This is a genomic window from Chryseobacterium daecheongense (assembly GCA_027920525.1).
Taxonomy (GTDB): Bacteria; Bacteroidota; Bacteroidia; order Flavobacteriales; family Weeksellaceae; genus Chryseobacterium; species Chryseobacterium proteolyticum.
This window is the reverse complement of the sequence record CP115858.1, coordinates 1,268,775-1,326,445: the sequence shown is the minus strand read 5'-3', so window position 1 is coordinate 1,326,445 and position 57,671 is coordinate 1,268,775. Positions and strand designations below refer to the sequence as shown.

The following is a 57,671-nucleotide window of genomic DNA, read 5'->3' as shown; positions in this document are numbered from 1 at the left end:
CATCTTTTTATTGAAAGTATTTTTGAAGACTTCGCTTACGAAGACCGTGCTTTTCCCATTCTGGCCCATCAAACCATTTCGCATCCTTCAACGGTTGCAGAGCAATCAGAGCTTTTACAGGTAATCCCGGGAGAGAAAGTTCTGGAAATTGGAACCGGATGTGGGTATCAGACTGCTGTGTTATTGGCAATGAAAGCCCTGGTGTATACTGTAGAAAGACAAAAAGACCTGTTCGATTTTTCTAAGAAAAAATTAAGGGAGCTTAATCTTTTTCCAAAATTTCAGAGTTTTGGTGACGGTTTTGCAGGATTGCCAACTTTCGCTCCATTTGACAAGATCATCGTTACATGTGGAGCTTCCGTGCTGCCCGTGGAATTACTAAAACAATTGAAAGTAGGAGGGAAAATGGTGATTCCACTTGGACCGACAGATGAACAGGTACTGTACAGGTTTACAAAAGTTTCGCCTACGGAAATTGAGAAAGAGGAATTCGGAGCCTATAAATTTGTACCTATGCTCAATAATACCAATTCTTAATTAATGATAAATCCTGACATATCAGATTATAATAACGCACAGTCCCCATCAGATCAGGAGATCTGCACAATGCTTTCACTTGTTATTGATCAGGAGCTGGAACATGCTGAAAATAAGATATGGCACAGGCATCCTGTGTGGTTTCTGGAAGGGAATCCGATTGTAGGTTACAGTAAGCTTAAAGATTCTGTACGGCTGATGTTCTGGAGCGGGCAATCATTTGATGAAGACGATTTAAAGACCGAAGGTTCATTCAAGGCAGCAGAAAAAAGATATACGTCTCGTGAACAAATCAATACAGCTGATCTGAAAAGATGGCTTATGAAATCTCAGCAAATTCAGTGGGATTATAAAAATATTGTTAAAAGGAAAGGGGAATTGATAAGATTAAAATAAATTCGTAATTATGATTCAAAATTTCTATAATCGTTTCTAGGCTTTTCGTGACGGAGGATTGAAAGAAAAATGACAAATCGGCACTGATTTTCGGAACAGAAATTGAAGCTTTTTTATGACGAAATCACTTAAATCTTATGATTATGGACACAAACAGATTTAAATCGTCACACGACTTTAGTAATATTCAGAAAAACATTTACAATAATCCGGGATATAATGTAGAAAGTCATTCTCAAAAAGCAAAGGATTATTTCAATGAAATGAAGAGCCGAAATCAGGAAGCAACAAAACAGGGTTTTATAAGTCAAGCACAGAAATCGGCGAAAGAGGTCCGGGATGAAATTCAGAAAATGGCTTCCGGGGTCGGCGATAAAAATAGAAGAGAATCAGAAGAGAAGAAGTAATTTTTATATTAAAGTTAAAGCCTCACTTAGACAATGGGTGGGGTTTTTTATTGAAAAAAAGTTAAGATAATGAAAGTATTCATCAATAAAAGAATTCCTGAAGCAGGAATAAAAATGCTGAAAGAGGCTGGAATGGATGTTATTATCCCTGAAAATGATCAACTTTCACATGAAGAGTGGATAAACTATTGCAAGGATACCGATACCATTCTCAATGTAGGAACCCATTCATTTGACAAGGATTTTTTTAACGAATGCCCTAATGTGCAAGCAATTGCTTTATATTCTGTTGGTTTCGATCATGTGGATATTCAGGAAGCGACCCGTAGAAATATACCGGTTGGAAATACACCGGACGTCCTAAGTAAAGCTACCTCTGATGTTGCGTTTTTGTTAATGCAATCGGTGGCAAGAAGAGCAAGTTATAATTATGGGAAGGTAAAGGAGGGGAATTGGGGAGATTTTGATCCCCTTCATGCATTAGGACAAGAGCTATACGGCAAAACCCTGGGGATTTTCGGTTTGGGAAGGATTGGTTTTGAAATGGCAAAGAAATCCCTGAAAGCTTTTGATATGAATATCATTTATCACAACAGGCACCATAACGAAGTAGCTGAAAAGGAGTTGAACGCACAATATGTTTCTTTTGATGAATTGATCAGGCAGTCTGATGTTCTGAGTATTCATGCCAGTTTTATTCCTGAACATAAAGAACTTTTTAACCGATCGGTCTTTGAGAAGATGAAACCCGATGCTATCTTTATCAATACGGCAAGAGGAGGTTTTCATCATCAGGGTGATCTCTATGAAGCTTTGGTTTCAAGGGAAATATGGGGAGCAGGACTGGATGTTACTAATCCTGAACCTATTGTAAAAGACGATCCGATCCTCGAACTTTCCAGTGTATGTGTATTGCCACATATAGGATCCGCAACAGTTGAAGCAAGGAATGGAATGGCAAAATTAGCAGCGGAAAATATTATTGCTTTTTCAAAAGGAGAAAAAATGCCATATTGTGCTAACCCTGATGTTTATTCTGAGCAATAAACAGAACTTGGAATTATTTTTGTTCTCTATCAGTAACACTAAATACAAATACTATGATACCAGAAGATAACATCAACGAACAAAACAGAAAACTGAGAGAGATGGATTACAATCCTAATGAAGATTTCTTCAATAAGGAAAAGCATGTTCCTTTAGACGGGGACGGAAATCCTATTCTCGATGAAAATGAAGACAGTTATGATATGGAAATGGATCTGGACGTTCCGGGATCTGAAGAAGATGACGATATGGAAGAGATTGGATCCGAAGATGAAGAAAATAATTATTGGAGTACCAGTGATAACGATGATGATCATGAAGAGGAAAATGATGATGTCCTTACATAATAAGATAAAGATTTACATTCATATATTTAAGATGGTAAAATACACCTTACTCAACCGGGTAAGGTTTTTTTATTGCCTTTAGATTGGTTGTTATACTTCAAAACACTGATACATTATAAAACAGGTTTATGGCTTTATTTTTTTTGGTTGATCTTAAAATTGATGTAGGTTATGGTAATAGCTTTCCGGAGAAAGGGAATTTTTTATGTTTTCATTGCATTATATTTTCTATTTTGAATATCTTTAAAACTTTGAATTTTAAACGAAGAATTTACTCATTGCTATGACATTCCAGGAACTTATACAACAAGGTATACCTAGCGTATTGCCACCATTCAAACCATATGAAACCAATATAAATCACGCTCCCAAACGTAAAGAAATTTTGGGTGAAGAGGAGAAAAAGTTAGCATTAAAGAATGCTTTACGTTATTTTGAGCCTAAATTCCATGCAGAATTATTACCTGAATTCAGAGAAGAGCTTGAGCAGTATGGCAGAATTTATATGTATCGATTCCGTCCGGATTATGAAATGAAAGCAAGACCTATCACTGAATATCCGGGGAAATCGGAACAGGCAAAATCTATTATGCTAATGATTCAGAATAATCTGGATTATGCGGTAGCACAACATCCCCATGAGCTGATAACATATGGTGGAAACGGAGCTGTTTTTCAAAATTGGGCACAGTATCTTTTAACGATGAAGTATTTGTCTGAAATGAATGATGAGCAAACCCTTGTCATTTATTCCGGACATCCGATGGGATTATTTCCTTCGCACAAAGATGCGCCACGGGTTGTGGTAACGAACGGAATGGTTATTCCAAACTATTCTAAGCCCGATGATTGGGAGAAGTTCAATGCGTTAGGGGTTTCCCAATATGGGCAAATGACTGCAGGAAGTTATATGTACATCGGTCCGCAGGGAATTGTTCATGGAACAACAATAACAGTACTGAATGCTTTCAGAAAAATAAATAAAGAAACAAAAGGTGGCTTATTTGTAACTTCAGGATTGGGGGGAATGAGCGGAGCACAACCAAAAGCTGGAAATATTGCAGGATGTATTACCGTGTGTGCTGAAGTAAATCCTAAAATTACAAAGATTCGTCATGAACAGAAATGGGTGAACGAAATCCATGAAAATGTAGATGAGCTGGTAGCAAGAGTGAGAAAAGCTCAGGAAAATAAAGAGACTGTTTCTTTGGCTTATCTAGGAAATGTAGTTGAGGTTTGGGAAAAGTTTGATGAAGAAGGTCTTAAGATTGATATCGGTTCGGATCAGACATCGCTGCATAATCCATGGGCGGGAGGATATTATCCTGTGGGACAAAGTTTTGAAGAATCAAATACGATGATGGCAGAAAATCCTGAATTATTTAAAGAAAAAGTTCAGGAAACTTTAAGGAGACATGCAGCTGCCATTAATAAACATACAGAAAAAGGAACTTACTTCTTTGATTATGGTAACGCCTTTTTATTAGAAGCTTCAAGAGCCGGCGCAGATGTAATGGCCGAGAATCCGACATTAGGAAGGGAATTCAAGTTTCCAAGTTATGTTCAGGATATTATGGGACCAATGTGCTTTGATTACGGTTTTGGGCCATTCCGTTGGGTTTGTACGAGTGGAAAGCCGGAAGATCTTCAAAAAACAGATGATATCGCCTGCAGGATATTGGAAGAAATTCAGCAAAATTCTCCGGAGGAGATCCAACAGCAGATGAAAGATAATATCCAATGGATCAAAGGTGCACAGGAAAACAAATTGGTTGTGGGTTCACAGGCAAGGATACTATATGCCGATGCAGAAGGAAGAATGAAGATTGCTGAAGCATTCAATAAAGCCATAAAAAACGGAGAAATAGGTCCGGTTGTATTAGGAAGAGATCATCATGACGTATCGGGTACAGATTCTCCGTACAGAGAAACTTCCAATATTTATGACGGTTCAAGATTTACAGCGGATATGGCTATCCACAACGTGATTGGTGATAGTTTCCGGGGGGCGACCTGGGTTTCTATTCATAACGGCGGTGGTGTCGGTTGGGGAGAAGTAATCAACGGAGGTTTCGGAATGTTGCTGGATGGGAGTGATGATGCTGACAGAAGGTTAAAGTCTATGCTTTTTTGGGACGTAAATAACGGAATTTCAAGAAGAAGCTGGGCGAGAAATGAAGGGGCTGTTTTTGCTATCAAAAGGGCAATGGAAGTGGAGCCGAATTTAAAAGTTACCCTTCCTAATATAGTCGATGATAATTTATTATAATTTTTGAAAAAATATTCAATAAAAAACTTTGCTTATTGCAAAGTTTTTTTATTTTTATATAAAACCATGATGAAATGAAAATTTCAACTGCTAATATTTGTGATGAGGTTTGGAATGAAATGGAACCCAATCAAAACAGCCTGTTTTAAAGGGTTCACAGTAAAGAGATTTAAGACTTTAGTAATTTTTCCAATGAAGATCTGATCACGAACTTGAATAAGGATAAAGATGCATGTAGAAAATTTTAATGAAAATTAGTTAAACAGAAATTTAAATTTTTCATCGGTTAACAAAAAATAGCTTTGGGATTGCCGCAGCACATGGAGAGATTTTTTTTAGCAAACAAAATAAAATAAGAATAGGTGTAGATAATTATTTATTAAGTATAATCCGTTTAAATTTAAAGTAAGCCTTTGAAAAGATATACCGCAAAATTTGAAAAGAGGCAGTTGGTCTTGTTTTCAGAAAATAATTCAGAGATCGGAAAAATTGTAGAAGCAAACAAATTGATCTCATGGAAAAGATACATTGTATGTGATTCTAAACGATATCATATTAAAAATGTAGGATTTTTATGGAATGATATTGAACTTTCGGATGGCAGGAAAGTGATTTATTACACAGATTTTGGAAAAGATCTGATTATAAAAGCAGATGAATCGGATATAAAGATTTGTCGTTTCACATCAGATAAAGGAATGCAGTTGTACGAACAAAAGAAATTAATCATTGATATTCAAACCCACAGGAAATGGTTTGGAAATCCTGTTTTCAGCATTGAGGTAGATGATTCAGTTGATGATGCATTGGCCTTATTATTTTTGTATTATTCTTCAGCGAGCTTAATGAATTAGATTCATTATTTTAAATAAAAAACCTCCACCAATTCTAATTGACGGAGGTTTTTATCCTATACGATGAAAACTTAATGTTTCACAGCTTTAATAGCTGCTTCGTAATCAGGTTCTTTTGAAATGTCTGCTACCTGCTCTTCATATACAATTTTTCCTGAAGGATCAATTACTACGACGGCCCGGCTTAAGAGACCTTTCATCATAGAATCAGTGATCTCTACACCGTAAGTTTTTCCGAAATCAGAGCGGAAATCAGAAAGCATAACCACATTTTTTATTCCTTCGGCTCCGCAAAATCTTTTTTGTGCAAACGGCAGATCTTTAGAAATACAAAGAACTACTGTATTGGGAAGATTAGCTGCATCCTCATTGAAATGTCGGACTGAAGCTGAGCAAACACCGGTATCTACACTCGGAAAGATGTTAAGAATAAGAAATTTTCCTTTGTAGGAATCCAGGGTCTGATCTTTCATTGAAACATCGGTAAGGGTGAACTTTGGCGCTGCTTTGTTTACGGCCGGTAGTTTGGAATACGTTTGTACCGGTTTCCCTCCCATCATAATGGTATTGGCATTGTGAGAGTTTTGAGCAAAAAGGAATACGGAAACAGATAATAGCGCGGTGAAAATTAATTTTGAAAACATTGGATTTTATTTTAAGACAAAATTATTCTTTTTTTGGATTGAATATTAATTTTAATTCAAACAGTCTTTAAATAGACCGAATCTATTAGCTGACTATTTTTATAATCATTTGTAAGGTCTACCTTTATTCTAACAAAGTGGACACTTAATTATTAAAAAGATAAAAAATATGAATTCAGCACAGAACACATCATTCCATGAGATTTTTAAAAGCGAAAATGAAATACCGGAAGAATTCAAAGTTCCGGAAATTCATCAGAGAACCTATTTGCTTAATGGTGAACTTATAGAGTGGAAAGGTGATGTCACGGAGATTTATTCCCCAGTTTGTATTCCTACAGAAAATGGGCTTGAGAGAAAGTTACTGGGAAGTATCCCTAATATCAGTCCTGCAGATGCTATGGAGGTTCTTGAGGCTTGTGTAAAAGCATATGATAATGGTCTTGGGGAATGGCCGACCATGTCTGTAGAAGGACGCATCAAATGTATGGAAAAATTTGTGTATCTCATGATTCAGCAACGTGATCTTGTGATTAAGCTTTTGATGTGGGAGATCGGGAAAACCCTGGCCGATTCTACAAAAGAATTTGATCGTACAGTAGATTATATCAACCAAACCATAGACGCATTAAAAGATCTGGACCGGGAATCTTCCCGTTTTCAGCAGGCAGAAGGAACGATTGCACAGATTCGCAGAGCTCCTCTTGGTGTTGTTCTGAGTATGGGACCTTTTAATTATCCTTTAAATGAAATATTCACAACCCTTATTCCGGCTCTTATCATGGGGAATACCATTCTGTTTAAACTTCCCAAACATGGTGTTTTAGCCCACTATCCTTTATTGAATGCCTTTAAAGAGGCGTTTCCAAAAGGAACTGTGAACACACTTTATGGGAAAGGATCTGAAATCATCACTCCTATTATGGAAAGTGGAAAAGTGAATGTTCTGGCGTTTATAGGATCCAGTAAAGTGGCTAATGGGTTGAAAAAGCTGCATCCGAAAGTAAATCGTTTACGTGCTATTTTAAGCCTTGATGCAAAAAATGCAGCGATTATTACTAAAAATGCCAATCTGGATGTAGCGGTAAACGAGTGTATTTTGGGAGCGCTGTCCTTTAATGGTCAGCGATGCACAGCGTTAAAGCTTCTTTTTGTACAGAAAGAGGTTGCTGCCGAATTCACAGAAAAGCTGAATAAGGCTGTCTCTGCTTTGAAGCCCGGATTGCCTTGGGAAAAAGATGTGAAAGTAACACCGCTTCCTGAAGTTAATAAACCGCCTTATTTGAAAGAATGTATTGATGACGCCATTGCTCATGGTGCTAAAGTATTGAATGAAAACGGTGGCTATACTGAAGCTTCTTTTGTATTTCCTGCGGTGGTATATCCGGTAACAAGTGAGATGAAGTTATACCATGAGGAGCAGTTTGGTCCCGTGATACCTGTTGTCCCTTTTGATGATATTGAGGAGCCTATTGAATACCAGGTGAATGCTTCCCATGGAATGCAGGTAAGTATTTTCAGTGAAGATCCACATGAAGTTTCAAAACTTATTGATTCATTCGTTAATCTGGTTAGCCGGGTTAATATTAATTGCCAGGCACAAAGAGGCCCGGATGTTTTTCCGTTTACGGGAAGAAAAGATAGTGCAGAGGGAACGCTTTCTGTATTTGATGCGCTACGGTCTTTCTCTATAAGATCTTTGGTAGCTGCAAAACTTACAGAATCCAATAAAGAGCTCCTGAATACAATTGTCCGGGAACATGACTCTAATTTCTTAAGCACAGATTACATATTCTAGCCAGTAGGTCAGTCCAAAATAAAAAAACCGTACTCAATTTAAATGAAGTACGGTTTTTTATTTAGTTCAGCTTAAAACTTAAAATATGAATCCTTTAAACCCTATGCTGAAAATTGCATTCTTTTTTAAACTAGCACCCCGCCGCCATCTGCAACTATTGTATTACCCGTCCCGAAACTTTGCTCCATCAGGTAAATATAAGCAAGAGCAATATCTTCAGGAGTGGCTACTTTTCTTACCAATAATGCCTCCGCATATTGTTGATACATTTTCTCCCGTTCATTTTCCGGGATAGCTCCCCATAGATCTGTTTTTACTATGCCAGGAGATACGATATTAACTCTCGTTGGAGCAAGTTCAACTGCCATTGCTCTGGCAAAACCTTCCATGGCTGAAGTAATGCTGGCTGCAATACCCCAACCTTTTCCCGGCCGGTTGCCTGCAATTCCACTCGTTAAAGTAATGGATCCACCTTGATTTATTTTCGGAGCACCATATTTTACAGCAGCAAGAGCACCCCAATACCGGATTGTAAAGAATTTTTGCGCTTCTGAAAGGGAAGTTTCATCAATATGGTTCAGTTGAAGGTTTTCACCGGCGGTGTATACCAGATGATCAAAAGAGGATTGAACAGCAAAGAAATTTTTAATATTTTCTTCTTTGCTTAGGTCTGCAACCTGACCTTTTGCATTCCCGGGAAGTTGCTTCAGAGCGGAATCTATACGTTGTTGATTCGAAGCAACAATAGTAATAACAGCTCCTTTTTCAGCGGCAGCTTTAGCGGTTGCAAAACCTATTCCTGCACTGCCTCCCATGACAATGACATGTTTTCCTTCTAAGGGATTTGTTGTTGATATCATTTCTATTTATTTTATGATACAAATTTCCCATAACTGTATTTTATTCGATTTACCAAATGGTAAAAAGAAAATGTGATATCAAACTTTTTATTGATCTATTAGATTTCACTATTTTTTACAAAAGATTGTAACATTTTCTATGAAATGTCACTAACTCCATAGAGCCAGGAACCATGAGCATACTAGAAAAAGAATTTTTAGAAAGAATCGAAAAGCATAAAGGAATCATTTTTAAGATTTCTAAAATGTACATGGATGATAAAGACGACCGCGATGATCTCTTTCAGGAAATTACCTATCAGGTTTGGAGAGCATATCCAGGATTTAAAGGGCAAAGTGAATTTTCAACCTGGTTGTACAGAATAGCCCTGAATACGGCCATTATCTTTCTTAAATCCGAAAAGAAAAGAAGCTTTATAGGAAATGATGATTTTGCCCATTACAAAATCGAACAGGAGGAATATGACCACGAAAAAGAGGAAAAGCTGGCGGCTATGTATCAGGCTATCCATCAATTGAATCCTATTGATAAGGCTTTTATATTTTATTATCTGGAAGATTTTCCCGGACGTGAAATCGCTGAGCAAATGGGAATTTCAGAAGGTAATGTAAGGGTGAAAATGAACCGCGCCAAAAATAAGTTAAAAGATATCTTAAACACAAATAAGTACTAATTTTAAATCAATAACAATGAATATAGATGAATTGAAAAATACCTGGAATGATGATGTTTTTGAAGAAACACCGGAAATCAGTATTGAAAATAAAAACAAGATTAGCCTTCCTTTGGAAAGGATGCGTAAAAATATGAGAAAGGAATTCTTCTCCACAATTGGGATTTTTATTTTTGGATTTGCCATTGTCTGGTTATGTGGTGCTCCTTTTAAATTTAAGTTTTATCTCACGATACTTTTGGCTTCTATGGCCATAGTTACATTTTTCTTTTTCAGTAAATTTTTTAAGCTTTACAAGGACATGAGTAACCCGCAAATGAAAACTTACGATGGATTAAAGGACCTGCTTCATCAATTTGAGCTCAATAAACAATATTACCTTTCATTTTATCTCAGTTTTATCCCTTTTCTGGTATGTGAAATTATTATTGTGCTTGAATTTATTCCAAGACCACAACCGTTAAGTGATCTTAAGATTGCCGGAATCCTTATAGGTTCTGTATTGTTTGGATTGTTTTCTTTGTATTTACTTGGGAAGTATTGGTTTCAAAAGTTTTATGGTAAGTATATTGTAACAATAGAAAATCTTGTGATAGAATTTCAGGGATAAATTTTCGGCGGGCAAAAATGCCCGCCGAAAATTTATCTGCTTAAAATACTTTTTGCTGAGTCAGAAGCTATTACCAATCCGGCCCCCAACATGATCATATCTTTGATCACCAGTCTGCCGGCTCCTGAGAGGAAAGGAAAACCATGATCAGGCCCTCCGAGATCCGGAACCCATGTTTCGGGAGTTGTAATCAGAAATGAAAGCGTTACTATTGACATTCCCGCGGTTAAAATCCCGGATAATAAACCAATCTTTGGATAGAATATACCCAATACAACAAGAATTCCAATGCCAACAATGAAACTTCCCAATGCATAGGAAAACACGTAGGTACCATTTGCTTCATGCCATTTTACATTGGCTGGAATCCACTCTCCTTCTTTATTTTTATGGAATTTGTAGTTATCTGCATCTGAAGATTTCGTATTAAGGAAGAAACTCATAAAAGGAGAATTGGCTACGAAAGGAATAATACCTTCCGCTTCATAATGAAATGCTTTTAGTCCTCCGATCCAGGCCATAACGATAAAAACACTAATCCTTAGAATATGGATGAAGTTTTTCTGTGAGTGTGCTAAGAATTCAATCATATTATTTTTTTGACAAAATTAGATTGAATGTATAACCCATAAAATGGAGAATTGTGGACGTTATTTGTACAAATCTGCAACGATGGAAATTCCTGCTTCTTTCCTGAAATGAGTAGGGGAAACGCCGGTATGTTTTTTAAAATATTTACTGAAATAAAATTCATCACTGAAGTTAAGTTCTGCTGCAATTTCTTTCATGGATTTCCGGGTCAGGTGAATTTGTTTTTTAGACTCCAGGATAACTCTTCCCTGAATAATCTGAGAAGGTGTTTTATTAAATCGGGATTTGATCTTTTTGCTTAACGTGTTGGGAGTGATATGTAAAAGATCGGCGTAAAACGATAGATTTTTTTCCGTAAGGAAATGAATTTCTACCAAATCCTGGAAAGATTTTAACTCTTTGAAATCATCCTTTATCAGATCCTTGTCCGGGAATATTTTATTTTTTTCTTTACTGCAAATTGCCAGAATTAACTGCAGATAAGATTGTAAAACGGCCTGTGAAAAATCCTCCTCAGGATCTACTTTCCGGATCTTAGAAAAATAGCCTGAAATTTCTTCAAAGACCTCTGCAGTCAGTTTGAAATAAGGAAAGAGGTAAATATTGTTAAAAAGCAATCCGTTACAGGCTACTTCTTTCTTATGAAATTCTATGCAATAAAAATCACTGTGGAAGCTGAGATCATCAATCTTAAGAACGGTCTCAGTGACGATCCGGATATTCTGGAAAGGGGAAGAAAAAAGGACAATGTTTCCCTCAAAATCATATTCCACGAAATCTACAATGATTTTTCCCACTCCTTCCAACAGGAAGATGTGATAAAAAGAATCGCTGGTGATATTTTTATAATATTCCGAATCTCTTTTTTGAACGGAAAAAAATGCATTTTTCATCTGAAGATCTATTTAATCTTTCTGGCTTTCTCTTTTTCAATCTCCTTTTTTACCCACGCAAGCTGTACATCATTTTTGTTGATGATATCCTGTAAAGTTTCTGTGATCGTTACATCCGGGATCACCCCTCTCTGAGAGTTGGTGAGTGTTATATTCGGATTTACCAGCAGTAAGCCGATAGGCAGTGTAAGTTTGGAGTTAGGAAGGACCTGATAAGAATAAAATCCGGCTACGGTTCCGTCATTTGCCCCGCCTGTTTCCTCTCCGACGAGGGTTGCTACCTTATCAAACTTGAGTTTTGAGCTGATAATGGAAGATGCAGAATAACTTCCGCCATTAACCAGTACAAAAATTTTTCCATGAAAAGCATTTTTATTGGGTTTTGTTACATTGTCTGCTTTTATCTTATAATAGAATTTGCCGTCGTTGCCTTTATAAGTATGAAGGGTTTTAAGGAAAAAGTATGTTGGATAGGTAATTCCTTTTAATGCATATTCCAAAGGGCTGCTCTTTTTGAAATAATTTGTTTTTAATGGGGTATAGCCTGAATTGAGCCTCGAAGGTTTTATTAAAGTAAATGGTTCTGAAACAAGATAGGAATAAAGATTATTAATTTCCTGTAAAGAACCTCCGTAATTATTCCGGATGTCTAATATCAGATAGTCTGATTTAGCTTCTTTAATTCTTTCGAATGTATTTTTATAAAACCTGTCAGATTTATTGTTTGAGAATTTTTTTATATTGATGTATGCAATTGAATTGTTCTCATCAAGAAATTTGAAATTTCTGTTCATAGGACAATGAAAGCTTCCGTTAGCCTGGGTTTGAGATTTAGCCTTTTCTGCTTCGCTTTGCTTATCCCGTTCGATAATGAAAGTTTGTTTTTTATTGTTATACAAGGTTTCAATTTTCACCTGTTCCAAAAAGCCGTTTTCCATGCTGAAAAAAACAAAAAACATATCTTTCAGGTAATAGGGTGTAAATGTCGTATTTCTGCCATCACTGCTGATCAGCTTTCTGTATTTGCTGATATAGAAAGATATCGGAATATTATTGATACTCAGTATTTCGGTGCCTGGTTTTATATTCTGAATGGAATCTTTATTCGCGACGATATAAAGATGGTCATCCTTGATGTAATATTTGAAGTACGTAAATAATTTTCTTCCTCCATATTCACGCTTTAATTTTTCAAAAGGAATCATCAGTGAGAGATGCCCTTCTCTGATGCTTGTAATAACGGGTTGCAATTTGAAATAAAACTGTGTTGGAGTAAGAGGTTCGTTGATAGTTTGCTTAATGCTGTCGATTTTAAAATCCAGATCTTTTCTTGTAATATATCTGTAGAGCTGAGGATGCATTTCTTTTAATTTAGTATATGCATAATCCACATCTTTTTTGAGCTGCTCAGGCTCAATAAGTGTCCCTTCCTGCCGCTCGCTATTGGTGAGAGAAGAACAGGACCACAGAAAAATAAGTCCAAATAAAATAAATGTAATTTTCAAAATTTTTGTGTTTAAAACCTACAAATTTAGGCGTTTAAAATCATCCTGATATTAAAATACTAATAATTTTTTAAGTGTGAACTATAATATTGCGTTAAATAAATGAGTTATTTATTAGGCCGGTCTACCAATTCACAGTAAAAGTTAATACATTTGAACTTTATTTATCAAATGATGTATTTATTTATTGCGATTGCCATCCTGCTTATATTAGCATACTACATAATAACAAGCCGGGAAGTTTTTGGTGCCGAACCTGCTGGAAAAAGACTGGAGAGAATGAAGCATTCAAAGCTTTATAAAGATAAACAGTTTCGAAACCTTAGTTATACACCATCAATTGCTGAAGGCTATAGCATGCCAAAGGTTCTGTATGATTTTTTTGTGGCTAAAAAAGATCCGCTTTTAAAGCCACTGAAAAATATACCATCAGTTCATACCATTTTAAAAGAGATCCCAAAAGACCAGGATGTATATGTCTGGTTAGGGCATTCATCTTATTTCATTCAGACAGATGGAGTATCCTTTCTGATAGATCCTGTTTTGAGTACGTATGGCTCTCCATTTAAATTTTTTAACAAAGCTTTTCCAGGGTCTGATATTTTCAAACCCGAGGATATCCCGGAACTTGATTATCTTGTTATTACCCATGATCACTTTGATCATTTGGATTATCCTACTGTCAAAAAGATAAAAGATAGGGTAGGAAGTGTTATTTTGCCATTGGGAGTCGGAGCACATTTTGAAAAATGGGGTTATCAAGAAAATATGCTTATTGAAGAAGAATGGGGAGGAATGGCATATTTAAAGAATAATATTAAAATTACTTTTACTCCGGCAAGACATTTTTCAGGAAGAAAAATAAAGAGGAACGGAACATTGTGGACTTCTTACGTTTTGGAAACTCCTACTAAAAAGATATTTTTAGGAGGGGATAGCGGTTATGATACCCACTTTAAAATGATCGGTGATCAATATGGTCCTTTCGATTATGCAATCATGGAAAACGGCCAGTACAATGAAGCATGGAAATACATTCATGCACTTCCTGAAGATGTTATACAGGCGAGTATAGATGTTAATGCAAGGAATATTATTCCTGTTCACTCTTCGAAATTTGCTTTAGCCCTACATCCATGGAATGAGCCATTGCAAAAAATAACAAGTTTAGGTAAGGAAAAAAATCTACGTATTCTTACTCCTATGATCGGTGAAACAGTTAGCCTGGATGAGCAGGATCATCAGTTCAAAGCCTGGTGGGAGGATTGATATCAGGCGTGCCAGATGTCGTTATATCGTTTCGGGTGATTTTCAAACTGTTGTCTTACAAAATCACATTCAGGATCTATCAGCAGGTCCTTTTCCTCTGCGTACCGTACCAATTCATCTAAAAGCATCTTGGCATATCCGTGTCCTTCGAGTTCTTCATTAAGCTTTGTATAATATACAATTAATTGTCTGCCATCAATCGCTATGGACATATAGCCAGCCTTCTTGTCGTCAATTAATATCTGCAATTCATCCTGATATGGAGATATTTCAAATTTTATATTTTCCATAAGTATTGAAATTAGATTGAGTAATAAATGATCTTGAGAGCCTGAAAATCAGATCTCTTCTTTAAAATTACAAATTATAATCATATAATTCACCAATTTATAAGAAGTTAATCGTTATTTATATTCTTTTCAATTAAGCCAGGCAATAGTTGGTATTTGAACATAATGATCAGTAATCCTACTTATTCTTTCTATAACGGATTTCATAACCTGCATTCCACCGGCAAATTTATTCGTTACATTCTCAGTTGCTTATGATCCTTTAACAAATATTAATAAATGATTTCTTTTGCTTTGGCATTTTAATTGAAATGACATGAACACCGTATTAATCACATTTCACTATATATTCAAATTTTTCTTGATGGCTGTTCGTAAGATCAGTCATTTTTGTGTCGCAAGAATAAGAAGGAAGTTATTTTGTTTTTGTTTGAATTTTATAACTTTGTCTTATGGAATCATCAGAGTCATTACAGGAATTTTATAACCGTACGCAGGTAAGGGTTTATCCTTCCTGCCTTTCTAATTCCGGACTGGGACATTTTAATGTCTTTTCACGGGATAATTGTGCATTGGTTACTCCTTACAGCAGAAGGGATTTTTATAAAGTATCCCTGATTATCGGGAAAGGAAAACTTCACTATGCGAATAAATGGATCCGTGTGGATAGGCCTGCGCTGCTGTTCTCTAATCCGGTAATACCATATTCCTGGGAAGCTGATGATGATAACCAGACAGGGTGGTTTTGTCTGTTTACCGATGAGTTTCTTCAAAATGGAAGCCGTTTGGGAAACCTCCAGGATTCACCGCTTTTTAAAATAGGGGGAACACCTGTTTTCTTTGTTAATGAAGAACAGCAAAAAACAGTTTCTGACTTATTTGTAAAAATGATGACAGAAATTGATTCTGATTATATTCATAAATATGATATGCTTCGAAGCTATTTACATCTTTTAATCCATGAAACCATGAAGATGAACCCTGCCGAAAACTTTGAGTATCATCAGAATGCTTCACAAAGAGTGGCATCCTTGTTCATGGAATTATTAGAGAGGCAGTTTCCTATCGATAGTCCCGAATCCTATTTAAAACTAAGAACCCCTAATGATTATGCGGAGAGTCTTTCCGTACATGTGAACTCCCTTAATCGCTCCGTAAAGGAGATTACAGGTAAAACAACCACACAACAGATCACTTCCAGGATTATTCAGGAGGCCAATGCTTTGCTGAAGCATACGGATTGGAATATTTCTGAAATTGCTTACGGGTTAGGATTTGAGGAACCTGCTTATTTTACTAATTATTTTAAAAAACAAACAGGAAGAACTCCCAATGCACTGCGAAGTAACTTAGTTTGAATTTTATAATTCTTAGTTTGAATTCTATATGCAATCATCATTGATGTTGTTGTAATTTTGTTTCAGTAATTTAAAACCACAAAAAAATCATGAAATTTAGAAAATTAGGAAACACAGGAGAGCAGCTATCTGCAATAGGTTTGGGATGTATGGGAATGAGCTTTGCTTACGGACCTACAGATGAAAAGGAAAGCATTGATACATTACACAAAGCATTGGATCTTGGAGTTAATTTCTGGGATACTGCAGACATGTATGCTAACGGAGAAAATGAAAAACTAATTTCCAAAGTGCTTGTTCCGAACAGGGATAAAATATTCATTGCCACAAAATTCGGATTCAGGTTTAAGGACGGTAAAGCTAGCCATAGTGGTGCTCCCGGGACTTATTTTGATGGTTCGCCGGAATGGATCAGACAGGCTGTAGATTTAAGTCTACAACGATTAAAAATCGATACGATAGATCTTTATTATGCACACAGGGTAGATCCGAATGTGCCCGTTGAAGAAACAGTGGGAGCCATGGCTGAACTTGTAAAGGCCGGAAAAGTAAAATATATAGGTTTGTCTGAGGCTTCAGCAGAATCTATCAAAAAGGCAAATAAAATTCATCCCATTACTGCGTTACAATCGGAATACTCCATTTTAACAAAAGATGTAGAAAAAGAAATTTTGCCAACCATAAGAGAGCTGGGGATTGCCTTAGTTCCTTATTCTCCACTGGCAAGAGGGCTCTTTGCTAACATTAATGAGGTACAGAATTTTGGAGAAGATGATTTCAGAAGGTCTTTACCACGTTACCAGGAAGAAAGTCTTGAGAACAACAGAAAGCTGGTTCAGGAATTTAATGAACTGGCAAGCTCCAAAGGAATCAAAGGAACCCAGCTGGCTTTGGCCTGGGTACTTAATCAAGGGGATGATATTATTCCTATCCCAGGAACCAAGCGTATTAAGTATCTCGAAGAAAATATCGGAGCGATTGATGTAGAGCTTTCACAATCTGAACTTGATACTATTGATACGATTCTGAAGAAATATCCAAATGTGGGAGAAAGATATAACGAGGGTTCAATGAAACTGGTTAATAATTAAATAAATTTTAAGTTTGGATTTCTGATTATTCGGAAATCCAGATTTTTTTTGAAAGAAAAATAAAAAGAGGAATGAGAACTCTTAAAGAAAAGAATCAATTGATAGCTACTGTGCTGGCTTTTGCAGTAATTCCGATGTCTGGTCTGGCAACGGATATTTATTTACCTTCTATGCCCAGCATGGCAACAGAGCTTCATTTACCTGAAAGCAGTATCCAGCTTACACTTTCTATATTTTTGATCAGCTATGGAATAACGCAGTTCTTTGCCGGGAGTGTTGTAGATTCATTTGGGCGTTATCCGGTGTCCATTTTTTCACTGGCCTTTTTTGTGATCACCTTTTTAATTACGGCAACGACTAAAAATATTATGGTAATCTATGCGATGCGTGTCCTCCACGGTATGTTATCCGGTTTTGCCGTCGTTTCCAAGCGGGCCTTTTTTGTAGACGTGTACGAAGGAGAACAGCGAAAACATTATTTGAGTATCATGACGATCGTATGGTCTGTAGGGCCTATCATCGCTCCGTTCATCGGAGGTTATCTCCAAAAGAGTTTCGGATGGCAATCCAATTTCTACGTTCTGGCGGGATACAGTTTACTGCTTCTTATTTTAGAACTGGTATTTTCGGGGGAGACTTTAAAGGTACGGAATCCTTTTCGCATCAGTTTCCTGATCCAAGAGTATAATTCCATGTTTAAAACCAAAGATTTTTTCTATGGGATGCTGATGTGTGGGCTTAGTTATGCGATGGTAATATTCTTTAATCTATGCGGGGCCTTTATTATCGAGCATAAAATGGGATATTCTGAAGTTACTGCGGGATATGTTTCTCTGATTTTGGGATTGGCCTGGATGACAGGTGGGTTTTTGGGAAAAGCGTTAATCAACAAGGCCTTTCTGCCTAAGATCCGATATGCTAATTTTATTCAGTTGATTTTAATTATTTTAATGTTCATTTTTTCTTACTATGTAAGTAATCTGTACAGCCTTGTTGCTTTTGCTTTTGCAATTCATGTGACAGCCGGATTTATTTTCAATAACTATTTTTCTTATTGTATCGGACGATTTCCAAGTTCGGCAGGTATTGCCGGAGGATTAACCGGAGGAGTGGCATTTATCATTACTTCAGCCATAAGCTATGGTATTGCAAGTCTTATAAAACCTCAGTTCCAGCTGCAGGTAGCAGAAGGTTACTTTGTGCTGGGTATTTTGGGGCTTTTTATTTTAAGTATGATCAAAATCAGAAAAGCACACATTTAATCATGAATAGAAGAGAACTTTTAAAAAATGGAATTTTAGCAGGAGCTTTTAGTATAATTCCTTTTTCCAGCTCGTTGGCGCGGGAGAAAAATTCCTTCAGTATAAGCGCAGAAGATGATCTTTCCGGAGTGAAAAAAATAAAATTGGACGATCTGGACTTATTTATTCTTACAGATGGATTAATCCATGAGGAAAATCTTAATTCCTTTGCTCCACGTGGAAATATATCTGAATTGAAAGCAATACTCAAAGATAATTTCCGTCCGGAAAATTCGATCGACATGGCAATGAATGTACTGTTGGTTAAAACAAAAGACAGATTGATTCTACTGGATACCGGGATGGGAATTTTTGCCGATAGCAGAACCGGATTTTTATTGAAAAGCCTTAAAAAGGCTGGTTTTTTACCTTCTGATATTACAGATGTATTTCTTTCTCACGCTCATCCTGATCATATAGGTGGAGTAGTAGATAAGCAGAATCAATTGGTTTTTCCAAATGCCCGGTTGTTTATTTCAAAAGTTGAATATGATTTCTGGATGAAGGCAACAATCAAGGATTTCACTAACAGCGCACTAAAGGATCAACCCGAATTTCTTAATCAGATTATTCCTGGCATTCAGAATATTCTTAAGGTGATACAACCTCAATTAAAATTTTATGATCTTGAAAAGATGCTGTATAATCAATTCAGTTTTCAGTTAGCTCCAGGACATACACCAGGTCTTACTTTGGTTACTATTACCTCAGGTAATGAACAACTTCTATATATTGCAGATTTAATGCACTCGGATGTCATTTTATTTCCGCATCCTGACTGGGGATACTTTGGTGATACGGACCTCGATATAGCCATTGCTTCAAGGAAAAAAATACTTGAACAACTGGCGGAAACGAGATCCAGAGCTTTTGCGTACCATTTACCATGGCCCGGTTTAGGGTTTACTAAAAAGAAAGGGAACACATTTGAATGGGTTCCTGAGGTTTTTATGAGCTAAAAAGAATAAGAAAATCCTACTGAGAACAGTAGGATTTTCTTATTAAGGAGAACTTTGAATTAAAAGCCGGGTTCATCAAAGATCAATTCCGGACTGTACATTTTTCTGAACATAAGATATGTAACGGAAAGGACTGAAAATGCTATGATCGCATCGATCGTAGAAGGAAATCCTAGGACGGCAATTTTGGAAAAGAATGCGAAAATAATATCGAAAAACATTCCGGCGAATATCCATTCTTTTAATCTCAGTAATTTGTTTGGAATTAAAAGTACGGTAACTCCTGCAAGTTTAAAAACACCAAGGATATAAATAAAGTGAGGAGGGTATCCTAGCTGCTGGGTAATATCCCATACTACCGGATTTTTAGTCAATTCAAAGAAGCCACTTGCTCCAAACCATAATGACATAAAGATAGCGCCTGACCAATAGATGATTTTTGTTGTTTTTGTTTTCATTTTTTTATTGTTTTAAATTGTTATATATTGTTTAATGTGTATGTTATTGAAATGTAGCTTTTGATGCACCTGAGATCTGGCCGGTTTTTGTATTTTGAACAAATCCTATAATTTCCCAGTCTGTGGTATTGAAGTTTTCAGGTATTGAAAAAGTAGAAACACCTTCAGAATTATTTTGTAATGAAATCTGAATCTGCTTGTGAACAATTTGCCAGTGATTCAGGTGTCGTCCTTCATTTTCACCTTTTGCAACGTTAGTTGATGCTTTTTTCTGTACCAATGTAAGTAAGAGTTTACTATGAGAATCATTTCCTGATACCTTATAGTGAATATTGATCTGCTTAGAATCGGATTCAGCTTTAAGGTCTATAGAACTGCTTGCTGTGTGGCTTACAGCGTTGATGATGGAGTTTTCTACAGCTTCCCTGTCTGATCCTACAAATTGTTGTTTTCCGTTGACAACGAGCTGTGGGGTGTATACCTGGGAATCCAGTATTCTGCTGTATTGCTGTTGGCGCTCTGAATTTTCAATGCTGCTGAATCTGTCTTTCCATCCTAGACGGTTCCAGTAATCCACATGATACGCGAGAATATAGACAGGCTGATCTTTGTTGTTCTCTTTAATTTCTCCCATCAGGGCATCTGCCGGAGGGCAGCTTGAACATCCTTCAGAAGTAAAGAGTTCAAGGACCGCAAAGCCATTGCTTTTACCTGATGCAATTTTTTTAAAGCTTTCATGTGGTTTATCTTTCTGCATAAAGGCAGAAACAGTAAATAGTAAAGCTACAAATGCTCCTACTATGAAAAGTTTTTTAGATATCATTTCTTTTAATTTTTATTCAAAAGTAGATACCTAGGGGATGCTAAAAAATGAAAAAAGGGCTCAACCAGACAAATCGAAAGGTGAACCCTGAAAAATATAGATTTAAGAAATTAGCTGTTAACGATCTTCCAGCCAGGAAAAGAAACTATGCGTTTTTTCTTTATTGATAAGAAGCTTTTCCGGTGTGTCGATAACTAACTTTACATAGATTTTACGTTGGAAATAATGCTCCATTTCTTTAATAGCGCTGAAATTCACAATATACTGCCTGTTCACCCTGAAAAATTGTTTTGGAGAAACCTGCTCAGCGACCTGTCCCAACGATTGTGAAAGTGAAAATTGTTGTTTATCAAAAGTAACCAGATGGGTCATTTCGTTGTGAATGTAGAAATAGGCTATATTTTCGGTAAGAATAGTGGTGTATTTTTGATTTTTAAAGACCAGGAAACTACTTTTGGTAGCAGTTTGTGGCTGAGCTATTTTTTGTAAAAGTGCTTCCAGTTCCGGGATTTCCGTTTTCTGGAAAAACTTTTTGAGCTCGTCCACTTTTCGTAATGCCTCTGCAATATCTTCACGTGAAAAAGGTTTTAAAACGTAATCTACTCCTTTACTTTTGAAAGCGTCCAGCATATACTGGTCAAAGGCAGTACAAAAGACCACGGGGCAGGTAATATCTGCCTGCTTAAAAATTTCAAATGATAACCCATCAGAAAGGTGGATGTCCATAAAGATCAGGTCGGGCTTTGTATTGTTCTGCAAAGCAGCCACACTGGATTCTATGCTGTCATAAACTCCGGATATAACAGATTCCGGTTTTAGTTCTTTAATTAAATTCTGTAAGGATTTTGCGGCTCTGAACTCGTCTTCAATGATGATGATATTCATGGATAAATGGTAGTTTTATTTGGAAAATTTGATTGTTATCTAAAATGTCGATTTCCTGGTCCAGAAGATGTTTGTAACGCATATTGACGTTATTCAGGCCAACTCCTAATGAATCTTCCGGAACCAATTTCCGCTGGATAGGATTTTCAATAATGATCTTTTGATTAGCATCATAGATGCTGATATGAAGAGGTTTACTCTGGGAAACAATATTGTGTTTAATACAGTTTTCCACCAGTAATTGCAGGGTAAACGGAGGGATAAGGGTTTTGAGCGTATCTTTACCGAGAGTATCGGTAAAGGTAAATCCGTTACCAAACCTGGCTTTTTGCAGGAAAAGGTAAGAATTAAGTATTTTCATTTCTTCTTCAACGGTGATAAGGTCGAGTTTTCTGCTTTCCAGGGTGAAACGATAAAAGTCAGAAAGCTTGATAATGAAATCAATGGTTTCCTCATCATGCGTTTCCACCATGGATTTAAGCGTATTTAAACTGTTGAAAAGAAAATGGGGATTTACCTGTTGTTTTAATAATTCATATTGAGCACCTAAATTATCGCTTTTTACTTTTTCTAGTTCCAGATGAACCTGCTGGCCGGCGTAATTATGCTGTACAAGATTTAAAAACATATAGAAAACAAGGTTGATAAGGATTCCTCTTACTTCCACCATCAGCATAACAGGTCCGAAATTAATATGGGATAAAATAAGCTGCTGGATCCAGGCAAGGCCAAACATCACAACCATCCCCAGGGCAAGGACAACCAAAAGCCGGGAGTATGAAATTCCCTGACGTTTCTTTGTATTACGATTGAGTAAAAAAATGTTGAGGTACCACATAACAACTGCAAATGCTGAAGTAATGGCTGCATTAACCACAGCTTCCATGAGATTAAAATCATGGGAAGCAAGCTGAGGAACTGAGGAAAGTGCCCCCAAAACAATAGAGCTTATCCAGATAACAGCCTGTGATATTTTTATTTTTTCTTGTTGCATTAAGAAGAATTGGATTTAAAAATGTGAAATTAATATTTTTTAATGATAACTATTAAATAAATACAATCTGAGACTGCTGGTGAATCTCAGATTGCATTATTTTTACGGCATAACGACCGGTTGATAGCCCATCATATACTGTATTCTTTGTTCTTTAGTCTGAAAGATGCCGGGTTCCTTTTCGTTATCCAGCTCTTTCCGGTAAGAGACTGATCCTTTTATACCGGTTTCAACAGTTTCTACGCTCACCAGCTCACCAGTGATAGTACCTCCGGTATATTGCGGGTTTTCATGATATTTCCAGATGACAAGTTTCATTTTTGTTCCGGGCAGCGGCTTATCATTTTTATTGGATAAAGATTGAAGGGCCTGACTGTTTCCGTATAGGGCGGACATCGTCTCTTTTTTCGTATTTAAAGATGAGGCAATGAACTGTAGCCCACCGGCATCAAACACAAGACGGACATGCTCCCAGTCCTTGGAATTTTCAGTTTTGCATGAAATTAAAAAAAGAAAACTTCCTATCATGGCTATAATTATTTTATTCATTTTGTCTGTAGTTTTTCGATTAGATTTTTGGTGTTTACTTTCATCGGTACGTCGAATAAATATCCTGTAGGCTCTGCCAGCTGACGATGACAGGCAATACATGATTCTCTGGCAAATGATGCCGTATTTCCGGTAGGGTGAAGATCTTTACCCGAGAATTTGGCGAAACCCCATCCTTCGGTATCGGTGTATTTTTTTGAATCTTTTACCATAAACTGAGCATTAACAAATTCGCCAGGTCTGATTTCTCCATCAGGAGCTTCTGTCTGTTTCCATACTGCTTTTACTACGATGCTGCCGTCCGGCCATGGATGGAAATTGTCTGTTTCAACTGCTTTTACGGCAATGCTGTTTCCATAGATAACGCGGATGGAATTATCAAATAATGTACTCATACTGATTACTTTCCAGTTTTTAAACTCCGGTGTATATTTTACTCCATTTGGTGAAACCGGAAAACCAGAATGGCTTACAGAAGCTGTTTTTATATCTTGTTGAAGGGGTTTTACCTCTTTTGTGTTTGCCGGTGAAAGATTTTTTCCCGAAAGAGATAGTGTGTATTTTCTGATAACTTCAATATCTTTTGCTGAAACTTTTGCAGACGCATGCAGTAAGGTATATTCGTGAAGAGGCATTTTTCCGGCTTGCATCATATTCAATATGGAATACATTCTGCCTTTGTGTTCACCTGGTGAAACCTTTGACCATTCAGAAAAATTCATGACCTCCCTTGCTCTTTCAACATCCTTTTTTACACCCCATGACATGGGAGCAAGCTTATCATACCAGCTTAGTTTCTGTTCATTAGAATGGCAGTTGAAGCACGATCTTTCCAGAACGGCAATCACCTCGTGCGGTGCTTCAATGGTGCCGGTTACAGGTTTACCTTCAATAGGAGAATTGAAAAGCTGTAATCCTGCAAAGACTCCCACAATAGCTATAAATAATATAGCAATGGGTTTTGTTGTTCTCTTTTTCTTTACTGAATCCATAATCGTTTTATTTTTATGATTCAAAAATAGATTGCTGGCAAAGGAAATGAAACCTAAAAAAAGGTGAACCGGACAATTTAAGGGGTGAAGTAGAATTTATGCCCCGGAATATAAAACAAAAAATACCGGAAGTTCTTCCGGTATGTGATATGGAGAGTGTTTAACTATAAAATCATTCCTCCGTCAATGATAATTTCAGTACCTGTCATAAAACTTGCCACATGCGAATCGGATAAATAAACAACCAGTTTTGCAACATCTTCAGCAGTTCCCATTTTCTTTAATGGGATAGCATCGATGAGCCACTCATTTATGCCTTTTAGTGTTTCGTCATCGAGACCGGCTTTGGTCATAATTTCAGTTTTTGTAGGACCCGGACTTACCATATTGACCCTGATCTTTCTTGGTGCTAATTCAGCGGCGGCTGTTTTCGCAATAGAATTGAGGGCTGCCTTACTTGCCTGATAAACGGAACTGTTAGGTTTATAGGTTGTTGCAACATTTGATGATAAGAATACCACAGAAGCACCATCATGTAAAATAGGAGTGAACTTACTCAACGTGAAATAAGCTCCTCTGAAGTTGATATTCATTACATTATCAAAATTATCGGCATCCATATTCTCAATAGAGGTCAATGTGCCCGTAATTCCTGCATTGATAAATAAAATGTCAACTTTCCCGTGTTTTTCTTCAACTTCTTTTTTCAACAGATCAATATCTTCCAGTTTGCCCTGATCTGCAACGAACGGAATTGCCCCTAGTTCTTCAGCTGCTTTTTCAATGGCGTCTTTCCTTCTGCCGGTAATAATTACTTTTGCTCCTTCAGCTATTAATTCCTTTGCTGTGGCATATCCGATTCCACTATTTCCACCGGTCACTACTGCCAGTTTGTTGTTAAATTTATTCATTTCTTAAAATTTTTGACAAAGTTATAGTGAAAATGATATACTTTTGTAATCAGTATCACAGAGTATATCAAAATAAATATTTTAAAATGGAAAGAGATCAGACCGAAGAACTCAGAGCGTTGCAGGATACCTTGTACTTTATAGGTGGTAAATGGCGTATTCCAGTTATCAATTCAATTTGCAATGGTAACAGGCGTTTCCGTGAGATTGAACGCAGTATTCCAGGTATTACAACAAGAATGCTTTCAAAAGAGTTAAAAGATATGGAGATGAATAAACTGGTGACCAGAAATGTATATCCCGATACTCCGGTTTTAATAGAATATATACCCACGGAGTATTGTCGTACTTTCGGGAAGATCATCACGGAAATGATCAACTGGGGGAGGGAGCACCGGAAGGTAATCGTAGATAAGCAGAACTAAATAAAAAATCCTCTCAAGTGAGAGGATTTTTTACTATTTATTAAATACTTCTACAATAACATTTTCAGGTGGATCTGAATAACCAGAGTTGATATTAATCGCATTTATTGAGCTTAAGGAAACAACCTTATTCCCGTAATTAAATACTTTAAAAGGATATCTTTCGGTACTTATTGAGTTTACTTTTGCATAACTTGTCAGGTTATAAAACTCAATACTTTTCTTATCGGTTCCTGCAATGATGTTACTCGCATCAAAATCATAGCTTGATAGTCCTGAGTTGCCACGAGGCAATTGACCTATATAAACCAGATTAGAATTATAGATAACTCCTTCCATAGCTGTTAAGAAACCATTTCCGGTAGGAAGGGATTCAAATATTCTAGGGTTTAAAGGATAATCACCGTGATAGGTATCTTCAAATTTATTAACGAATGTTCCGTCAGCATTATAATTAAAGCGAATAAGATTGGTAGGACTTACATTTGTCGTGATAAAAAAGAAACTAGAGCTTGTATTAGCAATCTTTTTTATTCTACCAAATTGATAGCTTCCATTCTCTGATATCAATTGTTTTGTGGTTCTGTCAAAACATTTTAAAGAAACATTCGAAATAGCTCCAGTTGTTCCATATAATTTATTGTCTGCTAAAACAACACTTTTTACTTCGCTTCCAAAGTTTATTTGATCTTTTAACGATAAATCACTAGGATTGTAGATATATACCCAACCATCATTTCTCGGAACATATAATTCTTTCTGGCCATTATAAGAACCTAAAAATGAATAACCTAAAGTTGCTCCGGTAGATATTTCCTTTGTAATTGTACCAGTTGTTACATCATACTTCATAATATTACCAGTAGAACCAAATATAAACATGCTTCCGTTATCAGCATCAAACAGAGCGTCTACAGGTCTGATATTAAGTAATGGTTTAATGGTAGGCCTTTTATAAGAAACGAGGTTACTTTTTACTGGTTCACCATTAGCAGTATACCCGATTATCTGGTAACCTACATATGAAGAATAGGGAACATTGGCATCTACTTTTACAAATGTAGTTCCATTTTCCTGATTCAGATATTCAGGAGTTCCGTTTTCGGAATTGCTTCTTAAAAACTGAAAACTCTGATACGTATTTTTACCCGTCGTGGTCCATTCTAATCTGACAGTGGTATCATTAACAACTATCACATCTTTTAGAATGATTTTTTCCTCTACGGGCTGCGGTGTAACGACTTCATCTGAATCACCAGAGCATGAAACGGTAAATATTAATGCAAAAAATAAAAACCAAAAACTTTTTAGAGATCTAAATTCCATCAATAATTTCATTTAAAACAGTACTTGGTCTCATAGCTGCATAGGTCTTGTAGGTATCAGTTTTGTAATATCCGTCAATATTTTGAGGTTTACCCTGAGCTGCAATTAATTCCTGGTTGATCACTGCTTCATTCTCTTGCATGCTTGCAGCAACAGACTTGAACTTCTGAGCAATTTCAGCATCGTTGGTCTGATTAGCTAAGGCTTCTGCCCAATACATAGCAAGGTAGAAGTGAGAACCTCTGTTATCGATCTGTCCTACCTTTCTTGCAGGAGATTTATCGGTTGCCAGGAATTTAGCATTAGCTTCATCCAGTGCATCAGCCAACACCTGAGATTTTGTATTCCCCTGAGTTTGTGCCAAATGTTCCAAAGAAGCCTGAAGTGCCAAGAATTCTCCTAAAGAATCCCATCTTAAATAACCTTCTTCAAGAAACTGTTCAACATGCTTAGGAGCAGAACCTCCGGCACCTGTTTCAAATAGACCACCTCCATTCATTAATGGAACGATAGAAAGCATTTTTGCTGAAGTTCCTAATTCAAGGATTGGGAAAAGGTCTGTTAGATAATCTCTCAATACATTTCCTGAAACCGAAATGGTGTCTTTACCTTCTCTTGCTCTTTTAAGAGTTTCAGTCATGGCATCTTTTACGTCAAGGATTCTGATATCTAATCCTGCAGTATCATGATCTTTTAGATATTTTTCTACTTTTTTGATGATTTCTCTGTCGTGAGCTCTTCCTTTATCCAACCAGAAAATAGCCGGTGTATCGGATAGTCTTGATCTGTTTACTGCCAGTTTTACCCAGTCCTGGATCGGAGCATCCTTAGTCTGACACATTCTGAAGATATCATTTTCTTCTACTTTCTGAGAAAGAAGAACGTTTCCTGCTTCATCCTGAACTTCAATTGTTCCGTTAGCAGTAGCCTGGAATGTTTTGTCATGAGAACCGTATTCTTCTGCCTTCTGAGCCATTAAACCTACATTCGGAACAGAGCCCATAGTTGTAGGGTCCAGCTTACCATGAGCTTTCATATCATCGATTACTGCCTGATAGAAACCTGCATAAGAACGGTCCGGAATGATCGCTACTGTATCTTCTTCCTTACCTTCTTTATTCCACATTTTACCTCCGCCTCTTACTAATGCAGCCATAGATGCATCAACGATGATATCTGAAGGAACATGGAAGTTGGTAATTCCTTTATCCGAATTTACCATTGCTACTCTTGGTCCATTTGCCAAAGCGGTTTCGATAGCTGCTTTAATTTCAGCTTCCTGAGCATTTCCTTTGATTTTCTCAAATAGATCAGCAAGACCGTTGTTAGGGTTAATATCTAAAGATTTGAAAGTATCTGCATATTTTGTAAATACATCTTTGAAGAAAGTTTCTACGATAGCCCCAAAAATAATCGGATCAGAGATTTTCATCATAGTTGCTTTCAGGTGAGCAGAAAGAAGAACATTTCTGTTTTTAGCCTCCTCAATCGCTTCCTGTACAAAAGATTTCAAAGCGTTCAGGTTCATCACTGAAGAATCAATAACTTCTCCTGCTTCAAGGCTTGCAAAATCTTTCAAGACTTTTTCAGAACCATCATTTCCTTTGAAAACAATTTTATATTTTGTAGCATTTTCAAGAGTTGTTGAAGTTTCAGTACCATAGAAATCTCCGTTATTCATATGGGCAACATCAGTTTTACTGTCAGAAGCCCAGTCTCCCATTCGGTGAGGGTTCGCTTTTGCGTAGTTTTTAACAGCTTTTGGTGCACGTCTGTCAGAATTCCCTTCTCTTAACACAGGGTTTACGGCACTTCCTAAAACTTTTGCATATTTTGCTTTAATCGCCTTTTCCTCATCATTTTTAGGCTCAGAAGGATAGTTTGGAACCGCAAAGCCTTTGGATTGTAGTTCTGCAATAGCTCCATCAAGCTGAGGTACAGAAGCGGAAATATTAGGTAACTTGATAATATTAGCATCCGGTGTTGTTGCAATCTGGCCCAATTCAGCCAAAGCATCACCAATTCTTTGATCTTCTTTTAAGAACTCCGGGAAGTTGGCAAGGATCCTTCCTGCCAAAGAAATATCCGGAACGGCGATTTCAATATTTGCTGATTTTGTAAATGCCTTTACGATAGGTAAAAACGAGTGTGTAGCCAGCATTGGAGCTTCATCCGTTAATGTGTAGTAGATTTTTGATTTTTCTGACATTATACTGTTATTTATTATTTGATTTTTTAACTCCCACAAATTTAGTTAAAATTTAATTTTTTTGGATTAATCCTATATAAGTTTTTATACTTTAAGAATTATTTAACCTTTATTTGAACGAAAAAAATGGCATTTTTAACTAAATTTGAAAAACCGTAAAAAAATAAATTATGTCCAATATAACGTTAAAAGGAAACGCAGTTCATACATTAGGTAATTTACCAGCTGTTGGAAATACCATTAAGGATTTCGCATTAGTGGATTCAGGATTGAATATTAAAACCCTGTCAGACTTTGAAGGAAAGAAAAAAATATTTAATATTTTTCCTAGTATTGATACAGGAATATGTGCGGCTTCTGCCAGAAAATTCAATGAAGAAGCTTCAAATTTAAATAATACAGTAGTAATTAATGTTTCCAAAGATCTTCCATTTGCCTTAGGCAGATTTTGTGCAGCTGAAGGTCTGAATAATGTAGAAACACTATCTGATTTCAGAAGCAGCTTCGGTGATGATTATGAGGTAACTATTACAGATTCTCCTATGAAAGGTCTTTTAAGCCGGGCAGTGATCGTTACTGACGAAAATAATAAAGTAGTGTATACGGAGCAGGTTCCTGAAATTGGAAGCGAACCTAATTACAATGCTGCTCTTGAAGCATTAAAATAATTAAGAATTTATTTCTTTAAAGAGCCTTGTGGGATTTATTTTTACAAGGCTTTTTTAAATTCAAAATACACAAATAACAAATGAAAAATAAATTATGTCCGATAACTACACTAAGTATGGTACACTATTCCAGGTTGACCAAGAACATTTCGGGGAGTTCTTTTCCCTCCTTAAAGATACACATCTTTTAAAGTCTGATTTTTTTCTTAAACAAGGAGAAAAATGCAAATACCTGGGCTTTATTAAAAGCGGAACGATAAGAAGCTTTTACATCAATGATCAGGGCCGTGAGATCAACTTCGGTTTCTATTTTGAAAATGAATTTTTTACGGACTATGAAAGTATACTTTGTGATACGGTCTCCAATATGAATATTCAGGCTATAGAACATTGTGAGATCTTACTTTTAAGTAAAGATGATCTTCAAAATCTATATAAGAAGGAAGCTTACTGGCAAAAGTTCGGAAGGATGATGAGCGAAAAGATCTATCTTGATGCAAAAAAGAGAATTGATGATTTACTATGCTATTCTCCTGAAAACAGATACCTGAATCTTTTAAAAAGAAACCCTATGCTTGTTCAGAAAATAGCCCAGAAGCATATCGCAAGTTATCTGGGGATAACGGAACAGTCATTAAGTCGTATAAGATCCCGGATTATTAATTAACTTAAGTTAACGTGTATTGGTTTTTAAGAACGTAGTTTTACTAGTGTCAAACTTAAAAATAGCAATTATGGATCAAAAAGATTTAACCATTATTCTGGTACACGGAGCGTGGGGAGACGGTTCCCACTGGCAGTATGTTATCCCTGCACTTACGAAAGCAGGATATAAGGTAAGAAGTGTTCAAAACCCTCTCACAACTCTTCAAGATGACATTGACAAGACTAAGGATTTGATAGATGCACAGGATGGGAAAGTTCTCTTGGTTGGTCACTCATATGGAGGGGCTGTCATTTCAGGAGCCGGAAATCACGATAAGGTTGTAGGTTTAGTATATATTGCCGCCTTTGCACCGGATGCCGGTGATAGTCTGGGCTCGCTTTTAGGAAGAAGAGAGTCTCCTGGAGGAGCAAGCATTTACCCGGACAGCAAGGGCTTCCTTTGGATCAAATATGATGAATTCCAATCGGCATTTTGCCAGGATCTTGATGATGAAAAGGCATTGGTCATGTCATTATCCCAAAAACCGATTCATAGCCAATGTTTTGGTGATACTGCAGGTGAACCGGCATGGAAAACAAAGCCGAGCTGGTATCAGATTTCATCAAAAGATCGCATGATCCCTGCTGAAACAGAAAAGGAAATGGCAGAGCGAATGAATCCTAAGAAAATTATTTCTTTAGATGCTGGGCATGCCTCCTTAGCGTCCCATCCCAATGAAGTAACACAATTGATCTTAGAAGCTGCAGCGACCTTGTAAGACAATTTAGTAAAAATAGCTATACGCCTTGTGATGATTCTGTGTATCTTCACAAGGCTTTTTTATTGATAAGAACTTCAAAAATATGGTAAAAAGAATTGTAGCTAACATTAAGGCAGAAGACTTGTCCATGGCAGATCATTTCTATCATGGTATTTTAGGTCTGGAAATAATAATGAATCACGGATGGATCAAAACATTCGGAAGCAATGAAGAATCAAAGGTTCAGATCAGTTTTGCAATGCAGGGAGGAAATGACACGCCGGTTCCTGATTTGTCTATTGAAGTAGATGACGTAGAGGCTATCTATAAAAAGATGAAAGATTCAGGTTTTGAGATAACCTATGACCTTGCAGATGAGGAATGGGGGGTTCGTAGATTTTTTGTCAGAGATCCCTTTGGAAAATTAATTAATATCCTTTCACACGAATAATTTAATTATCAACATGAGAGCAGAACAAGTAATACCGGTCCTCAGAATTTTTGATTATAATAAAACCATAGAATTTTACATTGATTGGCTTGGTTTTGAAATTGTATGGGAACATCGTTTCGAAGAAAATACCCCTGTTTATCTGGAAGTAAAGAAGGAAAACATCATCTTTCATTTAAGTGAACATCACGGAGATGCAAGTCCTGGAAGCAGTGTTTTTATCTGGGGTGAAGACGTGGCACGCTATCATCAAGAACTGATTGATAAGAAATACAAATACAACAGGCCGGGGTTGGAAAAAACATTTTATGATGCAGTAGCTTTCACAGTTAATGATCCTTTCGGAAATAAGATAATTTTCAATGAGAAATTTGATGCAGAGAAACATAAGGAAGTGGAGTTTATTTGATAAAGTAATGGTAAGTGTGAAGGGATTTAAAGATTTGGATAGGTTACGCGTATTATTGTTTGTGATTCAAGACGAAGCGTAAGGGAGTAATATTTTTTAATATTAGTAAAAGCGGGATTCAGTCCGTTTTAAACAAAACTGTCCATTGGTTTAGCCAAATCTTATTTATTAAACTCGTCCTAAACATTAGTATCATGTAAAAAAAAATAATGATTCAAATCATTAAAACCTTATTAAATAACCTCTAACTTTACACCTTAAATGAAACGTTCAGGAACAGCAGATCTCCCTTTACACTATGGCAAAGTACCGCCATGGCTGTATGAGCGTATGTCTACTCTTGGATTGTCCATCATTGAAGTGATTTTGATGGATTATGGTAAGGATGAGGTTTTGAGAAGACTGGCCGATCCGTTTTGGTTTCAGAGTTTTGGAGCCGTTATGGGAATGGACTGGCATTCATCAGGCATTACAACCTCTGTAATGGGAGCTTTAAAACGCTCTATTAATCCGAATTCACAATCACTGGGGCTTTATATCTGTGGGGGAAAAGGGAAATTTTCGAGAGAGACTCCTTCGGAACTTCTTCAGATTGCTGATAAAACAGGCCTGAACGGTACTGAGCTGGTAAAGGCGAGCAAGCTCTCTGCGAAAGTGGATAATACAGCAATTCATGATGGGTATCAGTTATATCTGCATAATTTTATCCTGGCAGACAATGGAAGCTGGAGTGTTGTTCAGCAGGGAATGCATGAATCTGATGGAACGGCAAGGCGCTATCATTGGCATTCGGAAAATATAAAATCATTTATTGAAGAACCGCATACGGGAATAAATGGTGTTCATAGAGGAAAAATTCTTAATCTTACCGATGCGCAGGCTTCAGAAAACAGAAAAGGAATTCTCGAGATTTCTCATACGGATTCCGCAGAGATTATGAACGATTTTTCCCGTCTGATTCTCCCTGATCATCACGATGTCCGCGCTTCTGACGTAGATTTAAAAAGATTGGGGGCTCTTTTATATGTTACCCGTGAACAACAGCCTCAGAATTTTGAAGATCTTTTAATGCTGGAAGGGGTGGGACCAAGGACGATGCAATCTTTGGCTTTGGTAAGTGAGGTGATTCATGGGGCACCGTCAAGATTTTCGGATCCGGCCAGATTTTCTTTTGCACATGGCGGAAAAGACGGACATCCGTTTCCTGTTCCTACGAAAGTGTATGATCAGAGCATCGATATCCTTCGAAAAGGTATTGAAAAATCTAAGCTGGGAAATTCAGATAAACTTAAGACATTAAATAAGCTGCATCAGGTAATAGCAACAACGGAAAAAGATTTTACACCAGATTTTGATATTCAGCAGGTTATAGAAGAAGAAAGACAGAATTCCTGGAGATTTGGAGGGAAAACTGTTTTCGGAGATGCTAAAAAGCCAATCAAACCTAATGATATTCAGCTTTCTTTGTTTTGAGAAGGCAATCACCATATCAGGTGAAATTATTTATAATGTAGGCAGAAAGTGATTTGATTTCGGGCTATTTACATTTTCAACAACTTTTTTGATTCAGTTCCGATAAAAATTTTAATTTTAGAATCTAAAAAATATTCATCTTATGAGCAGTAAGTCCTTAGAAATTTCATATGATTTCCCTTTTTTTATGCACGAAGAGCTCGATGAGATCTTTCAGGCGCATGAAAAAATAAGTTTTCAAAAAGGAGATTTTATTCTTGAAGAAGGAAAAATGGCTAATGAATATTATATTTTAGATAAAGGGCTTGCAAGATCCTTTGTTAATGACTTTAACGGGAATGAAGTAACCACTCATTTTTTTACGGAGAATGAAATTATCATAGAAGTATTATCTCTTTTCCAACGAATTCCCTCTCAGGAGAATATCATCTGCATTACCGATTGTGAATGCTGGAAACTGGATTATGATACTTTTCAGAACCTGTTTCATAAAATTCCCAACCTGAGGGAATGGGGGAGATCGTGGATGTCCCAGCAGCTCTTTGCTTATAAGCAGCGTTCTGTAGAAATGTTTACCTTATCTGCTACCAGAAGATATCTTAATCTCCTGGAGGAGAAATGCCAGGTGATTCAGTATGCTCCTTTAAAGCAGATTGCTTCTTATCTTGGAGTAACAGACACTTCTTTAAGCAGAATCCGTAAAGAATTAGTTTCCCATCCAAAGAAAAATTAAATCTTGCCATAAGGCAAGATGATTCTGATATCGACTTGGTAATTTTGGTTAAAAGTTTAACACTAAAATTACAAAAAATGAAAGTCAATCAAATTTACGTAAATCTTCCGGTAAAAAGCGTTGAAGATACAAGAGCATTCTGGACGAAGCTTGGTTTTGAAATCAACGAGCAGTTTTCAGATGAAAAAGCTGTTTGTGTGATCATGAAAGAAGACAATATTTATGTCATGTTCTTAATGGAAGAGTTTCTAAAAACCTTTACAGACAGACCTGTTGCAAAAGGCGATACCACTCAGGTACTTCTTGCCATAGGTGTTAACAGCAGAGAAGAAGTAGATCAAATGGTTCAGACAGCGCTTGCCAATGGAGGATCCAAATACAGTGAGCCTCAGGACCATGGATGGATGTACCAATGTGCTTTTGCCGATCTGAATGGACATCAGTGGGAAGTAATGTTTGCAGATATGTCCAAATTACCAACGGAATAGTTTAATTCCCAAAAATACCTATTATGGAATCGAAATCAAACGACATTGAAATCATCAATCTACAGGTTCTTAGTAACTATAAAGTGATTCTGATGAATATCGATGGCATCAGCAACGAAGAAGCGATGGTTTTTCCCAATGGTGATGCCAACTGTATGAACTGGATTTTAGGACATTTAATCTATATACGAAATGCATTTATTAATGTTCTGGGAGGAGAATCAGTATGGGATGAAGAGAAATATTCTTGCTATAACAGGGGAGAGATTCCTTTACAAAGAAAAGATGAATTTGCGGATTTTGAAACATTAAAATCCTATCTGGATGAAACCCAGGACCGGCTGATACAAAAAATCAGCCACCTAGAAAGAATCAACCCCGATCAGGTTAACGATATAGCTACATTATGTCTTCATGAGATTTATCACAGTGGCCAGTTCGGATATCTTCGGAGAATTCTCGGAAAACCGGGAGCTATCAAGTAATAATATGCTTTAAAAAGATGTTTAACAGCAGACCTTTAAAGATTAAAAATTAAAACCATATCGTTATGGATACACCAAAATCAAAAAAGTTAGAAATTGTAATTCCTGCCTACAGGATGCACTCACAAAGCTTTTTAAATGTTTTAGAGGGCATTTCAGAGGAAGATGCAATGAAAAGAATTGACGGTAAAACGAATCACATTGTCTGGATGGCAGGTAATTTTCTTAATATGCGCTATGGACTGGGCTCAGTTTTAGGTCTTCAGGAAGAAGATCCATACACAGACCTTTTCTTTCAGGGAAAAGCGTTGGACGAAAGTTTCAGCTATCCTAACATTGCTCAATTAAAAGAAAGCTTTCACCATATTTCACCAAAGGTTTATCAAAAACTATTAGAGTCAACAGATGAACAGTTGGATGAGATTTTTGAAATAGGGATGAATATTTCTTTTTACTCAGAAACAAAACTCAATTTTACGGGAATGTGTATAGGGCGGGAAGATTATCTGTGCGGACAAATGGGATTGATGAGGAAGATTTTAGGATACCCGGGAATGAGTTATACCACCGATGAAAATTTAAAATACTAACCCATGGATCTTAAAGAGAAAGGCTATAAAAAAGTCAATGGAATTCAGATGTATTATGAAGTATATGGAGAAGGGAAACCTTTGGTTTTAATCCATGGAGGGGGTTCTTCAATTTTATTTGATTACAAGGAAATTATTTCCAGGCTTGAATCTCAGTTTCAGTTAATAGGAATTGATCTCCAAAATCACGGAATGAGTGAACACCGGGATATTCCTGAAACATTTGAGCAGGACGCTCATGATGTAGCTCAACTGCTAAAAGAAATGAAAATAGGAAAAGCTTCATTCTGGGGTTTTAGTAACGGAGGAAGTACAGTAATGCAAATCGCTCATCATCATCCCGGTTTGGTGGATAAACTCATCGTAGCTTCTGCGTTTTTTAAAAGAAGCGGAATGATAGAGGGCTTTTTCGATTCCATGTCCGAAGTCACTTTAGACTCAATGCCGGAACCTTTAAAGATCAATTTTCTGGAATTAAATCCTGACTTCTCAAAGTTGGAAAATATGTTTCAGAAGGATAGCAAAAGAATGCAGTCTTTTGAAGACTGGGATGAGAAAGTTTTGAAATCTATTGAATCGCCGACTCTTTTTATCTCGGGAGACCGCGATGTAATAAGACCTGAACATGTTGTCGAAATGTGGAGGTTGGTTCCTGATTCTCAGCTTATGATCCTTCCTGCTACTCACGGTTCTTATATGATGACTGATTTTGAGGGTAAAACCGATAGTAAGCTCATCGATTTGACTGTGAACGAAGTAGTCAAATTTTTAAATCATTAAACTTTAACATCAATTGGAGTAAATCATTCTGACAAAACGGTTGCTTCATCTGTTAGTAATGATCTCTTTTACAATATAAACATAATTATAACTTTAAAAACCAAACATCATGGCAAAATTAAATCCGTACCTTAATTTTAACGGTACAGCAGAAGAAGCTTTCAATTTTTATAAATCAGTTTTCGGGGGAGAGTTCAGAGGAGAAGTTCATAAGATGGGCAACGCTCCGGGAACGGAAAACCTTTCTGATGAAGAAAAAAACAGAGTAATGCATATTGCGTTACCTATCGGTGACGACCTTTTAATGGCATCAGATATTGTTCCCGGATTCGGACAAACACTTACCGTAGGAAACAACAATTATGTTTCCATATTTCCTGAATCAAGGGAAGAGGCAGACCGTCTTTTTAAAGGTTTGTCTGAAGGCGGAAATATAGAAATGCCTATAGAAGACCAGTTTTGGGGAGATTATTTTGGAAGCTTCCAGGATAAATATGGTGTTCATTGGATGGTGAACTATAATGATGAATCGGCAAAATAATCCTATATTTAACTTCATTATCTAAGGGCAGCTGTAAGTTGGTTGCCCTGTTTTACAACAATCACAAAAATATAACTATGGAACCCATTAAAATAGACATTACCATTTTAGCTCCAGTTGAAAAAGTTTGGGATTATTTTAATACTCCCAACCATATTACAAAATGGAACTTTGCTCATGAAAGCTGGCAATGCCCAAGTTCTGAAAATGATCTGAGGGTAGGAGGCAAGTTCAAAAACAGAATGGAAGCCAAAGATAAAAGTTTCGGATTCGATTTTGAAGGTACTTATGATGTGGTTATTCCGAATCAGAGGATCAAGTATCATTTGGAAGATGGCAGAAATGTGGAAGTGATCTTTGACAGTATTGATGCCAATACAACAAAGGTTACCGAAATTTTTGATCCTGAAAAACAAAATTCTGTGGAAATGCAAAGGGATGGCTGGTATGCGATCCTCGATAATTTCCATAAATATGTTGAAAATCATTAAATTTCTTAACAATCATGATCAATTTAGTCATAATGGCAAAATGTTTAAGTTCCATTTGTGCTGTTAATCATGTTGTTCCCGGAACTTTTCTGCAAGGCGTTCTTTCCATGCCTGCAAGACGTGCCTTAGAAAAAGAGAAAATTGATTCCCTGGAAAAATTATCAGATTATTCTGAGGAGGAAATCCTGCAGCTTCATGGGTTTGGAAAGAACACTTTAAAAAAGCTTAAGATTTATATGCACGAGCATCAGATTTACTTTAAAGAGTTTAAAGAATAATAGCTTGTCAGTTCTTTCGCATGCGGTTCATATTTTCAATCTGAATAAGGAATGAACTTTTTTATAAAGGTATATTTTCATTAGACTATAACGTCATCGATATGCAGTTGGCTGTTAAAAGTGATATCGAAATAAGGAATTGGTTTTAGTTCGGTAAGAGAACAGCATATCCGTTACTACAAAATAAAACAATATCAATCACCCTAAAAAAATTAATTATGAATAACGATATTTTTCCGTGCCTTTGGTGCGACGGAGAGGCTAAAGAGGCTGCAGAATTTTACAGCAAAGTATTTAATGGACGAATTACAGCAGATACACCAGTTGTAATGAATGTAGAATTATTCGGGCAAAAGTTGATGCTGCTTAACGGTGGCCCTCAATTTGAAAAAAATCCTTCCATCTCTTTCATGGTAATCTGCGAAACAGAAGATGAAGTACAAAGATATTGGGATCATCTTATTGATGGTGGTTCTGCTTTAATGGCACTGGATTCTTATCCATGGAGTAAAAAATTCGGATGGTTGAGTGACCGTTATGGGGTGAACTGGCAATTGCTTTTCGGCGAAAAGGATGGTGATCAGAAGGTGGTGCCGACATTAATGTTCATGCATGATAATAATGGTAAAGCAATGGAAGCAATGGAATTTTATACCCATACTTTTCCCAATTCAAACATTGTAAATGTCATGAAATATAAAGATGGGGGTGAATCCAATGAAAATCCCGAAAACGTACAACATGCCAGCTTTAAAATAGACGGATACAGCTTGTACTGTATGGACTCTTCTTATGATCATAAGTTTGATTTCAATGAAGGGGTTTCTATGGTGATTATGACCGACGACCAACAGGAGACAGATCATTTATGGAACACCTTGATTTCAGGAGGTGGAAGAGAAAGTATGTGTGGATGGTTAAAAGATAAATACGGTGTTAGCTGGCAAATAGTACCCAAAAGACTGATCGAATTAATGAATGATTCCGATCAGGGTAAAGCTCAAAAAGTAGTGCAGGCCATGATGCGAATGCAGAAAATTATTATAGAAGATTTAGAAGTGGCTTATAAATCATAAAGTGTTTTCGGCTTATTGTTTGATGCTGTTTATAAAAGATCGGCATATGAAAACACAGAACAAATCACAATCCAAATCTAAAGTACCCAAAGAGGGCATGTTTCCCGAGATCATTCGTGAAAACTATTTGGGAAGTAAAAAACTTCTGAATAAGAAAGCCGTGATTTCGGGTGGAGATAGCGGAATAGGACAAGCGGTAGCGGTGCATTTTGCAAGAGAAGGAGCGGATGTAATCATTATTTACAAAGAAAGTGATAAAGATGCCCGCGAAACTTTAAAGCTGGTAGAAAAAGAGGGACGGTCATGTATTTTACTCAAGGGCGATGTTTCCAAAAAAACTTTCAGAACTAAATGTCTTGAAAAGGTAAAAAAAGAGTGGAAGACCCTTGATATTCTCGTCAATAATGCCGGAATACAATTTCCTAAAGATGATATTGAGAAAATATCCGACCAGCAGATTCTTGAGACCTTTAATGTGAATATTATTTCAATGATTGCTTTGACCAGGGATTTTCTATCAGTCATGGAAAGCGGAGCAAGAATTATTTGTACCACGTCCGTCACTGCTTACCGTGGAAGTGATCACCTGATTGATTATTCTGCAACAAAAGGAGCTATTGCAACATTTGTAAGGTCATTGGCAACCAATCTTGCAGACCGGAAAATTTTGGTTAATGGAGTTGCTCCGGGACCCATCTGGACACCGCTGGTAAAAGAAACGTTTGATGGCCTTTCTACATTCGGTAAAGATAATCCCCTGAAAAGGGCTGGACAGCCTTCTGAAGTTGCACCGGCTTATGTTTTTCTGGCTTCTGAAGATTCAAGTTTTATTACCGGAGAAATCATTCATATCAACGGAGGGGATTTTGTAGGAGGTTAATGAATGCTGTCAATTTTAGAATAATCACTTAAATATTATATATAACATGGAAAAATTATCGTATGAAATACAAATCAATGCTACTCCTGAAAAAATATGGAGTGTACTTTGGGGTGAGATAACCTACAGACAATGGACAGCAGTTTTTGCTGAGGGATCATTTTATCAGGGAAATCTTGAAGAAGGAAGCATTGTAAAGTTCCTCGATCCCAATAATAATGGAATGTTTAGTAAGGTGGAAAAAAATGTACCTAATAAAGAAATACGGTTTCTTCACCTTGGAGAAATTGTTGCCGGAGTTGAAGCTCCTCAGGAATGGGGGGAGGCAACAGAGTCCTATTTCCTGAAAGAGACCGATGAAGGAACATCTTTAAAATGTGAAATTCAGACTCCTGAAGAATTTAAAGGGTTTTTTGAAGAGAAATTTCCTAAAGCATTGGAGATTATAAAAAATCTTTCTCAGAATCAGCTGTAATTTTATGATCTACTAAAATCACCTAAAAATATAATATGGAAACTTTATCATACGAAATCGTTATTAATGCTCCCTTACAAAAGGTCTGGGATATTTTATGGGGAAAAGAAACCTACACTGAATGGACTCAGTTTTTCAGTCCGGGATCTCACATGAAATCTGACTGGAAAGTCGGTGGAAAAACGTATTTCCTGGATCCTAATAATGAGGGAATGGTATCTACTATTGATAGTCTCAATGAGCCGCATGAGGTTATATTTAAACATCTGGGCATGGTGAAAGATGGAGTGGAAGATACAGAGAGTAAGGAAGTAAAAGAATGGAGTGGCTCCTTTGAAAAATACATCCTTATTGATTTTGATGGAAAAACCAAACTCCATGCTGAAGTCCAGGTTGAGAAAAGCTGGAAAGACCATTTAAATATGGGTTTTACAAAAGGACTGGAAGTTGTAAAAAATCTTGCAGAGAAAAATTAATTATGAATTAAATAGTTTCCCCAAACAGGTAGGATGAATATAGAGGATTTTTGTTTTATTTTTATGTAACTATACAGAAATAAATTTTGAATCTGTAGTACCTTAAAAAAATGAAACTATTATCTATTCTTTTCGTTACGTTTATTATAGCTTTGGTCGGGACAAAGCTGCTTCAGGGACAATGGAACTTTCTTTTTTCCGGAAATCTGGGAATGGCTGTTTTTATCCTGTTTACCGGCTTTGCTCATTTCAAATTCCAAAAGGGAATGGCAATGATGATTCCTGATTTTATACCTGCTAAAATGTTTTGGGTATACGCTACGGGAATTATTGAAATTGCTGCCGGCATCGGTTTGATGATACCAGCGTTACGAGAAACTACGGCAATTTTGCTGATTATATTTTATGTATTGGTTTTTATTGCCAATATTAATTCCTCAAGAAAAAAAGTTAATCTTTTCAAAGGGGATTATACGGGGCCGGGAATGTCTTATTTATACAAAGAAAGGCTTCCCATGCAGATCATACTGATTGCCTGGACATGGTATTTTGGAATTTATTTAAATTAAAAATATATTGTAATTATAAAAAATAACGGAGATAAGTCAGTCTTCGTTATTTTTTTTCACATAAAAGAGAGAAAAAATGTAACATTTGCGTTATATAAACGTCTAATTTATAGAGCATCTTTTTTTGCTAATGTTTTTAATTCAAATCAATCCAAGTCATGAAACTGAAAACCAAAATTATAATAACCGTTCAGGTTGCGATGTCTACAATTATGATCAATGCACAAAACACAACTGCCAAATTACCGGGTGATGCCACCCTGCCAACTGCCAAAGCGAACCTTGATAAGCTTATCTCCTATGATAAAGGAACATTTAAGTACAAAGTAGAGGATTATTTTGCAAGGCCAAAAGCGTCACAATTTAAAATTTCTCCCAATGGCAATTTTCTATCCTATAAAGAAAAAGACAAGGATAGCAAGAATCATGTTTATGTAAAGAACTTAAAAACAGGAAAAGTTACGAAAGCTATTGAGGAGAAGGAAGATCTGATCAAGAGCTATGGATGGCTGAATAAAAACCGACTGTTCTTTACCCAGGATAAAGGAGGAAATGAAAATATTCATTTGTATGCTGCAGATCTTGATGGAGGTAATCTGAAAGACCTTACCCCTTTTGAAGGAGTAACACTAGGTATGGTTAAATTAATAAAAGATACGGATTTCGTGGTAGTTACCATGAATAAAAACAACAAACAGATCTTTGAACCCTATAAGATTAATTTCGTGACAGGAGATATGGTTCAGCTGTATGAAAATAAAGATCCTAAGAACCCTATAGATGATTATATCTTTGATAAAGAAGGTAATTTAAGAGGCTATACAATCCTGGTTAACGGTTTGACTACCCATACTTATTATAAGGACACACAGACCGGCAAGTTTAATCTGATCAAGAAAACCGACTGGTCCGATACTTTTACTATTATTGGATTTAACGACCATTCAGAAAATAAAGATGATGCTTATGTTGTTTCTAACCTGGATAGTGATAAGGCAAAAATCGTATTGTATGACCTGAAAAAAAATTCCGTAATAAAAGAAGTTTATTCTAACCCTGTTTTTGATGTAAGCTCAATAAGCATTGCAGGTAAGAACAGGAATTATGAGCTGGATTACATCAGCTATACCGGAGATAAAAATGAAACGATTCCCGTGAGTGCATTTTATAAAGATGTTCATGCTCAATTGACATCAGAATTTGGAGATAAACAGTTTTATGTCGTTTCCTCAGATGATAATGATAACAAACTTTTGGTTATTGTGAGCAGTGATAAATTGTACGGGACCTATTATGAATATGATCCAAAAACGAAAAAGACAACCCTTCTTTATGATCTTATGCCTCAGCTGAAGCAGGAAGATATGGCTGAAATGCGTCCTATACAGTTTAAAAGCAGAGATGGACTGACGATTCACGGATATATAACACTGCCGAAAGCTGCCATAGAAGGAAAAAAGGTTCCTTTAATTGTGAATCCTCATGGAGGTCCGCAGGGAATCCGTGATGAATGGGGCTTCAATCCTGAAACACAGCTTTTCGCGAGCCGCGGGTATGCTACTTTACAGGTTAATTTTAGGATTTCGGGTGGTTATGGAAAAGGATTTCAGAAAGCAGGCTATAAGCAAATCGGCAGAAAAGCAATGGATGATGTAGAAGATGGAGTAAAATATATCATAGAGCAGGGATGGGCAGATAAAGATAAGATAGCCATCTATGGAGGAAGCCACGGAGGATACGCTACTTTGATGGGATTGATAAAAACACCCGACCTGTATACCTGCGGAGTGGATTATGTTGGAGTTTCAAACATCTTTACATTCTTTGACTCATTTCCGGAGTATTGGAAGCCATATAAAGAAATGGTAAAACAGATATGGTATGATCTGGACAATCCGGAGGAAGCAAAAATTGCAAAAGAAGTATCTCCCGTTTTTCAGATTGATAGAATTAAAAAGCCTCTTTTTGTAGTTCAGGGAGCGAATGATCCAAGAGTAAATATCAATGAATCTGATCAGATCGTGAAAGCACTTCGTGCAAAAGGATATGAAATTCCTTACCTGGTAAAATATGATGAAGGACATGGCTTTGGAAAAGAACCCAACAGATTGGAACTATACAAGTATATGCTGGGATTTTTTGCCGAGAATTTTAATAAATAATTACAACATAGATAAACTTTTATAAGAGGACGGAGTATATTTTAGCTCCGTCCTTTTCTTTTGCTCAGGATAAAAAGTATAGAAGTGTAAAATGAACCATGTTTATTAAGATCTATGAGTCAAAATATGATTAGCAAAAGAAAAGTGAATATTTGATAAAAAATATTTTAAATTTATTAAAGTAAAACAAAACAGATGATCGTCATGTGAGTATGGAGGTTGTCGAAAAAATAACAATGCCACAGAAAGAGAAAGAAAGTATCATCTCACAAACCGTTTCGAGCTACGGAGGAAAACTGATGTCTTTCATTCGTCCGAAAGTGAAAAATACAGAAGATGCAGAAGATATTCTGCAGGAAGTCTGGTATCAGTTCAGCAGTATTACCAATCTGTCTGAGATTGTAAACGTTGGTGGATGGCTGTACAGGGTGACTGCCAATAAAATTACCGACCGTTACCGTAAAAAGAAAACCGAGAATCTTGAAGATTTTGTATACGAAGATGAAGATGGCGACTTCTCCATCAAGGATATTCTATTGATGGATGAAAGTGCCGGTCCGGAAGTGAAAATGTTTCAGGATGAAATCTGGAAGAAATTATTCGAAGCTTTAGAAGAGCTTCCGGAGAAACAAAGATTGGTATATACGGAAAACGAGCTGAATGACAAGACCCTCCAGCAAATCGCGGATGAACAAGGGGAAAATATAAAAACCATCATCAGCAGAAAGAACTATGCAGTAAAGCATTTAAGAAACAGATTAAGAAAATTATACGAAGATTTAAATAGTTAGAAAGAAGATATTATGAATCATAAACACAAAAAAGGCTGGATTTTTTTAATTCTATGTCCACCATTAATTCTCTTAGCCGTTACATGGATTGTAATGTCGCTTTGGAACTGCCTTTTGCCTGAAATTTTAGGAGTAAAATCAATTAGCTACTGGCAGGCGATGGGGATACTGATATTAAGTAAAATTCTTTTCGGAGGTTTCCATTTCGGAAAAGGAATGCGGGACTTTAAAGAAAGAAAGATGAGAGAAAGAATGCAACATTTGTCTCCCGAAGAACGTGAAAAATTTAAAGAAGTCTGGAGAAGCAAATGCGAAAACGGATTCTTTAACAGACATAACAGAAATAACGAATAGTTTGAAATTTTTAAAGAAGTAGTAAAGTAAAATTAAAATTCATTCGTCTCTATAAAAAACAAGAAGTAGTAAAATTTAAAATTTTGAAAAAATGAAAAATTCAGTATTAAAAGGTGCTCTTGGAGCATTAGCTGTAGTAGGCGTAGTATTAGCAGTCAAAAAAATGGCAGAAAGAAAAAGATTTATCAGAGGTATTTTTGATGAATACGGAATCAAAGAAAGATCACCTTTCGGGCTTGCAGATAAAATCAGAGAAATGAATAATGAGCAGTATGAGGAATTAAAAGGAAAATTCAAAAAAGAATTTAAATCCAGATGCCACAGAAGACATGAAGCAGCGAAAGCTTAATCATCATTACTCAATTGAAATTGTTTAATTACGGCGCGGGAAGCAAAGCTTCCCGCGCCGTAATTTTTTAATGAAATTTTGAATATACGGATTGGCAAAGCAGGAGATTTCGTCTCTGCAGATTGGAAGATAACAGAAGTCTTTTATTTTCCATCATCTTTTAAACCAACCTGAGCTTTGAGACGTGCCCAGAGTATCTTGAAAGTGAGGACAAAGAAATAATTCCTTAGTTTACAATGACAAAAATCGTATATGTTTAAGGGCATTTAGAAAAATAAATTCTTACTTTTGTAGGGTTCTACATGAAAGATTACTACTATTTTCTCGGTATTTCTCAGGATGCTTCAGAAGAAGACATCAAAAAGGCTTATAGAAAATTATCATTAAAATATCATCCGGATAAGAATGAAAATGATGATTTTTTTGCAGACCGGTTCCGTGAAATTCAGGAAGCCTACGAAACGCTCAGCGATTCTTCAAGAAGACGGGCCTATGATCAGAATTTGGAGAGTCATCAGAAGAGTTTCAGGTATAATGTTCCACCGGCGATTAAAACGTTTACCTCTAATAAAATTCATGCTAAAAAAGGAGAAGAGATCATTATCAACTGGCAAACAAGTAATGCTGATGTGGTAAAGGTTCTTCCGTTTGGACTGGAAAAGGCTTATGGGGAAAGGACATTTAAGATTACGGAATTTAAAGATGGTAAATTCCAGCTTTTGCTGCATGCAACCAATTCATTATTACACAAAACGGTGGTGCAGGGAATTACGATTACGGAAGTGTTTGAAAGTAACACGGAGAAATTTAGAAGTGGCGCCGAAGATCTGTTTAAGAGTCAGCCACGGACAGCCGTGAATCCTAAGGGACAGCCGAAAGTTATTCAGATTATTGTGGCGGTTATACTTTTGGTTTTAGCCGTTTATTTTCTGATAAAAAGTTTTAGCTAGATTAAGCCATTTTTTTCCTTCCCGGACACTTTTTACATCTTTTTCCTTTTTTGAATTTCTTGCAACAGGATTTTTTTTCGCAATACATATCTTCATTATTAAAAGAATATACAGGGCTTAAGGGCGGTACTTTAAAAGGGGTAATCATATTCATGTTGCAAATATATTAATTTAGAATAAATATAATTAATAAATTTTCATAAATAATTTCATCACTGAAAATCAGTTTGTTGAAATCTTTATGATTACCCCTTTTTAACAGTGTTTTTTAAAAAGATAGAGAAGATGAAAGCTGGATCCGGAATATATTTGCTTTTTGCCGGCCAAAGTTTTTCAGCATTCCGTAAGTTCCTTCGATACCCATTCTTAGTTTCTTACGCGGTTGAAAGGCCAGGTTAATTCCTGAATTCTGGAAATTATGGATCATCGTATCCGGAACAAAATCCTTCCTTCCCAATTGAGAGAAGCTGTAATAAATGACCGAGCTCAGTTTTGGATTCCACCAATGTTCATAGATGCCTACAATATTGAATAAATTCAAAGCTACCAGCCTGTTGTTGGCCATATCAGGGATCGCATCATATTTTTCACCGTTTAAAACTACATTATAGCTGGAATATCCTTTTCCGTATGAAGACTGGAATCTGAAATTATTTAATGTCCCACTATAAAGCCGGGCAGAAACCATTCCGCTATATCCGAGAATTGTATTGGCATCCGTGTGCTTTTGTTCATCATTTTTTATTTCATAGCTTATGGGGGAAACCATTGTTCCCAGCTTACAGTAGTCTCTTGTATTGCCATATCTGTATACGGCTGTGAAGATGGGAAGGATAGATTTCTTCTTCCAGTTCGGAGCATTATTAGGAAGAAATATGCTCGCCGCATCAGGATCTTCCAGAGAAAGGGAAAGACTTTCTTTTTTCGATAAAGGTGTTGAATAGCGGATCTGAACCGTTCTGATGAACATGGTTCCGTTAGGCCCTACAAAATCAAAAATATTGGGGAAAATATCAAAATCACTGAAGTTACTCCAGGTTTGTCCGATCAATAATTTCTTCCATTTGATATACCCCTGGCGAAACCTTGGGGCAGTAGTTCCGTTGGGACCCAGGAAATCGATTTCTGTGTAAGCCGACAGATCCGAATTTCCATTTTCATCCATCTGTTTTATTCCAAAGCCTATTTGCGATTGTTTAATGCTGAAGTTACTGTTTACCGAATTGTTTTGGGGTATTGCTATAGAAGGAGCTATGAATCCGTCTTTAAATCCCATTTCCTGAAAATCGAGCATGGCATCGGTTTGAATAAAGCCTTTTACGTAGGCAGACCATGTATCACCCGAATTTTCAGGAGATGACCCTCCTGACTGCCGGGTTATTATTTTTACCTGGCCTTTTACGTTGAATAGGGATATAAAGATAAATGAGACCATCAGCCTTTTGTGTTTTTTTTTCGTCATTGTGTTGTGTTTTTGATTTTTTAATTGTGTAGTTTATGTATTCATAGGAGCTGAATGATATTGATTAGTGCAGGGCTTATTTCCTTATCGGACTTGTATTTCTAAATTTTCGGATGAAACTACAAAATTATTTTCTGTGGGTATTTATTGATAATTTTAGTCCTTGTAAAAATGAAAAGTATAAATATTCTATGAAAAGGAGTTTTACCCATTAAGTATTCCGTATTTTATTAGAATTATGAAATAAAAATTAAAAAAATGGCGTGAAATTTTTCTTGTATTTTTTGTATTCGTGCCCTTGTTTTTTTAAACACACGTTTATGGAATAATAGTAATTATCAATATCTGTCAGTAATTTTTGACTATTGTAGAATCCCTTAAAAAATTGTAATTTTACCCATCTTTTTTACAAACAAAATCTAATAAAAAAAATGAATACAGAACAGTTTGTGAGCCGTCACATTTCTATTAATGAAGCCGATAAGCAGGCGATGTTAGAAAGAGTCGGCGTTTCAAGTATCGAAGAGTTAATTTCTCAAACCATCCCTTCTTCTATCCGTTTAGAAAAAGACCTTGATATTTCCGAACCGCTTTCAGAATATCAGATGCTTATTCATTCAAAAGAATTGGCCTCAAAAAATACTGATTATACAAGTTATATCGGTTTTGGATATCACAATACGCTTTTACCATCGGCTATTCAAAGAAATATTTTTGAAAACCCAAGCTGGTATACAGCTTACACACCTTACCAGGCGGAAATCGCTCAGGGGAGATTGGAAGCTCTTTTGAATTTCCAGACTGTTGTCCGTGATCTTACAGGTTTTGCTTTGGCAAATGCTTCATTGCTGGATGAATCTACTGCTGCTGCAGAAGCAATGCATATGTTCTTTAATAACAGAACAAAGGACCAGAAAAAAGTCGATGCAAATAAGTTTTTTGTTTCTGATCTTGTTTTGCCTCAAACGGTTTCCGTTTTAAAGACAAAGGCAGAAGGACTTGGTATAGAAATCGTAGAAGGTGACCATAAAACCCACCAGTTAGATGGATCTTATTATGGAGTTCTATTGCAATATCCTGGTAAAAACGGGATTGTTCTGGATTATACAGAGGACATTGTAGAATACAAGAAATTAGACCTTCAGGTTGCTGTGGCTTGTGATCCAATGGCTTTGGTTAAGTTGAAATCACCGGCTTCAATGGGAGCTGACTGTGCCGTAGGGACTACTCAGAGATTTGGTATTCCATTAGGCTACGGAGGACCTCACGCAGCATTCTTCTCTTGTAAAGAAGATTATAAAAGAGATATTCCGGGAAGAATCATCGGAGTTTCTCAGGATATGTATGGAAAGCGTGCCTTAAGAATGGCTTTACAGACCAGAGAACAGCATATTAAGAGAGAAAGAGCAACTTCCAATATCTGTACAGCTCAGGTACTTTTAGCAGTAATGGCTGGAATGTATGCCGTATATCATGGTCCTAAAGGATTGAATTATATCGCTGACCAGATTCATTTTAAAGCCAATGCTTTGAAAGGAGGTTTAAAAGCTTTAGGGTATCAGACTGTTGAGGAACCTATCTTTGATACGGTAAAAATTGAGATGAGTGAAGATGAAAAAGGAAGATTGTCAAGAATGATGCTTGACCATAAGCTTAATCTGAACTATTTCACAGAAGGAGTTGTAAGTATTGCTATCAATGAAAGTACAACATTGGAAAAATTGAATATTCTGATGGCTTCTTTCGCACAGTTCAAAGATAAGCAGACGTTCAAACTTGAGATAAAAGAAGGATACAGTATTCCTGAAGAGAATTTGAGAAAAGATGAGATTCTTACGGAAGAAGTATTCAATAAATATCATACAGAAACAGAGTTGATGCGTTACATCAAACGTCTGGAAAGAAAAGATTTATCATTAACGCATTCAATGATTTCATTGGGTTCTTGTACAATGAAACTGAATGCTGCAACTGAAATGCTTCCGCTTTCGTGGGATAACTGGGGAAGTATTCACCCATTTGTACCGGTAGATCAGGCAGGAGGGTATCAGGAAATGATCCGTGAATTAGAAAAAGATCTGGCTAAAATTACCGGTTTTGCAGGAACTTCGCTTCAGCCAAATTCTGGTGCGCAGGGAGAATATGCAGGATTGATGGTCATCAGAGAATATCATATTTCAAGAGGAGAAGGTCATAGAAATGTAGTATTGATCCCTCAGTCTGCACACGGAACAAATCCGGCCTCTGCGGCAATGGCGGGAATGAAGATCGTAGTAGTTAAAAACCTTGAAAGCGGGGAGATTGATTTCGACGATTTAAAAGCTAAAACAGAACAGCATTCTGAAAACCTGTCATGTGTAATGATTACATATCCGTCTACATACGGATTCTTTGATGCCAACATTATTGAAATTACCAATCTTATCCACCAGCATGGCGGACAAGTATATATGGATGGTGCCAATATGAACGCTCAGGTAGGATATACAAGTCCTGGAAACATCGGAGCGGATGTATGCCACTTGAATCTTCACAAAACTTTTGCTATTCCACATGGAGGTGGAGGACCTGGAGTAGGACCAATCTGTGTTGCAAAACATTTGGTGCCTTTCTTGCCTACCAATGCCAACATTAAAGTGGGAACTAAAGAAGCTATTGAAGGAATCTCTGCAGCTCCTTACGGTTCAGGATTGATCCTTAATATTTCATATGCATACATTAAGATGCTTGGAGCTTCAGGATTGAAAAAAGCTACTGAGCATGCTATTCTGAATGCCAACTATCTGAAAGAGATTTTAGCAGAGCATTTCCCTATTTTATATTCAAACAAAAATGGAAAAGTAGCTCACGAATGTATCGTAGATTTCCGTCAGTTTAAAACTTTGGGAATTGAGGTGGCTGACGTAGCTAAAAGATTAATGGATTATGGTTTCCATGCTCCTACCGTATCTTTCCCTGTTGCAGGAACATTGATGATTGAGCCTACTGAATCTGAAAGTAAGTCTGAAATTGACCGTTTTGCAGAAGCTTTAATTGCTATCAAAAAAGAAATTGATGAGATTGCCAACGGAGAAGCTGATCCGGCAAATAACGTGTTGAAAAACGCTCCGCACACAGAACAGCTTGTTATCTCTGATTCATGGGATAAACCATATAGCAGAGAGAAAGCAGCTTATCCTCTTGACTGGGTAAGAGATCATAAGTTCTTTGCTTCTGTTTCAAGAGTGGATGAAGCTTATGGAGATAGAAATCTGGTTTGTACTTGTGAGCCTATTGAAGCTTATATGTAATAGAAAGTTCTAACCAATAAATATAAAACCCACTCATCTTTTGAGTGGGTTTTTGTTTACATTTTCTAATGTTTCCTTCTTGTTGATGTATACGCTATCAGAAGCGCTATCGCCATAATGCTAAATGTGATAATTGAGGTTATTTCAATTGCATTTTGGCTTTCATTACCGTGGTAACTATTATTACCTTTTTCACAGGAAAATAGGAATAATGCTGCTATTAATAAGCAAATAGAGGGTAGTTTTTTTATCATGTGTATATATGTTTGGTTATTAGTGGATTATCATCAATAAATATGCCGAATGTATGTGAATTATTATAGAGTTATATGTTTTGAATAATATATAATTCAAAACTATAGCTGTACAGTGGTTTTACAGATATCAAAAAAATAGAGGCGATAAAAAATTGATATGATGAGTCTTTATATTTTGGCGGATTCTCTCTGTGCTTCCAGCTTTTTAATAAGGTTTCCTTTAACAATAGTAAATGCATAATCTTTAGCTTCGGCAAAGGAAATGTTGTATTGGCGCTTAATATCCTTAATATCCTCTGGAAACCGTGCTAAGAGGCTGTCATAAAATTGATCTAAAAATTCTTTGGAAGGCATTTCGTAATTGATTTTCAATTGGAAACGTCGCAATAATGCGGTGTCAATAATTTCCGGATGGTTGGTTGCACAAAGCAATAAAGAATTTTCCGGGTAATAATCAATAAGCTGGAGTAGGGTATTAACAAGTCTTCTCATTTCCCCTACATCCTTATCATCACTACCTCTGGCTTTTCCGATCTGATCAAGTTCATCCAGAAAAAGAACCGACCTTTCGCGACCTGCTTTATCAAAGATCATTTTTATGTTCTGCGAAGTTTCTCCTATCCTGGAGGATACAATGTTACTGAGATTGAGCACAATGATATTTTTACCCAATGCATTAGCAATAGCTTTTGCTGTCATTGTCTTTCCGCACCCTGAACTTCCCTGCAGTAAAATTTTATTATTAACAGGAAGTCCATATTCCTGGAGTTCTTTGATGTATGTATGTTCTTTAATCAGCTGTACAAACTGTTCCCTATTGGAGGTTTCAAGAAATACATCATTAAGGGTAACTTCTTCTTTGTCTTGAATAATAAGGTTGTACAGATTCATGCCTTTGAATAATTTAAAGATGGGTTTTACCAAAATATACTGAAGTGCAAAGATAAATATTTCAAAGTGTATTAAGCGTGATGTGAAACAGATAAAATTTCCCGGATTCTTTCCATATGGTCAGTTTCTGAGAAGTCAATGAAAAATTTTTCCTGCCAGCTTTTTGTTTTTGCAGCCTGTTTGTTGACCGGGATGTCCCAGTTCGGATATATTCTGAATCCGCGTTTTCCTTCTTTGGCGGAGGATGTTATTATATGTTGTCTTGCAAGAATTTGTTTTGGAAAAAAGAAAAAACCGGCCTTGTCTTGGAGTTCTGTGTAAATCATGTAAAAATCAAAAGGATCGGAAATGGTAAAAGGTCCGGTTTGTTGGGTCTGTTGATTTCTTTTCCACAGCGTAACAAACTGGCCTCTTTTTATCGGAGTTATCTTAGCCTTTCTGAATTTGATATGATATTGATTAAGTCGGAAGTTATACCCTAGGTATTCTTCGCTTTCTAAATCGGGGTGTAAATGTGAAATTGTTAGATTCAGTTGAGTGAAAACTGATTTCTCTATAAAGGTAAGTTCTTGAATCATTGGGTTTATGTTTGGGGCTCTTTTACTCTTACTGAGTAAAAGAGCGGCGATCTGACAGAATCAGATGGCAAACATAAACAATACAATTAATAAATAGTGTAAAACTGAATGCAGTATAACTCTTTTATTAATTTCTTTCTCTTCTAACTGTTGTAAAATAAGAAGCGAATACTACTATACATGTTGCGATAAAAGCGTAGGTTACCATTTTTGTTTTTTTTAAATTTTAATTATACTTTCTTTGCTAATTTTCTAATTGCAATATTACAGCTTTCAAATGACATGCCAAATAGAATAATTGTGATGTTTATCAGGTATTTAGGTGTTAGCTTGGTGTTGTTTTTGTGATTATTTGTTTACATTAATTTAATATATTTTTGAAAAAATATGTGTATTATTATTATGTTATTCGTAAAAATTATTAATTTGATAAAAGATTTCCGTTCTGTATTTAAAGATTGATAAAAGGAATGCAGTGCATATTATCGGAAAATCGAAAAAGAGATAAGCCACTTTAAAGTGATAAATTAAAAATTAAATATTAATAAAATTTATTTTTCAAACTGTATAGAAAATAGATCATTACGAAGATTTAATAATGGACAAAAATTGAACTGAATTAAGACTGTCACTTTTGCTATTTTTGTGACTAAAAGATTTTTTAATGGGACGCAGTTATCTCTTTCTTATCCTTGCCATTGTTTTTGAAATTATTGCCACAACGTTTTTAAAGAAATCCGAGGAGTTTTCGAAGCTTATACCCTCCATTGTTACTATTGCAGGATATTCGGTGGCTTTTTATTTTCTAAGTCTTACACTTCGTCATGTCCCGATAGGAATTACGTATGCGATCTGGTCAGGTGTTGGAATTATATGCATTACCATCATTGGAATGGTAGCATTTAAGCAAGTTCCTGATTTGCCTGCTATTATTGGTATTGCCTTGATCGTAATAGGAGTAATTGTGATTAACCTTTTTTCTAAAATGGGGGCACACTAGCAGAATGGGTTACTGTTAAGTCATAGGTATTTCAATAAACCATTTACATAGGGTTATGTAATTTCGCTTTTGCAGATTATAAAGTTTCTTTTATTTGCAATGATTTGGGTAGTGAAAGAAAGACTAAGAAGAAAAGAATTAATTTTTACTGATCAGCCTTTACCTGTTCGATAAGTTCCAGCCTTCTGACAATACTCTCTTTAGGTAATATAGTTCCAGGAGATAATACGGCATTCGCTCCGATCCGTGAATCATCACCTACGAGAGAGCCCAACTTATAAGTCTGGGTTCTGATGATCTCATTATTAAAAAGAACCGAAATCTCTTTATCTTTTCTTTCATTATAATGATTTGCACAGATGGAACCTGCTTCAAAATTAATCCGGTTTCCGATAATGCTGTTTCCTATATAATTAAAATGAGCAATGGCAGTATCATTATATATGATGCTTTGTTTGATTTCACATCCGGGACCGATTTTGGAATTTTTTCCTACAAAAACAGGACCTCTGAGATATGCATTGGCTCCAACAAAAGAGTTTTCTCCGATGATGATCCTGTCTTTGAAAATAACATTTTGCTCTATTGTAGCCGTTTTGTGAATAGCAATATTACCCGAAATTTCATATTCATCAGTCAGTTGATTGAATTTTTCTGCCAGAAGATCATCCAGATGGTTGATAACTTCCCAGGGAAAAAGATGGGTGTTGGCGGTGAAATCAAAAAACTCATCAATAAAATCGTTGATATTAATCATAGGAAACTCTTGTATTTAACCGTTATTGGCGGATCACAAAATTAAAATTTATGTTTGTGATTTTAAAATATTTCCAATGAAATGATCACTAATTTTTTGTGAAATAGAATGCCGTTAATAATTAAATGATAAATTCCATCAAAGTATGGATGACAAGAAGCAATGTTACCTGATTTTGTTTAATGATATCCTGGGTTGTTTGTTTTAGCTTCCAGTGTTCTGCTTTTTTTTCATACAGGAAGAATTTTCCCAGCTTATATTTGAATTGTAGATAACCTCTGAACTCAATTCCAGGAAATAATCTATAGGAGATATTTGAATTTTCTTTCAAACTCTGGCTGATTGCTTCGCTATAAACCGTTGGGCCAGTAGTAGCATGGATATTGTGGGGATATCGGTGGGTTTCGATATTGTCCAGCATAAGGTCCAGAGTCTTTTTTAGGAAAGGGTGATTTTTATTGAATATCAGTGCCCATTGAACAAACAAGCCATCATGTCTTTCTCTGCTTATTACAGCATCATCATCATCTTTAATGAGATCCCTTAAAGGTCTTGTGATGGCACTGTCTACATCAAGATAGATTCCTCCTTTTTTATATAAAACAGCATATCTGAAAAAATCAGCTTTTGCCGCGCCAATGGTTAGCTTATTGTAATTTTCAATATACTGGGGAGGAAATTCCTCCGTGATGAATTTTTGGATATCGTTATCATCATAGAAATGATATTGGTATTCCGGATTTTTTCTCTTCATTCGCCAAATGTGCCATTGAGTAATTAAAGGTAATTTTTTAGACTTGAATGTTTGAAAAATCTGTTTTGGAATGGACATAATTAAATAATTAACAAGTTTTGATAATGCACAATAGTTCACCTGACCACCATTATTTTGGCGGCAATTCAATATTTAATGTGAAAAAATTTGCTGTGTTGGGAGTTGGATAATGATTTACCAACTAAGTTAAATGAGATGCACTAAAATTTTAATTATTTATTTTAGGACTTCGCAAATGGAAAAGGCTTTTATTTGAAGACAGAATGTCGGTTTTGTTGTAGTTTCGAAATTAAAGTTTTGGGGTTAATACAGTTTTTGATCTTTTTCGCAATAGAAGCTACGCCTCTTACCTAGACCAGTTTGCTTTTTTATAAGTTTACGTCCACACTTCGGACAGGTGCTTTTGGTGTGAACCAGCCATTGCTTTTTCAGCACGAATTCCTTTTTCCATTGTAAAAATTCGAAACTGTAATTCCGGGCTTCATGAATAAGTTCTTTACGTTTTCTGGGAGGAAGGTTTCCGATAAGGCTTTCAGGCTGAACTCCGATTCTGAAAAGAACTTCGTTTTTGATAATATTCCCGACTCCTGAAAAAATATCCTGATTCATCAAAGCATCACAAACCATCATTTGTGGATTCGCTTTCAGTTTCTTTTCTGCTTTTTTAGGATCCCATTGGTCACTCATAACATCGGCTTCCCAATCTATGGTGGACAGGAATTCTGAATCCACCATTTTTACAGAACAGGTATAAAAATACATGCTTCCCGTTTTGAAGGCTAACGCTAAACGTAAGCTTTTGTCCGGCTTTGTTTGTTCGTTAATTTCATAAGAACCGAACATCAACAAATGAATACGCACACTTACTGTATCAAAAACAAGATAGGTTTGCTTTCCGAAAGTTCTTATTTCAAGAAGAGTTTTTCCTACAAGTGGCTCTTTTTCAAATTGAGCATTTCCCCAGGCTTTGGTAACTTTTTTTCCTGTAAATCCCTGGAGATTCTCTTTCATAATGAGTATAGACGGACCTTCTGGCATAGCTTTAATTTTCTATAAAAATTCAAATAGTATTCCGTAAAAGTAAAATTTGAAGTAATTTTGAAAAATGATGAATTTAAATCAGATTTTCACCAATCAACGTACGGGAAATAATCCACATACTATAGCGTCCAGAACAGATTTTCAGAGGGATTTTGATAGAATTATCTTTTCGGCAGCCTTTAGGAGATTACAAAATAAAACACAGGTATTTCCACTTCCGGGAAGTGTCTTTGTTCATAACCGTCTCACCCACTCATTAGAAGTTTCATCAGTTGGAAGAAGTTTGGGGAGTATCATAGGAGAGTTTATTTCTGAAAGTTTCAGTCATGATCTTTCAGAAGAGTCTAAGAATTTTTATCTGCACAATTTAGGTAATGTAATAGCAGCAGCATGTTTATGTCATGATGTGGGAAATCCGGCATTCGGACATTCCGGAGAAGATGCTATTGCCAGCTACTTTGAAAGAAATGAAAAAGATCTGAAACCAAAATTTTCTGAAAAAGAATGGGCGGATCTGGTGAATTTTGAGGGAAATGCCAATGCGATCAGGGTTTTGGCTCATCAGCAGCAAGGCAAGGATGAAGGAGGAGTTCAGCTTACTCTAACTACCCTGGCAAGTATTGCCAAGTACCCTTGTGAGGCAATTGCAAGACAAAAAGGAATCATCCATCGGAAAAAATTCGGTTTTTTCCAGAATGAAAAGGAAACTTTTTTGGAAATCGCAGAAAAAACAAACCTGATCTGCGAAAGCAACGAGCCGCATATTTTTAAAAGACACCCTTTTGTATGGCTTGTGGAAGCTGCAGATGATATTTGCTATAACATTATTGATATGGAGGATGCCCATCGTCTGGGGATTGTCTCTACCTCGGATTGTGAAAACCTATTCTTTGAACTGATTAAATCTGAGAATCAGGATGTCAGAAGAGTAGAACAGAAGTTGGCTTCTATTTCGAATGACAATGAAAGGATCTCTTATCTGCGGGCAAAAGTTATTAATGCCCTGATCAATAAATCAATTGAAACCTATAAAGAGAACTTTGAAGATATTCTCCGTGGGAACCTGGATAAAGCATTGCTGGATATTTATAAATCCAATAACAAAACATTGCAGGATATCGAAAGCTTCTCGATCGAAAAGATATACAACCATAAAGCTGTTGTAGAAATTGAAAACGCAGGGTATAATGTTATGTACGAATTGTTGGATCATTTCATTCCTTCCGTTTTAAAATCAAAAGAAGAAAGAAAATCATATGATAAAATGGCTTTAAAACTTCTTCCTAACCAGTTTTTATATGATAGTGGAACAGAATACCAGAAGGTATTGGGAGTGATCGATTTTGTTTCGGGAATGACCGATAATTATGCCACTGATCTCTACCGAAAGATCAAAGGAATCGACATCGGCATGACCATGTAATTATAATTGATTTTTTGTTAAAAAAAAATATAACAAAACCGTATCTTATA

64 protein-coding genes (1 of these 64 only partly in view) are annotated in these 57,671 nt (G+C 36.3%); 43 read left to right on the top strand and 21 right to left on the bottom strand.

What is annotated here, in order from left to right:
- The 7 genes from PFY10_05820 to PFY10_05790 all read left to right on the top strand — a co-directional run.
- Positions 1–537: the 3' portion of a protein-L-isoaspartate(D-aspartate) O-methyltransferase gene (locus PFY10_05820; protein WBV57958.1), read on the top strand. 117 nt of this gene lie to the left of the window's left edge; the window shows 537 of its 654 coding nt (coding positions 118–654); the start codon falls outside the window, past its left edge; it ends in the stop codon at positions 535–537.
- 3 nt (positions 538–540) lie between these two features.
- Entirely contained in the window at positions 541–933 is a 393-nt protein-coding gene (locus PFY10_05815; protein ID WBV57957.1) for a DUF1801 domain-containing protein, read from the top strand.
- A gap of 143 nt (positions 934–1,076) precedes the next feature.
- Positions 1,077–1,340 carry a prevent-host-death protein gene (locus PFY10_05810; GenBank protein WBV57956.1) on the top strand — a complete coding sequence of 88 codons (264 nt, stop codon included), beginning with the start codon at positions 1,077–1,079 and terminating at the stop codon, positions 1,338–1,340.
- A gap of 69 nt (positions 1,341–1,409) precedes the next feature.
- Positions 1,410–2,387 carry a D-glycerate dehydrogenase gene (locus tag PFY10_05805; protein ID WBV57955.1) on the top strand — a complete coding sequence of 326 codons (978 nt, stop codon included), beginning with the start codon at positions 1,410–1,412 and terminating at the stop codon, positions 2,385–2,387.
- Positions 2,388–2,440: 53 nt separating this feature from the next.
- Positions 2,441–2,734: a hypothetical protein gene (locus PFY10_05800; protein ID WBV57954.1), complete on the top strand. Its 294-nt coding sequence runs from the start codon at positions 2,441–2,443 to the stop codon at positions 2,732–2,734.
- 283 nt (positions 2,735–3,017) lie between these two features.
- Positions 3,018–5,003 (top strand): urocanate hydratase, encoded by a 1,986-nt coding sequence (locus tag PFY10_05795; GenBank protein ID WBV57953.1) that lies wholly within the window; start codon positions 3,018–3,020, stop codon positions 5,001–5,003.
- A gap of 413 nt (positions 5,004–5,416) precedes the next feature.
- A complete protein-coding gene (locus tag PFY10_05790) occupies positions 5,417–5,857 on the top strand; it encodes a hypothetical protein (protein ID WBV57952.1) in 441 nt (146 codons plus the stop codon).
- 71 nt (positions 5,858–5,928) lie between these two features.
- On the opposite strand, the gene tpx (PFY10_05785) is transcribed toward PFY10_05790, so the two are convergent.
- On the bottom strand, positions 5,929–6,501 hold the full coding sequence (gene tpx / locus PFY10_05785; protein ID WBV57951.1) for a thiol peroxidase: 573 nt from the start codon (positions 6,499–6,501) through the stop codon (positions 5,929–5,931).
- Between the two features lie 169 nt (positions 6,502–6,670).
- On the opposite strand from tpx (PFY10_05785), the gene PFY10_05780 reads away from it, so the two are divergent.
- Positions 6,671–8,299, top strand: coding sequence for an NADP-dependent glyceraldehyde-3-phosphate dehydrogenase (locus tag PFY10_05780; protein WBV57950.1), 1,629 nt, complete (start codon positions 6,671–6,673; stop codon positions 8,297–8,299).
- A 125-nt stretch (positions 8,300–8,424) separates the two neighbouring features.
- Here the strand turns inward: PFY10_05780 and PFY10_05775 are convergent, their stop codons facing one another.
- Complete coding sequence (locus PFY10_05775) at positions 8,425–9,159, bottom strand: SDR family oxidoreductase (protein ID WBV57949.1); 735 nt, start codon at positions 9,157–9,159, stop codon at positions 8,425–8,427.
- 173 nt (positions 9,160–9,332) lie between these two features.
- Here PFY10_05775 and PFY10_05770 point away from each other — a divergent pair, with 173 nt between their 5' ends.
- Together PFY10_05770 and PFY10_05765 are read left to right on the top strand one after the other, a co-directional pair.
- Positions 9,333–9,833, top strand: a complete 501-nt coding sequence (locus PFY10_05770) for an RNA polymerase sigma factor (GenBank protein ID WBV57948.1) — start codon at positions 9,333–9,335, stop codon at positions 9,831–9,833.
- A gap of 16 nt (positions 9,834–9,849) precedes the next feature.
- Complete coding sequence (locus PFY10_05765) at positions 9,850–10,443, top strand: hypothetical protein (protein WBV57947.1); 594 nt, start codon at positions 9,850–9,852, stop codon at positions 10,441–10,443.
- 32 nt (positions 10,444–10,475) lie between these two features.
- Here the strand turns inward: PFY10_05765 and PFY10_05760 are convergent, their stop codons facing one another.
- Genes PFY10_05760 through PFY10_05750 form a run of 3 tightly spaced genes read right to left on the bottom strand, consistent with a single transcriptional unit; the run spans position 10,476 to position 13,432 of the window.
- Positions 10,476–11,033 (bottom strand): DUF417 family protein, encoded by a 558-nt coding sequence (locus PFY10_05760; GenBank protein ID WBV57946.1) that lies wholly within the window; start codon positions 11,031–11,033, stop codon positions 10,476–10,478.
- Between the two features lie 60 nt (positions 11,034–11,093).
- A complete protein-coding gene (locus PFY10_05755) occupies positions 11,094–11,927 on the bottom strand; it encodes a helix-turn-helix domain-containing protein (protein ID WBV57945.1) in 834 nt (277 codons plus the stop codon).
- An 8-nt stretch (positions 11,928–11,935) separates the two neighbouring features.
- Positions 11,936–13,432, bottom strand: coding sequence for a S41 family peptidase (locus PFY10_05750; GenBank protein WBV57944.1), 1,497 nt, complete (start codon positions 13,430–13,432; stop codon positions 11,936–11,938).
- Positions 13,433–13,603: 171 nt separating this feature from the next.
- Between PFY10_05750 and PFY10_05745 the strand changes: the two genes are divergently transcribed.
- Positions 13,604–14,701 (top strand): MBL fold metallo-hydrolase, encoded by a 1,098-nt coding sequence (locus tag PFY10_05745; GenBank protein ID WBV57943.1) that lies wholly within the window; start codon positions 13,604–13,606, stop codon positions 14,699–14,701.
- A gap of 2 nt (positions 14,702–14,703) precedes the next feature.
- On the opposite strand, the gene PFY10_05740 is transcribed toward PFY10_05745, so the two are convergent.
- Positions 14,704–14,991: a GNAT family N-acetyltransferase gene (locus tag PFY10_05740; protein ID WBV57942.1), complete on the bottom strand. Its 288-nt coding sequence runs from the start codon at positions 14,989–14,991 to the stop codon at positions 14,704–14,706.
- 452 nt (positions 14,992–15,443) lie between these two features.
- Here PFY10_05740 and PFY10_05735 point away from each other — a divergent pair, with 452 nt between their 5' ends.
- The 4 genes from PFY10_05735 (at position 15,444) to PFY10_05720 (ending at position 19,700) form a co-directional block, all read left to right on the top strand.
- Complete coding sequence (locus PFY10_05735) at positions 15,444–16,349, top strand: helix-turn-helix transcriptional regulator (protein WBV57941.1); 906 nt, start codon at positions 15,444–15,446, stop codon at positions 16,347–16,349.
- A gap of 89 nt (positions 16,350–16,438) precedes the next feature.
- Entirely contained in the window at positions 16,439–17,440 is a 1,002-nt protein-coding gene (locus PFY10_05730; protein ID WBV57940.1) for an aldo/keto reductase, read from the top strand.
- Between the two features lie 71 nt (positions 17,441–17,511).
- Positions 17,512–18,702: an MFS transporter gene (locus PFY10_05725; protein ID WBV57939.1), complete on the top strand. Its 1,191-nt coding sequence runs from the start codon at positions 17,512–17,514 to the stop codon at positions 18,700–18,702.
- Positions 18,703–18,704: 2 nt separating this feature from the next.
- Positions 18,705–19,700, top strand: a complete 996-nt coding sequence (locus tag PFY10_05720) for an MBL fold metallo-hydrolase (GenBank protein ID WBV57938.1) — start codon at positions 18,705–18,707, stop codon at positions 19,698–19,700.
- A 59-nt stretch (positions 19,701–19,759) separates the two neighbouring features.
- Here PFY10_05720 and PFY10_05715 read toward each other — a convergent pair whose 3' ends face one another.
- The 7 genes from PFY10_05715 to PFY10_05685 form a co-directional block, all read right to left on the bottom strand.
- Positions 19,760–20,158 carry a DoxX family protein gene (locus PFY10_05715; GenBank protein ID WBV57937.1) on the bottom strand — a complete coding sequence of 133 codons (399 nt, stop codon included), beginning with the start codon at positions 20,156–20,158 and terminating at the stop codon, positions 19,760–19,762.
- A 43-nt stretch (positions 20,159–20,201) separates the two neighbouring features.
- On the bottom strand, positions 20,202–20,981 hold the full coding sequence (locus PFY10_05710) for a DUF1223 domain-containing protein (protein WBV57936.1): 780 nt from the start codon (positions 20,979–20,981) through the stop codon (positions 20,202–20,204).
- Positions 20,982–21,098: 117 nt separating this feature from the next.
- Entirely contained in the window at positions 21,099–21,866 is a 768-nt protein-coding gene (locus PFY10_05705; GenBank protein WBV57935.1) for a LytTR family DNA-binding domain-containing protein, read from the bottom strand.
- Positions 21,847–22,860, bottom strand: a complete 1,014-nt coding sequence (locus PFY10_05700; protein ID WBV57934.1) for a sensor histidine kinase — start codon at positions 22,858–22,860, stop codon at positions 21,847–21,849. The genes PFY10_05705 and PFY10_05700 overlap by 20 nt, the downstream gene beginning before the upstream one ends.
- Before the next feature lie 102 nt (positions 22,861–22,962).
- On the bottom strand, positions 22,963–23,409 hold the full coding sequence (locus tag PFY10_05695; protein ID WBV57933.1) for a hypothetical protein: 447 nt from the start codon (positions 23,407–23,409) through the stop codon (positions 22,963–22,965).
- Entirely contained in the window at positions 23,406–24,401 is a 996-nt protein-coding gene (locus PFY10_05690; GenBank protein WBV57932.1) for a heme-binding domain-containing protein, read from the bottom strand. The genes PFY10_05695 and PFY10_05690 overlap by 4 nt, the downstream gene beginning before the upstream one ends.
- A gap of 164 nt (positions 24,402–24,565) precedes the next feature.
- Entirely contained in the window at positions 24,566–25,312 is a 747-nt protein-coding gene (locus PFY10_05685) for an SDR family oxidoreductase (GenBank protein ID WBV57931.1), read from the bottom strand.
- Between the two features lie 86 nt (positions 25,313–25,398).
- Here PFY10_05685 and PFY10_05680 point away from each other — a divergent pair, with 86 nt between their 5' ends.
- Entirely contained in the window at positions 25,399–25,737 is a 339-nt protein-coding gene (locus PFY10_05680) for a helix-turn-helix domain-containing protein (GenBank protein ID WBV57930.1), read from the top strand.
- Positions 25,738–25,770: 33 nt separating this feature from the next.
- Here the strand turns inward: PFY10_05680 and PFY10_05675 are convergent, their stop codons facing one another.
- Both PFY10_05675 and PFY10_05670 read right to left on the bottom strand, forming a co-directional pair.
- Positions 25,771–27,063, bottom strand: a complete 1,293-nt coding sequence (locus PFY10_05675; protein WBV57929.1) for a hypothetical protein — start codon at positions 27,061–27,063, stop codon at positions 25,771–25,773.
- Positions 27,053–29,272, bottom strand: a complete 2,220-nt coding sequence (locus PFY10_05670; protein WBV57928.1) for an NADP-dependent isocitrate dehydrogenase — start codon at positions 29,270–29,272, stop codon at positions 27,053–27,055. The genes PFY10_05675 and PFY10_05670 overlap by 11 nt, the downstream gene beginning before the upstream one ends.
- 170 nt (positions 29,273–29,442) lie before the next feature.
- Between PFY10_05670 and tpx (PFY10_05665) the strand changes: the two genes are divergently transcribed.
- From tpx (PFY10_05665) to PFY10_05550, 24 genes are all read left to right on the top strand, one after another.
- Complete coding sequence (gene tpx / locus PFY10_05665; GenBank protein ID WBV57927.1) at positions 29,443–29,940, top strand: thiol peroxidase; 498 nt, start codon at positions 29,443–29,445, stop codon at positions 29,938–29,940.
- A gap of 94 nt (positions 29,941–30,034) precedes the next feature.
- Positions 30,035–30,607, top strand: a complete 573-nt coding sequence (locus PFY10_05660; GenBank protein ID WBV57926.1) for a Crp/Fnr family transcriptional regulator — start codon at positions 30,035–30,037, stop codon at positions 30,605–30,607.
- Between the two features lie 67 nt (positions 30,608–30,674).
- Positions 30,675–31,364, top strand: a complete 690-nt coding sequence (locus tag PFY10_05655; protein WBV57925.1) for an alpha/beta hydrolase — start codon at positions 30,675–30,677, stop codon at positions 31,362–31,364.
- 85 nt (positions 31,365–31,449) lie between these two features.
- On the top strand, positions 31,450–31,797 hold the full coding sequence (locus PFY10_05650; GenBank protein WBV57924.1) for a VOC family protein: 348 nt from the start codon (positions 31,450–31,452) through the stop codon (positions 31,795–31,797).
- Between the two features lie 13 nt (positions 31,798–31,810).
- Complete coding sequence (locus tag PFY10_05645) at positions 31,811–32,206, top strand: glyoxalase superfamily protein (protein ID WBV57923.1); 396 nt, start codon at positions 31,811–31,813, stop codon at positions 32,204–32,206.
- 261 nt (positions 32,207–32,467) lie between these two features.
- Positions 32,468–33,679: a DUF763 domain-containing protein gene (locus tag PFY10_05640; GenBank protein ID WBV57922.1), complete on the top strand. Its 1,212-nt coding sequence runs from the start codon at positions 32,468–32,470 to the stop codon at positions 33,677–33,679.
- A 142-nt stretch (positions 33,680–33,821) separates the two neighbouring features.
- Complete coding sequence (locus tag PFY10_05635; GenBank protein ID WBV57921.1) at positions 33,822–34,412, top strand: Crp/Fnr family transcriptional regulator; 591 nt, start codon at positions 33,822–33,824, stop codon at positions 34,410–34,412.
- Between the two features lie 77 nt (positions 34,413–34,489).
- Complete coding sequence (locus PFY10_05630) at positions 34,490–34,900, top strand: VOC family protein (protein ID WBV57920.1); 411 nt, start codon at positions 34,490–34,492, stop codon at positions 34,898–34,900.
- 23 nt (positions 34,901–34,923) lie between these two features.
- Positions 34,924–35,385 (top strand): hypothetical protein, encoded by a 462-nt coding sequence (locus tag PFY10_05625; protein ID WBV57919.1) that lies wholly within the window; start codon positions 34,924–34,926, stop codon positions 35,383–35,385.
- Between the two features lie 65 nt (positions 35,386–35,450).
- Positions 35,451–35,975, top strand: a complete 525-nt coding sequence (locus PFY10_05620; protein WBV57918.1) for a DinB family protein — start codon at positions 35,451–35,453, stop codon at positions 35,973–35,975.
- Positions 35,976–35,978: 3 nt separating this feature from the next.
- Entirely contained in the window at positions 35,979–36,755 is a 777-nt protein-coding gene (locus tag PFY10_05615) for an alpha/beta hydrolase (protein ID WBV57917.1), read from the top strand.
- 109 nt (positions 36,756–36,864) lie between these two features.
- Positions 36,865–37,296 carry a VOC family protein gene (locus tag PFY10_05610; GenBank protein ID WBV57916.1) on the top strand — a complete coding sequence of 144 codons (432 nt, stop codon included), beginning with the start codon at positions 36,865–36,867 and terminating at the stop codon, positions 37,294–37,296.
- 77 nt (positions 37,297–37,373) lie between these two features.
- Positions 37,374–37,787: an SRPBCC family protein gene (locus tag PFY10_05605; GenBank protein ID WBV57915.1), complete on the top strand. Its 414-nt coding sequence runs from the start codon at positions 37,374–37,376 to the stop codon at positions 37,785–37,787.
- A gap of 32 nt (positions 37,788–37,819) precedes the next feature.
- Positions 37,820–38,065, top strand: coding sequence for a hypothetical protein (locus PFY10_05600; GenBank protein ID WBV57914.1), 246 nt, complete (start codon positions 37,820–37,822; stop codon positions 38,063–38,065).
- Between the two features lie 218 nt (positions 38,066–38,283).
- A complete protein-coding gene (locus tag PFY10_05595; protein WBV57913.1) occupies positions 38,284–39,141 on the top strand; it encodes a VOC family protein in 858 nt (285 codons plus the stop codon).
- Positions 39,142–39,187: 46 nt separating this feature from the next.
- Complete coding sequence (locus tag PFY10_05590) at positions 39,188–40,021, top strand: SDR family oxidoreductase (GenBank protein ID WBV57912.1); 834 nt, start codon at positions 39,188–39,190, stop codon at positions 40,019–40,021.
- 46 nt (positions 40,022–40,067) lie between these two features.
- Positions 40,068–40,496: an SRPBCC domain-containing protein gene (locus PFY10_05585; GenBank protein WBV57911.1), complete on the top strand. Its 429-nt coding sequence runs from the start codon at positions 40,068–40,070 to the stop codon at positions 40,494–40,496.
- A 35-nt stretch (positions 40,497–40,531) separates the two neighbouring features.
- Positions 40,532–40,972, top strand: a complete 441-nt coding sequence (locus PFY10_05580) for an SRPBCC domain-containing protein (protein WBV57910.1) — start codon at positions 40,532–40,534, stop codon at positions 40,970–40,972.
- Between the two features lie 110 nt (positions 40,973–41,082).
- The gene (locus tag PFY10_05575; protein ID WBV57909.1) at positions 41,083–41,541 is read left to right on the top strand and encodes a hypothetical protein; all 459 of its coding nucleotides are present in this window, start codon (positions 41,083–41,085) and stop codon (positions 41,539–41,541) included.
- A gap of 158 nt (positions 41,542–41,699) precedes the next feature.
- Positions 41,700–43,703, top strand: a complete 2,004-nt coding sequence (locus tag PFY10_05570) for a S9 family peptidase (GenBank protein WBV57908.1) — start codon at positions 41,700–41,702, stop codon at positions 43,701–43,703.
- A 236-nt stretch (positions 43,704–43,939) separates the two neighbouring features.
- A complete protein-coding gene (locus PFY10_05565; GenBank protein WBV57907.1) occupies positions 43,940–44,494 on the top strand; it encodes a sigma-70 family RNA polymerase sigma factor in 555 nt (184 codons plus the stop codon).
- A gap of 12 nt (positions 44,495–44,506) precedes the next feature.
- Positions 44,507–44,848: a hypothetical protein gene (locus tag PFY10_05560; protein ID WBV57906.1), complete on the top strand. Its 342-nt coding sequence runs from the start codon at positions 44,507–44,509 to the stop codon at positions 44,846–44,848.
- A gap of 91 nt (positions 44,849–44,939) precedes the next feature.
- Positions 44,940–45,197, top strand: coding sequence for a hypothetical protein (locus PFY10_05555; protein WBV57905.1), 258 nt, complete (start codon positions 44,940–44,942; stop codon positions 45,195–45,197).
- A gap of 302 nt (positions 45,198–45,499) precedes the next feature.
- Entirely contained in the window at positions 45,500–46,147 is a 648-nt protein-coding gene (locus tag PFY10_05550) for a DnaJ domain-containing protein (GenBank protein WBV57904.1), read from the top strand.
- Between the two features lie 268 nt (positions 46,148–46,415).
- Here the strand turns inward: PFY10_05550 and PFY10_05545 are convergent, their stop codons facing one another.
- A complete protein-coding gene (locus PFY10_05545; GenBank protein WBV57903.1) occupies positions 46,416–47,609 on the bottom strand; it encodes a DcaP family trimeric outer membrane transporter in 1,194 nt (397 codons plus the stop codon).
- Positions 47,610–48,040: 431 nt separating this feature from the next.
- Between PFY10_05545 and gcvP the strand changes: the two genes are divergently transcribed.
- Entirely contained in the window at positions 48,041–50,899 is a 2,859-nt protein-coding gene (gcvP, locus tag PFY10_05540) for an aminomethyl-transferring glycine dehydrogenase (GenBank protein ID WBV57902.1), read from the top strand.
- Between the two features lie 425 nt (positions 50,900–51,324).
- Here gcvP and PFY10_05535 read toward each other — a convergent pair whose 3' ends face one another.
- Both PFY10_05535 and PFY10_05530 read right to left on the bottom strand, forming a co-directional pair.
- Positions 51,325–52,047 carry an ATP-binding protein gene (locus PFY10_05535; GenBank protein ID WBV57901.1) on the bottom strand — a complete coding sequence of 241 codons (723 nt, stop codon included), beginning with the start codon at positions 52,045–52,047 and terminating at the stop codon, positions 51,325–51,327.
- Between the two features lie 71 nt (positions 52,048–52,118).
- The gene (locus PFY10_05530) at positions 52,119–52,625 is read right to left on the bottom strand and encodes a MepB family protein (protein ID WBV57900.1); all 507 of its coding nucleotides are present in this window, start codon (positions 52,623–52,625) and stop codon (positions 52,119–52,121) included.
- 664 nt (positions 52,626–53,289) lie between these two features.
- On the opposite strand from PFY10_05530, the gene PFY10_05525 reads away from it, so the two are divergent.
- Positions 53,290–53,625, top strand: a complete 336-nt coding sequence (locus tag PFY10_05525) for an SMR family transporter (protein WBV57899.1) — start codon at positions 53,290–53,292, stop codon at positions 53,623–53,625.
- A gap of 145 nt (positions 53,626–53,770) precedes the next feature.
- Here PFY10_05525 and PFY10_05520 read toward each other — a convergent pair whose 3' ends face one another.
- The 3 genes from PFY10_05520 to PFY10_05510 form a co-directional block, all read right to left on the bottom strand.
- Positions 53,771–54,382 (bottom strand): DapH/DapD/GlmU-related protein, encoded by a 612-nt coding sequence (locus PFY10_05520; GenBank protein WBV57898.1) that lies wholly within the window; start codon positions 54,380–54,382, stop codon positions 53,771–53,773.
- 121 nt (positions 54,383–54,503) lie between these two features.
- The gene (locus PFY10_05515; protein ID WBV57897.1) at positions 54,504–55,136 is read right to left on the bottom strand and encodes a glycosyltransferase; all 633 of its coding nucleotides are present in this window, start codon (positions 55,134–55,136) and stop codon (positions 54,504–54,506) included.
- A 324-nt stretch (positions 55,137–55,460) separates the two neighbouring features.
- Positions 55,461–56,195 (bottom strand): endonuclease, encoded by a 735-nt coding sequence (locus PFY10_05510; GenBank protein WBV57896.1) that lies wholly within the window; start codon positions 56,193–56,195, stop codon positions 55,461–55,463.
- Between the two features lie 70 nt (positions 56,196–56,265).
- On the opposite strand from PFY10_05510, the gene PFY10_05505 reads away from it, so the two are divergent.
- Entirely contained in the window at positions 56,266–57,621 is a 1,356-nt protein-coding gene (locus tag PFY10_05505) for a deoxyguanosinetriphosphate triphosphohydrolase (protein ID WBV58923.1), read from the top strand.
- Positions 57,622–57,671: the final 50 nt, after the last annotated feature.

Coding starts and splice junctions, on each gene's coding strand:
- PFY10_05660 (WBV57926.1), top strand. CDS start 30,035: ATGTCCGATAACTACACTAAGTATGGTACACTATTCCAGGTTGACCAA.
- PFY10_05770 (WBV57948.1), top strand. CDS start 9,333: ATGAGCATACTAGAAAAAGAATTTTTAGAAAGAATCGAAAAGCATAAA.
- PFY10_05710 (WBV57936.1), bottom strand. CDS start 20,981: ATGATATCTAAAAAACTTTTCATAGTAGGAGCATTTGTAGCTTTACTA.
- PFY10_05735 (WBV57941.1), top strand. CDS start 15,444: ATGGAATCATCAGAGTCATTACAGGAATTTTATAACCGTACGCAGGTA.
- PFY10_05715 (WBV57937.1), bottom strand. CDS start 20,158: ATGAAAACAAAAACAACAAAAATCATCTATTGGTCAGGCGCTATCTTT.
- PFY10_05525 (WBV57899.1), top strand. CDS start 53,290: ATGGGACGCAGTTATCTCTTTCTTATCCTTGCCATTGTTTTTGAAATT.
- PFY10_05615 (WBV57917.1), top strand. CDS start 35,979: ATGGATCTTAAAGAGAAAGGCTATAAAAAAGTCAATGGAATTCAGATG.
- PFY10_05645 (WBV57923.1), top strand. CDS start 31,811: ATGAGAGCAGAACAAGTAATACCGGTCCTCAGAATTTTTGATTATAAT.
- PFY10_05630 (WBV57920.1), top strand. CDS start 34,490: ATGAAAGTCAATCAAATTTACGTAAATCTTCCGGTAAAAAGCGTTGAA.
- PFY10_05580 (WBV57910.1), top strand. CDS start 40,532: ATGGAAACTTTATCATACGAAATCGTTATTAATGCTCCCTTACAAAAG.
- PFY10_05555 (WBV57905.1), top strand. CDS start 44,940: ATGAAAAATTCAGTATTAAAAGGTGCTCTTGGAGCATTAGCTGTAGTA.
- PFY10_05725 (WBV57939.1), top strand. CDS start 17,512: ATGAGAACTCTTAAAGAAAAGAATCAATTGATAGCTACTGTGCTGGCT.
- PFY10_05550 (WBV57904.1), top strand. CDS start 45,500: ATGAAAGATTACTACTATTTTCTCGGTATTTCTCAGGATGCTTCAGAA.
- PFY10_05570 (WBV57908.1), top strand. CDS start 41,700: ATGAAACTGAAAACCAAAATTATAATAACCGTTCAGGTTGCGATGTCT.
- PFY10_05600 (WBV57914.1), top strand. CDS start 37,820: ATGGCAAAATGTTTAAGTTCCATTTGTGCTGTTAATCATGTTGTTCCC.
- PFY10_05780 (WBV57950.1), top strand. CDS start 6,671: ATGAATTCAGCACAGAACACATCATTCCATGAGATTTTTAAAAGCGAA.
- PFY10_05740 (WBV57942.1), bottom strand. CDS start 14,991: ATGGAAAATATAAAATTTGAAATATCTCCATATCAGGATGAATTGCAG.
- PFY10_05805 (WBV57955.1), top strand. CDS start 1,410: ATGAAAGTATTCATCAATAAAAGAATTCCTGAAGCAGGAATAAAAATG.
- PFY10_05670 (WBV57928.1), bottom strand. CDS start 29,272: ATGTCAGAAAAATCAAAAATCTACTACACATTAACGGATGAAGCTCCA.
- PFY10_05700 (WBV57934.1), bottom strand. CDS start 22,860: ATGCAACAAGAAAAAATAAAAATATCACAGGCTGTTATCTGGATAAGC.
- PFY10_05620 (WBV57918.1), top strand. CDS start 35,451: ATGGATACACCAAAATCAAAAAAGTTAGAAATTGTAATTCCTGCCTAC.
- PFY10_05730 (WBV57940.1), top strand. CDS start 16,439: ATGAAATTTAGAAAATTAGGAAACACAGGAGAGCAGCTATCTGCAATA.
- PFY10_05535 (WBV57901.1), bottom strand. CDS start 52,047: ATGAATCTGTACAACCTTATTATTCAAGACAAAGAAGAAGTTACCCTT.
- PFY10_05595 (WBV57913.1), top strand. CDS start 38,284: ATGAATAACGATATTTTTCCGTGCCTTTGGTGCGACGGAGAGGCTAAA.
- PFY10_05775 (WBV57949.1), bottom strand. CDS start 9,159: ATGATATCAACAACAAATCCCTTAGAAGGAAAACATGTCATTGTCATG.
- PFY10_05635 (WBV57921.1), top strand. CDS start 33,822: ATGAGCAGTAAGTCCTTAGAAATTTCATATGATTTCCCTTTTTTTATG.
- gcvP (WBV57902.1), top strand. CDS start 48,041: ATGAATACAGAACAGTTTGTGAGCCGTCACATTTCTATTAATGAAGCC.
- tpx (WBV57951.1), bottom strand. CDS start 6,501: ATGTTTTCAAAATTAATTTTCACCGCGCTATTATCTGTTTCCGTATTC.
- PFY10_05545 (WBV57903.1), bottom strand. CDS start 47,609: ATGACGAAAAAAAAACACAAAAGGCTGATGGTCTCATTTATCTTTATA.
- PFY10_05565 (WBV57907.1), top strand. CDS start 43,940: ATGCCACAGAAAGAGAAAGAAAGTATCATCTCACAAACCGTTTCGAGC.
- PFY10_05530 (WBV57900.1), bottom strand. CDS start 52,625: ATGATTCAAGAACTTACCTTTATAGAGAAATCAGTTTTCACTCAACTG.
- PFY10_05590 (WBV57912.1), top strand. CDS start 39,188: ATGAAAACACAGAACAAATCACAATCCAAATCTAAAGTACCCAAAGAG.
- PFY10_05760 (WBV57946.1), bottom strand. CDS start 11,033: ATGATTGAATTCTTAGCACACTCACAGAAAAACTTCATCCATATTCTA.
- PFY10_05685 (WBV57931.1), bottom strand. CDS start 25,312: ATGAATAAATTTAACAACAAACTGGCAGTAGTGACCGGTGGAAATAGT.
- PFY10_05765 (WBV57947.1), top strand. CDS start 9,850: ATGAATATAGATGAATTGAAAAATACCTGGAATGATGATGTTTTTGAA.
- PFY10_05690 (WBV57932.1), bottom strand. CDS start 24,401: ATGGATTCAGTAAAGAAAAAGAGAACAACAAAACCCATTGCTATATTA.
- PFY10_05515 (WBV57897.1), bottom strand. CDS start 55,136: ATGAAGAGAAAAAATCCGGAATACCAATATCATTTCTATGATGATAAC.
- PFY10_05640 (WBV57922.1), top strand. CDS start 32,468: ATGAAACGTTCAGGAACAGCAGATCTCCCTTTACACTATGGCAAAGTA.
- PFY10_05560 (WBV57906.1), top strand. CDS start 44,507: ATGAATCATAAACACAAAAAAGGCTGGATTTTTTTAATTCTATGTCCA.
- PFY10_05505 (WBV58923.1), top strand. CDS start 56,266: ATGAATTTAAATCAGATTTTCACCAATCAACGTACGGGAAATAATCCA.
- tpx (WBV57927.1), top strand. CDS start 29,443: ATGTCCAATATAACGTTAAAAGGAAACGCAGTTCATACATTAGGTAAT.
- PFY10_05520 (WBV57898.1), bottom strand. CDS start 54,382: ATGATTAATATCAACGATTTTATTGATGAGTTTTTTGATTTCACCGCC.
- PFY10_05680 (WBV57930.1), top strand. CDS start 25,399: ATGGAAAGAGATCAGACCGAAGAACTCAGAGCGTTGCAGGATACCTTG.
- PFY10_05675 (WBV57929.1), bottom strand. CDS start 27,063: ATGGAATTTAGATCTCTAAAAAGTTTTTGGTTTTTATTTTTTGCATTA.
- PFY10_05585 (WBV57911.1), top strand. CDS start 40,068: ATGGAAAAATTATCGTATGAAATACAAATCAATGCTACTCCTGAAAAA.
- PFY10_05625 (WBV57919.1), top strand. CDS start 34,924: ATGGAATCGAAATCAAACGACATTGAAATCATCAATCTACAGGTTCTT.
- PFY10_05605 (WBV57915.1), top strand. CDS start 37,374: ATGGAACCCATTAAAATAGACATTACCATTTTAGCTCCAGTTGAAAAA.
- PFY10_05815 (WBV57957.1), top strand. CDS start 541: ATGATAAATCCTGACATATCAGATTATAATAACGCACAGTCCCCATCA.
- PFY10_05795 (WBV57953.1), top strand. CDS start 3,018: ATGACATTCCAGGAACTTATACAACAAGGTATACCTAGCGTATTGCCA.
- PFY10_05745 (WBV57943.1), top strand. CDS start 13,604: ATGATGTATTTATTTATTGCGATTGCCATCCTGCTTATATTAGCATAC.
- PFY10_05695 (WBV57933.1), bottom strand. CDS start 23,409: ATGAATAAAATAATTATAGCCATGATAGGAAGTTTTCTTTTTTTAATT.
- PFY10_05650 (WBV57924.1), top strand. CDS start 31,450: ATGGTAAAAAGAATTGTAGCTAACATTAAGGCAGAAGACTTGTCCATG.
- PFY10_05755 (WBV57945.1), bottom strand. CDS start 11,927: ATGAAAAATGCATTTTTTTCCGTTCAAAAAAGAGATTCGGAATATTAT.
- PFY10_05810 (WBV57956.1), top strand. CDS start 1,077: ATGGACACAAACAGATTTAAATCGTCACACGACTTTAGTAATATTCAG.
- PFY10_05510 (WBV57896.1), bottom strand. CDS start 56,195: ATGCCAGAAGGTCCGTCTATACTCATTATGAAAGAGAATCTCCAGGGA.
- PFY10_05655 (WBV57925.1), top strand. CDS start 30,675: ATGGATCAAAAAGATTTAACCATTATTCTGGTACACGGAGCGTGGGGA.
- PFY10_05705 (WBV57935.1), bottom strand. CDS start 21,866: ATGAATATCATCATCATTGAAGACGAGTTCAGAGCCGCAAAATCCTTA.
- PFY10_05575 (WBV57909.1), top strand. CDS start 41,083: ATGAAACTATTATCTATTCTTTTCGTTACGTTTATTATAGCTTTGGTC.
- PFY10_05800 (WBV57954.1), top strand. CDS start 2,441: ATGATACCAGAAGATAACATCAACGAACAAAACAGAAAACTGAGAGAG.
- PFY10_05720 (WBV57938.1), top strand. CDS start 18,705: ATGAATAGAAGAGAACTTTTAAAAAATGGAATTTTAGCAGGAGCTTTT.
- PFY10_05610 (WBV57916.1), top strand. CDS start 36,865: ATGGCAAAATTAAATCCGTACCTTAATTTTAACGGTACAGCAGAAGAA.